Below are 46,227 nucleotides of genomic sequence, written 5' to 3' on the forward strand. Positions count from 1 at the left end.
CCTCTTTGGGCAACTTATAGGACTTTACCCGCGGCACTTTCACCACCTGCATGTCCTGCAGGTTCAAGATCGCCAGCGAATCTTTTGGCAGGTCGTCTGCTTTTTTCTTCTTCAGCTTAAGGGCGCGCACCTTCTGGAACTCCGGCTTTACCTGGAACACAGCATAGCGGCTATCAGCGGTAAAAGCAGCTTTTGATCCCCGGCTATACTTGGTGAGCGCGTTGTTAAGGTAACTTTTGATGAACAGACTGCCATCGCCTTCCTGCGGATTCACATTGTAGAGCACATACTGGCCGTTATCCGAAAGCTTGCTTCCTTCCACGCCTTTCCAGCTGTCGTATACATCATGGGTAAGCGGTTTTTTAGCGGTTTGCTGCTGCGCCTGCGCCTCCAGAAGGCCGGCACTGCACAAAACTGCCATCAGTAAAAATCTTTTCATTTAAGTGACGTTGTGATTAGATTGATCAGGTGAGATTATTTGATCTCTAAAGATAAGCGTTTCGCTGTAAAATCATTGCTTCCTGGTATCCTTTAGGACATCGACGGGCACTTACATGTAGTCCAAACCTTTGCCTTGGTACCGCTTCTCAGCAGCCCGTGGTCCTGCAACATTTCCTTTTCGGCTCTATACCTGATGCCATACAACTTTCTTTATCGTTTCCCACCGGTTTCTTCCTATGCTTAAACTCCTACCTGCAAAGTTCAGGAGGCTGTATGGTTGCAAACTATAAGCTGGCAGCCGGTGTTATGAAGCTGCAGGGCTCAGGCAACCATAGTTAGCTAACGAACGTTTGGTTTTAAACCTTAAACTTGATAATTTCACTCACCAAATTAATTCCATACAAAATCATGCAAACCAAAGAAGTATATATTATCTCCGCTGTCCGAACGCCGATTGGTAGTTTTGGCGGTGCATTAGCCAGCCTTTCAGCCACTCAGTTGGGTGCTGCCGCCATTAAAGGTGCGCTGGAGAAAGCCGGTGTAGACAAAGAACAGGTACAGGAAGTGATTATGGGCAATGTGCTTTCGGCCGGATTAGGCCAGGCGCCCGCCCGCCAGGCAGCTGTTGCCGCCGGACTGGGATACAACGTGGAGTGTACGACGGTGAACAAAGTATGCGCCTCCGGTACCAAAGCCATCATGTATGCTGCTCAAGCCATTATGCTGGGCCATAAAGACGTGATTGTGGCAGGCGGCATGGAAAGTATGAGCAATGTGCCGTTTTACCTCGATAAAGCCCGCTGGGGGGCCAAACTCGGCCACGGCCAGATGACGGACGGCCTGCTGAAAGACGGTTTGTGGGATGTATACAATGATTTCCACATGGGCAACGCGGCAGAAAACACCGCCAAAGAAATGCAGATCACCCGCGAAATGCAGGACGAGTATGCTATAAGTTCTTATAAGAAAGTGGCCGCTGCAGCCGACGCTGGCCAGTTGAAGGACGAGATCGTGCCGGTAGAAGTGCCGCAGCGTGGCAAAGATCCAATCCTGGTGACGGAGGATGAAGAGTATAAAAAAGTCAACTTTGATAAAATTCCCGGGCTGAAGCCTGTGTTCGACAAAGCAGGTTCTGTGACAGCTGCCAACGCTTCTACCTTAAATGACGGCGCTGCTGCGGTTGTGCTGATGAGCAAAGAGAAAGCCGAAGAACTGGGCGTAAAACCGATCGCGAAGATCCTGGGCTTTGCCGATGCGGAGCAGGACCCGATCTGGTTTACCACCACGCCATCGCTGGCCATCCCCAAGGCGCTGAAGCATGCAGGCATAGAGGCTGCTGACGTGGATTTTTACGAGATCAACGAAGCGTTCTCTGTGGTATCTATCGCGAATAACCAGAAACTGGGCCTGGAAGGCGGCAACGTGAACGTGTTTGGCGGCGCTGTATCGCTTGGCCACCCGCTGGGTGCTTCCGGTGCCCGCATCGTGGCTACACTGTGCAACGTGCTGGATAAAAAAGGTGGCAAAATAGGTGTTGCCGGCATCTGTAACGGTGGTGGCGGCGCCTCCTCCATCGTGCTGGAAAAACTGTAAACTGCCCCAGGCATACATTTTGCAAGAAGCCTTACGTTATGCGTAAGGCTTCTTTTTTTATCTGATCAGCGTTTGCCGGAGCATGAGGTATTCAGATCTTAAAAGTAGGTTCTGAAGAAAGTATGGTTTATACTTCATCTTGCGCATCAGAAGGTCCTGCTATCGTTTTTTGAATCGTTTGGCCTGCCTTTATGTTGTTTATTCTCCGAAGCAGAACCTGGCACAAGTTCAGATTCAAGCTTCTGCAACCCAGAAAGTACTTTTTATTTATGTATAAGTTAGGATTTACCCTGTTAGCACTGGCACTGCTGCAAACTGCCGCCATTGCCCAGACCAAAGTCACTACCTTCCACGATGAGGCGCACACGGCCGTTAAGGAAGAATACTATATGTCGCCCGACTCGGCTATTGTGGGCTATTACCACCGCTACTACCCGGACGGGCAGCGGGAGGCGCTGGTGAAGTTTGTTGCCGGCAAAAAGGACAGCGTGTATACTGAGTTTTATCCTGATGGTCAGCCGAAGTTAAAAATTACCTATGCCCAGGATGTGAAGCAGGGCCCCTACAAGGCTTTTCTGCCAAACGGGCACCTGCTGCAGGAGGGTACCTACGAAAACGATCAGCAAAGCAACGTCTTCAAGACCTTTTACGAAGACGGCACCCTGAAAAAGGAAACGACTTTCGTGAACGGCTTCCCGGAAGGCCTGGTGCGGGAGTACTACCCTTCAGGCCAGTTAAAGTCGGAGATCACCTACCAAAACAGCCAGCAGAACGGCCCTGCCAAAACTTTTTATGCCAATGGCAAGCCCGAAACAGAAGCCAGCTACCGCAATGGCATGCTGGAAGGCCCCTACAAAACTTATTTCGACAATGGCCAACTGGAGACAGAGGTTGTGAACAAGGCCGGCGAGAAGAACGGTACGTTTAAAAGCTACTACCGCAGCGGAAAGCTGAGCACCGAAGGCGGATTTTTGGCTGGTAAGATGCACGGCGAGTCCAAGTCATACTATGAGAGCGGCCAGCTGCGCAGCAATCTCACCTATAAGAACGGCCAGCCAAACGGCAAATATTTTTATGCTGATGGCAAGCTAAAGGAAGAAATATCGACCAGCGGCAACGGCGATAGCAAGTCTGTTTTATACTACCCGTCGGGCAATTTGCAGGCCGAGCAGCAGCTGAAAGACAACATGAAACAAGGCAATTGGAAGACCTACTTCGATGCGCCCGGCAAGCACCTGCAGGTGTCGGAAAATTACGCAGATGATATGCTGACCGGCGACCGGCTGGTATACTATGAGCGTGGACAGGTGAAAGAGAAGTATAAGTATGAGAAAGGCAAGATCCTGGACCTGAGCTATACCTACTATCCTTCCGGAAAAGTAATGTCGGAAACAAACCATAAGGATGGCCTTCGCTTTGGCCCTTACAAGCAGTATTTTGAAGACGGCAAGGTAGAAGTGCTCGGCCAGTTTCGTAATAACCGCGAAACGGGCACCTGGAAATACCAGAACGAAGCTGGCAAAGTAATCAAAACCACGCTCTACCGCAACGGACAGGTACTGGAAGAGAAGACCAAATAAGAACAACTTTTATACATGAAGCCCCGCTACCCTAACAGGCAGCGGGGCTTTTTTATTAATCCCTTGTGAAGTATAACAGGGTGCGATTCCGACATGGCAACATTCGGCTCAAAACAAATTTTATACTTGATCTCAAAACTCTTATCTTACTGTAAAAAACGTGACGAATGGATAGGAGAAACTTTATACGAAGTGGTTCGCTGGCGGGCATAGCCTTGTCTGCTTTTACGCTAGAATCCTGTAGCAAAGGAACGTCTGGTGCAACAGAGAACGAAAAGGCTGCGGCCACAGGCACAGGCCTTTCAGAAGGGTTTGAGTTGAATGAAGCGACGATCAACGGCTTGCAACAAAAGATGCAGAGTGGCCAGCTTACCTCAGAAGCCATTACCAAGCTTTACCTCGACCGCATTAAGGCCATCGACCAAAACGGGCCTAAGATAAATTCTGTTATCGAAGTAAATCCGGATGCAGTAAGTATAGCCGAGCAAATGGACAAGGAACGCAAATCAGGTAGAATTCGCGGGCCACTGCACGGCATTCCGGTACTGATCAAAGACAACATTGATACGGCCGATAAAATGCAGACCACTGCAGGAGCCCTGGCGCTGGAAGGCAACATCGCTTCTACCGATGCTTTTATTGTAAAACAGCTACGCGAAGCAGGTGCGGTGATTCTGGGCAAAACGAATTTGAGCGAGTGGGCTAACTTCCGCTCCACCCGCTCCAGTTCCGGCTGGAGTAGCCGCGGCGGCCAGACGCGTAATCCCTACGTGCTTGACCGCAGCCCCTGTGGCTCCAGCGCCGGCTCGGGCGTGGCGGTGGCTGCCAACCTCTGCACGGTAGCAGTGGGCACCGAAACAGACGGCTCCATTGTGTGCCCGTCGGCGGTGAACAGCGTAGTAGGCATCAAGCCAACAGTAGGCCTGGTGAGCCGCTCCGGCATCATTCCGATCTCCTCTACCCAGGACACCGCCGGCCCAATGGCGCGCACTGTAACAGATGCCGCTATCCTACTGGGCGTTTTAGCAGGCACCGATCCGAAAGACGCTGTGACCAAAGAGAGCAATGGCAAGTCTTATACCGGCTACACGCAGTTTTTAGATGCCAACAGTTTGCAGGGCAAACGCATTGGGATAGAAAAAACGTTTATCAAAGGCCATGAAGGCGTAGATGTTCTGCTACAGAAAGCCCTCGATACCCTCCGCAGCAAAGGCGCAACCATTGTAGAAGTAGAGGTGGTTGATAAGATCAACAAGCTGGGCGAAGATGAGTTTAAGGTGCTGCAGTACGAGTTTAAAGAAGGCGTAGACAAGTACCTGGCGGGCGCTAACGCCAAAGTAAAATCGCTGCAGGATGTGATTGACTTTAACAAAGCGCACGAGAAAGAAGCTATGCCCTACTTTAAACAGGAGACGCTGGAAAGCTCCGAATCATTGGAAGGCATTAGCCCGGAAGTATACCGTGAGGCGCAGCAAAAGAACCTGACCACCTCTCGCCAGATCATTGACGACGTGCTGAAAGCAAACAACCTGGATGCTATTTCCGGCCCCACCTACGGCCCGTCCTGGTGCATCGACGTGATCAACGGTGATTCTTTTTCTGGGTATGGTCTGTCTACACCGGCAGCTATTTCGGGGTACCCGCACATTACGGTGCCACTGGGTGCCGTGCAGGGGCTGCCGATCGGCCTCTCATTCTTCGGTGGTGCTTACACCGAGCCGAAGCTCATCGGCATTGCCTATGCCTACGAGCAAGCCACCCACAACCGCATAGTGCCAACGTTTATCAGATCGACTAATCCATCTTAAGGGAAGCCACTTTATACTCGAAAGCTCCGGTTCGCAAAAGCCGGGGCTTTTTGTTTTACCTCGGGTCTGTAATTGGTCGAGATGTAGCAGTGTAGTATTGGCTCATGCGGAACCCACCCCTAGCCCCTCCAAGGAGGGAAATTTGTCTGTAGCAGGAGAGAAGCATAGATGGTATGGTTAGAGCTTTACCTCCCTTCTACCAAGATTATTTCAGAATGACAGGAAAGAGAAAACAGGGAAGAAAGATCCCGTAGTAAGTAAAGCTTCCCTCCTTAAGTAAGGAGGGGTAGCGGTGGTTGGATCCAGAACCGTAAAAGACAATAGCTATCTACCACAGCTACCAAGTATAGCTGATTAAATAAAGTATGAAGCGGCTGCAATCGCTACAAAATAAAATGGCACTTTAACTGTAATAGTCAGGATGTAAGCTGACATTCTCTGGCATTGAACAAAAGTGAACCTGATATTCACCACTTAATATTTTTCTTTCATAATCCCCTCTCATAAACTTGGAGGGGTTGCGAAAGAAAATAAACCTGTTAGCCTTCTGTTACCAAGCTTAGCAGTAGTGTCTGGTCAAGTAGTGGCAATTACACTTTAACCTCCAACACTATCTCGGCTTCCGGCCCGCTACAATATAAACCAGGCTCCCTCCTGCCGATACGTACTCTTCACGCTGCAGCTTCTGTTTTAACGTTATTTTGTTGTAGAGCAGCTTCTGCCAGTAGGCATCAAACTTCTCTTTGTCGCCACCCCCCGCCAGGAAGTAGTTCAGGTTGTCCTGGTAGTCGTATCCCATCGCTTCCGTTTCGACCCACTGCAGCATTTGCTCCACGCGCAGGAGCTTTTCCTGGGTGTCATAAGGGGGGATGATACTTAGCGCTTTATCTGAGATCCATACTTTGGTATCCAGCAGACCGGCTTTCAGGTATAGGTCCGGGATCACGTCGCCTAAAGAGTTAAAGCCTTCGCCGAGATTTTTCTTGCCCTTTTCGATGCGCAGCTTTATCTCCAGCACGTCCAGGGTGCTTTCCACATCAAAATCCGTTTCGCCGTAGCGGTCGAACATCAGGTTGGGTACCAGGTTATTCGGCTCCAGGGCCAGCACCCAGCCGCCCGGTTTAGTGACGCGGATCATTTCCTCAATCACCCGTTGCGGATTTTTAACGTGGATCAGCAGGGTTTGGCAGAGGGTGATATCAGCAATGTTATCGGGCAGCGGAATCTCCGTGGCGTTGCCTACTTTAAACTGGTAGTTGATGCTGTTATGGCCATACACGCTCTGTGCCCGCTGCTGGGCCTCCTGTATGTAGCCGGGCTCGTAGTCTACGCCATATACGGTAGCCCCATCCGGCAGGTACCTTGAAAATTTAAAGCCCATCATGCCCTTGCCACAGCCGATGTCTACCAGCGTTTGTGTGTATGGCAGGTATAAGCGGTTTGCCAGCAGTTCCAGGTAATCATCGTTCCACCAGTACTCACGCGCCGGGCCAAGGTGCTCCTCCGAATGTTTTTTCTCTTCGTGCTCTTCCAATAATATCGTTTCTAAATAGTGCTAAAAAAGCCTCTGGCGTATATACCAGAGGCTTTTTATACGTTGTAAACCTATAAAGCTTTACTTCATTTTCTTCCAGTCGGCAATGGCTTTCTGATTTAGGGCTACATAGTCCTGGTTACCTTCTTTCTGCGCCAGGGCCATCGATTGTTCGGCTGTTTTGATCGCCTCTTTGTAGTTTTTCATTTTAGCCTGGATCTTCGCCTGGGTGTGCAGGTTGTAGAACTTGGCATCTTTCTCGTTCGCCTTCTTTATCCAGGTCAGCGCCTGCGGCAGGTCTTTGTCTGTGTTAAAGTAGTAGTTGGCTGCCGATGCATACAGGTCGGGCGTTACGCTGGTGCCCTTTACTACCTGCTGCTGTATCTGGCTCATTACCTTGCTGTCAACATCCGTTTGGATGGTAAACGGCACCACCACGTTGTCCCAAAGCAGTTCTACATCAGCAGAGTTGTTGGTCAGGTTAGCGAAGTCGATGGTAAAGGTTTCTACTTTGCGGCTGTTCTGCTGCGGCTTAACATCAAAACGAAGCTGGTCCTGCTCCGGCTTGTAGTCTTTGCCGCCATCGCCCCACAATTCTGTGTTCTTGTGCAGCACTACGGTCCACTGGTCTTTGCCAGGAATTGTGTAAAGGGCATATTTACCGGCGGGCACTTTGTTGCCGGCAATGCTTACCTCATCAGAAAAAGTGATATCGGTAGAGCCGTTGGCCCCTGTACGCCAGAGCTTGTCATAAGGTACCAGGTCGCCAAATATCTGGCGTCCTCTCATCGACGGGCGCGAATAATCTACGGTTACGGTAGAAAGGCCCACCGCCTGTTCTACTTTAGAAGAAGGGCTGGAGGCCGGCATTTTGATGCCTTGCGCCAGCGTGATGCCGGCACCACCTAACAAAAGGGCAGCCGTAAGCGCCAAAGTGGTAAAAGATTTCTTTATCATGTGTGTGTATAGAGGTAAAGGATGATATTACCTGTAATATTACGCATTTTCAGTGTCATTTTCGCAAGTGGTTGTGCCGGCAGCGCCTAAAAGCTGCGGCCCACACTCACGCCAAAGCGCGGCACCAAAGCTACGCCCGGTATTCTGTTGTTGCTTTCCGGGGATATAAACGGCGTAATAGCCACCCGCACCAGCAGCCCGCCGCGCGCTTGCTGGTACCGGAACCCGATTCTACCAAAGTACTGGTTGTGCAGCAGGTCTGGCCGGTCAGTAAAGCTGCGGGTATAACCCAGGCCAAATTCCAGGTGCTGCTCTTTGTTGCCGATCAGGGCTACGGCCTCAATAGGAACGATCGGGTAAACGGATGGCTCCCCCTGGAGGAAGAAGAAGTTTGTGCCGGCGCCTACCCGTAAGCCAGTCTTAAAGGCCCTTTGCTGGTACAAAATACGCTCAAAGTTCACCGAATATGTATCGCCATTGCCACCCAACTCCAGGTAAAAAGCATTAAGGGCGCGAAAATTACCTGTGAATTCCTGAGCCGATGCCGTAGTGGAATACAGCCAGCAAAAGAGCACAAGCAACAAGAAATGAGCACCTTTGGATGTGGGCATAGAGCAGGAGTGCATGAGGCAATACCGGATGGCCAGCGCTTTCGCCTCCTGCATACGTAAAGTACTTCAATTGGGATAAGCTTAAAAGGGTGCGCCCTGGCATTTTGCCAGGGCGCACCCTTTTAAGCTTAAATATACTTACTTAGCTCAGTTCGAACTGCAGTCGCAGCAAGTTGGCGTAAATGCCATTCTCGTTCATCGACAGGGAATCGTGTGAGCCTTCCTCCACGATTTCGCCGCCATCTATTACCAGGATCTTGTCTACCTTGCGGATGGTGCTGAGGCGGTGTGCGATCACAATGGAGGTACGGCCCTTCATCAGCTCGTCCATGGCCTGCTGCACCAGTTGCTCCGATTCAGAGTCCAGCGCAGAGGTGGCCTCATCCAATACCAGTATCGAAGGGTTTTTAAGTATGGCCCTTGCAATAGCAATGCGCTGCCGCTGCCCGCCCGACAGCTTCACGCCGCGTTCACCAACCAGCGTGTCCAGCCCCTCCGGAAAAGTCTGCACAAAATTCCAGGCATTGGCTTTGCGAGCCGCCTCTATAATTTCCGCTTCCGTTGCTTCCGGCCGGCCATAGGCAATGTTTTCGCGGATAGTGCCCCCAAACAGCAGCACCTCCTGCGGCACGATGCCGATGTTGGCGCGCAGGGTGGTCAGGTCCAGGTTGCGGATATCTTTTGCATCTACCGTAATGCCGCCGTCTGCTACGTCATAAAAACGCATAAGCAGCTGCACAATGGTAGACTTGCCAGCACCACTTGGGCCAACCAGCGCAATCTTCTCGCCCGCCTGAATGCTGAAGTTGATATCGCGCAGCACAGGTATATCTGGCCGGGTAGGATAAGAAAAAGCCACATTGTGATACGTGATGTCGCCGCGCAGTTTAGGCATTTGGCTGAGGGCGCGCTGGCTCTTGTCAGTTGGCTCTTCCGGCTCGTTTAGGATCTCCAGGATGCGCTCCGTTGCACCAAGGGCCGCCTGCACTTTGCCATACAGCTCTCCCAAGCCCCCCACTGAGGCCCCGATGAACACGGTATAAATGATAAAGGAGATCAGCTCTCCAATCTTAATATCGCCGTTATGCACCAGCGTAGAGCCGTACCAAATGACCAGGATAATGCCGCCAAACAGGCCTACAATGATAAACGTGATAAAGGCGCCCCGGTAATAAGCCGCCGATAATGCCGTTTTCACCGCCTTGTCCAGCGATGATTTATACCGGCCTACTTCAAACAATTCGTTGGTAAAGGCTTTAACCGTATTGATGGCCTGCATCGTTTCCTCCACAATGACGTTGGTGTTGGCCAGCTCGTCTTGCGTGCGTTTAGACAGTCCTTTTATCTTGCGCCCAAATACGAAAGCTAGCGCTACCAGCACCGGGAAGGTAGCCAGCATGAACAGCGAAAGCTTGATGGAGGTCCACATGATGATGACGATGCCCACCAGCAGCGTAGTTACCTGCCGGAAAAGTTCAGCCAGGGTAATTGAGAAGCTGTCCTGCACCTGCGCCACATCCGTGGTGATCCGGCTGGTAATTTCTCCCACGCGCCGCTTTTCGTAAAAAGGGATAGGCAGCATCACAAACTTGCTGTACAGGTCGCGCCGAATGTCCGCTATGGCGTTCTCGCTCACCTGTGCAAAAAAGTATACCCGGAAAAAGGAGAAGATGCCCTGCAGCAGGATGATTACAAACAGCCCCAGTGAAATCATGTTGATGTCCTTGAGGAACCAGTCGGCGTTGCCCGTGGAGGAGTCGACCAGCTTGCCCACCAGGAAGGGGAACACCATAAAAGTGAGACTCGAGAGCACTAAAAAGCCCAGTCCGACGATGAATTTATACTTGTAGGGGAGTACGTAATTGAAGATCTGAAGTCCGCGACGAAAGCTCTCTTTGGTGATGCGTTTTTTGCCTTCGTTGTCCTGCGCTCCGTTTAATTCGAATCCGCGTTTTGCCATTAATGAAACTCTGCTATTACTGTGTATGCGCTTGCTGCGGCGTAAAAAGCATCTGCAGCCGCCAGGTGTGCTGCTTTACAACAACCAACTGCCCTTAAAGATGCCACTGCCCCGCAAAATCTTACAAAGGTACGTAATTTGATGGATTTGGCGGTAGTGCGGCAGCTATATGAAATTTGTTTAAATAAGGGAGCGTTGGGATTGAAGCGGTCATACTTCTGCTATGTTTTCTGTTTGAGGAAGGATACATTTCGCTTATACTTCCAATACTACTCGTACGACCTACTTGGTAGCTTTGGTCTGATACTCAGCAAACGTATTCTGGTTATACTTGCTAGCTGTGGTTTATACTTTAGCAGGCTAGGCGCTCAACCTAAGTACTGGAATCCTTCCAGATAGCTCCTGCTTATACTTTTGCTCAAGTATAACTAGTGTAATGAAGCGAATCAGGACTTGGAGCGGAGCGTCAGCAATACAACTTCTACTTTTCTTTCTTCTGAAGCAGACTCCCCTCCTTAGACAAGTGAGAACGCGAGTTCGACACTTGCGGGCGTAGCACTGAGGGGCAGGGGTGGTTGGATCCGGCTTAGCAGCAACGCTTATACTTCAGCTAAAACAACAAAACTCACTTTGAAAATATGAGTAAACATACTTGGACGAGTATAGCAAAACACCAACAGCTGCAGCGGAAAGCCAGCAGCGAGGCTAGCTGCGCCTGCAGTTTAATCAATAATACAGGGGAGAAGGGTTGAAAGGAGAAAGGAAAAGTGCGCACGGGGAGATTCGAACTCCCACACCCGAAGGCACCACCCCCTCAAGATGGCGTGTCTACCGATTTCACCACGTGCGCAGGTAAAATGTGGATGCAAAAGTAAAGAGCCCATATGATATTTGCAACCTGCCGCTGCCTCTTGTAAAAATAAAGTTTATGCAGCTTCCCTATACCTCTGGTTTTGAGAGGCTGCTTCTATAAAAAGTTATTTTTCTCTCCCTCCTGCAGAAACCTTCTTCACACCTCCGGATGTTACTTCTACCAAACAGCCTAAGCAAAACATAAAGAAGCTTGTTACTATTGTAGCAGCACCCTTCAAGGCCTTATGAGGTTAGGCGTATTTACCATTTTCGCATTAATTTGGGACAAGCAGGCACATTGCCGCCGCTTCGGCTGTATTATACCGGTTGATTTATGAGCGTAGCTATAACGGGATTATCGAAGGCTTTCGGGAAGAAGCAAATATTGCAACACCTCGACCTCACCATTGAAAAAGGACAATGTTACTGCCTGCTTGGGAAGAACGGCGTAGGCAAAAGCACTTTTCTCCACTGCATTCTTGACCTGGTAAAACCCGACGCCGGCAGCATTCGGCTGTTTGACAAAGATTATGCAGACCATAGCCTGGAGGTAAAGCAAAACCTGGGAGCGCTTTGCGAAGACAATCCCCTGATAGAAGAATTTACAGGGCTGGAGTACCTGAACTTTGTGGCGAAGCTCTACCGCCTGGATCCGGCAGAAACAGAAGAGCGCATCTCCAGCCTCACCAACTACTTTTTTTCGGATCGTGAGTCGCTGCACAAGAACATTGCCGGCTACTCCACTGGTATGAAAAAGAAGATCGGCATTGCGGCCGCTATTCTGCACAAACCCCGTGTGCTGCTGCTCGACGAACCATTTACCGGTCTCGACCCCATTGCAGCGCAACTGCTGGTGCAACTTATCCGGAGCTACCGTAACCCCAACCGCATCATCCTTATCTCGTCGCATGACCTGAACTATGTGGAGCGTGTGGCGACGCACATTGGCGTGCTGAACGACGGCCAACTGATGTATAACGGCACGATAGAAGAGTTTACCATGAACGGCAAGAACCTCATCGACCAGGCTCTGTTTCACATGCTGCTCCCGCACCACAACCCGGAAGCCAACATCGACTGGATGCTGAATTAGTGAAGAGTTACCGCCCTGAACAACTCTCAACTTAGGACTTTAAACTCTTAACTGAATTAAATGGATCTGATCTTATACTCCTGTCGCGCCAGGCTAAACAATTACTTCCGTCATAATAAGGTACAGCGTGCCTTGCTGCTGGCCTCAGGCATCCTGCTGTCCGGTGTTTACAGCGGCATGTTCTCCTTTCTGTTAGCAAAGGCGCACACCGGCGACTTTAACGAAACCGTGGAGAGCATTCTGCGCTATATAAATCTGCTCTTGCTGGTGGTGGTGGTGATGCGCGGCTTTTTTCCGGCGTACACACCCCGCACTGAGTTTATTTCCCGCCTTTATCCTGTGCCGCCGGTGCAACGGTTTTGGGTAGAGCTGGTGGTGGAGCTGGCCTCGCCTTTTTACCTGATGCTGCTCAACTTCCTGCTCCTGCTCTTCATGCTGTCGGCTGATTTTAGCTTCCTAGACCTGTTGCAGAGCATCATGGTCCTGCTCACAGCCCATGTAACGCGCCGCTCGCTGCAACTGCTCGTGGAGCGGAAGATCAGGTGGAGCCATAGCACCTTCCGGGCTTCGGCAGTAATGGCGGCCGCTTTTGTGGCACTGCAGCTGCGCGCGCCCATGTTTGAAGCCGCTCATACGCCGTTTCTGCTGGTCGTGCACCTGGCTGCTTTTGGCTTTTTCCTGGCTTCAAACTTTTTTTTGGAGCAGGCCGCGCTGGAGCCAAAGCGCCGCGAAGTGAATGACAGCCAGCATGCGAAACGAAGTCTGAGCTGGCGCCTGTTCAAAAATCACAAGCTGGCGAAGCAGATGATCATTTTCGGGCTTGGTTTTAAAGTAGTAATACTGGCGATTGATGTGGTGTCCTATACCCTGAAGGGCCGCCACCTTTACGATCAGAACATGTCTGTGTGGCTGTTCATGGGCCCTGCCATCCTTTATACTTATGTGTTTAACAATGCCTGGGGCTTTTACCGCAACCTGTGGCTTACACTGGAGCGGGCCAACAGCAGCTACCTGGCCTTTGTAAAAGGAAGTCTGCTGCCGCTGCGAGTGCCGCTGCTCATCGATGCTGCCTTGACGGCCGTATACGTGGCCTTATTCAACCAGCAGATGGCCCTCTTTATTGTGCTGTTTTACGGCGCCACAGTGCTGGTGCTAACACCCTTGAGCATTGTCGCTTCGTTCAGCAGCCCCAAAGCCGTTGTTAGCGGCGTGTTCAGCTTCAGTGCTAAAACGTCTTACCTTTACAGCATCCTGTCTGTTCTGATCGTCGGCATGCTCTGCCTGCCTTTGCTGCACCCGCTGCTCTACCTCCTCTACCCGCTGCTGATTGGTAGTGCGTTTTTTACGATGATCGCTGTGTTGAAGGAATATCCGAAGTATAAGTATAAGCTATTCGAGACACTCTATAAAGCTGAAGCCTGAGCCCCTCCTGCAGTTCCTTTATACCTTAAACTTAGCGGCATCCGCCACTTTAAACAGTCAATTCTTTTCCGTTTAAAATTCGCTAAAAAGCACGTCAGCATTGTTTCCAGGTTCACATACTTTTATTATTTTTATGAGCTATAAATCAAACTGCTACTCTAGGCGCATGTGCTTATGCTTTATTTCCTGCTTTATCAAAGCAACGTCTGCCCCTCGTTAACGGCGTCAGATCTCGACCATATCCTACAGGTTAGCAGGCGCAACAACGAGCGCTACGGGATTACCGGACTACTCTTATATGTGGAGGATATGTTTGTGCAATTGCTGGAAGGAGAAGAGCAGGTGGTGCAGCAACTTTACCAAACCATTGAACAGGACCAACGGCATGCCAAGAGCCTGGTGCTGGCGGAAGACTCCTTGTTGCAACGCAACTTCCCGAACTGGAGCATGGGGCTGCGCAGCCTTAGCTTTGAGGAGCTTCATCAAAAGACAGGCTTCCGCGATCTCGACGCCAATACATTCCTGAAATTCCAGATACGCAACTCAGATCACCCGGCGCTGCAACTGCTTAAATCTTTCTACGAGCCCGAAGCAGCCGACCTTTAAAGCTTGATACATTCTGCCTGAAGCCCTGCTGCGGAGCATGGTTAGCTTTGCAAGTATACTTTTGCCAGCATACGGCAGCAGGGGTTTACTGCCCCAACCGTTGCTAAATAAAAAAAGCCACTCGTTTCGGAGTGGCTTTTTTGTGTGATCCCGCTGGGATTCGAACCCAGGACCCATACATTAAAAGTGTATTGCTCTACCAGCTGAGCTACAGAATCAGTACTGTTGTTCCCTTGTTTGGGAGGGCAAAATTAAGTGCTTAATTCTAAATTGCAAAATTTATTTTAAGCTTCCTGCTGCTCTCCTTCTTTAAAGTGTCAGAACGAAGAAGCCTTCCTGATTAGAAAGGCTTCTTACTTTCACTTGTGATCCCGCTGGGATTCGAACCCAGGACCCATACATTAAAAGTGTATTGCTCTACCAGCTGAGCTACAGAATCTTTTACTAACTTGCAGTACCAGGGGCGTTTCCCTTAATTGCGATGCAAAAGTAACAGCTAAGATTTTAAATGCAAAGCCTTAAGTTCAAAATATCTGCCTTTTTCCTTCTTTTTTTGCTCGCCTTTAGCAAACCGGCTTATAGCCAGCCACCTAACTCCACGCTTACGAAAGCTGATTCGTTGTTTCAGCGGCAGCATTATACCGAAGCCTATACCTTATATGCCCAAATACTAAAAGATCAGCAGCTTTATTCGCCGCAAATGCTCCTGAAAATGGCCTATATCCGGGAGGGGCTGCACGATTATACGGGTGCCATGTACTACCTCCACCTCTTCTATACCAAAGAGCCCAGCCGCTCAGTGCTCAAAAAGATGGAAGAACTCGCACAGGCACACCGCCTGCAGGGCTATGAGTATAACGACCTGCAATTCTTTAAAACGCAGTTCAGCAAACATTACATGCGCATTCTGGAGCTGATGCTGCTAGTAGCCGTAGTCACTGTAACGGTAATGTTCATGAGTTGGCGCAGAGGCCACCAGTTTACCAAGGCCTTTAAGATCGGTTTCAGTCTATACCTGGTGTTTATCTTATACTATATTAATTTTCTTAACTTAGGCGATGAAGGTATTATCACGCACAGCAATGCGGCCATCATGTCGGCTCCTTCTGCCGGTGCTTCCTGGCTAGCTACTACTACCAAGGGCCACAAAGTGCCCATTACGGGCGAGCAGGACATCTGGTACGAGATCAAATGGAAAGGTGAGAAAGCATACATCCGCAAGAGCAACCTCGTAGAGCTACCTTAAGCGTAAGCGTTGCCCGCTGAACGTTATGCTTTTTTCGTTAATCGTTTTCGATTCTATAAACTGTGAAAACCTATAGCAGGTAGAGGATTAAGTTTTGATCAATCTTCCACGCGCCAAACGATCAACGAAAAACGTGCAACCACTACTTTTTTAGTGGCGAATCCTTCTCCTTGGCCATTACATTGTACACCAGCTTATCGGCCAGACTCGGGAAGAGTTTGTTCACCCACACGGCCATTTTTCCCTGCGTCGTCATCAGCAGATCGCGTTTGCGTTTGATAGTAGCGTGCAGAATGCGGTTGGCTACTTCTTCGGCGCTCATCATTTTCTCTTCTTCACGCGGCGTCTCTCCCTGCTGCTGCCCGTTAGCCGAAAGCGCCACGTTGCGGATGTTAGAAGCTGTAAAACCCGGACAGGCCAGCAGCACGTGCACGCCCGAGTGCAGCAACTCCGTGCGCAGCGTCTCCAGGAACCCATGCATGGCAAACTTGGAGGCCGAATAGCCGGTACGCGCCGGAAGCCCCCGGTAACCGGCCACCGAGGAGATGCCGATAACAGAGCCTTTCGCCTGCTGAATGTAAGGCAGCGCAAATTTGGTGCTGTACACTGTTCCCCAGAAGTTAATGTCCATTACTTTGCGGAGCACCTCCAGGTCCACATCCTCAAAAAGAGCACGCATGGAAATCCCCGCATTGTTGATCAGCACATCCAGTTGGCCATACTTGCTTACCGTTTCCTGCACCATACGACGGCACTCCTCTTCCTGGCTTACATCCGCCTGTATCGGCAGGTTATCAATGCCTGCCGCTGTCAGTTCTGCTGAAGTCTCTTCCAGCCCCTGCAGCTTGCGACCGGAGAACGCTACCTTTGCCCCTGCCTTACCAAACGCGAAGGCCAGCGCTTTGCCAATGCCGGATGTGCCACCTGTAACGATGACTACTTTATTTTTCATATTCATGCTGCTCTATTACCGGCACAAAACTAAGTATAAATTGCTAATGATGAACGCTGGCTGTTGCGCCTCGTCGCTTCTGTTAAATGAACACAGCAATGCGGCTGTTACGGTTACTACACGACGGCTCTAGATCCCACCCATGGCTTCTCCGAGGAGAGAAAATCTGCTACTGCTTTGGCTGGAGTAAAAGCGCTGTTGTTTGGCTGATCAGGAACACCTCCCTACCCTCCTTGTGGAGGGATCCGGCTGTTGGACGTGAGAAGTAGAAGTGAAATAGCTGAAGTTTGATCTCCCTTCTACCAAGACCCTTTCAGGATGACAGGAAAGAGGAAAAAGGAATACAGAACCCGTAGTAAGTAAAGCACCTCTCCTTTTAAGGAGGGGGTGCTTGGACCCGGAACTGTAAAAGACAGCAGCTAAGAGAAAGATTCCAGTCCTTGGGTGGAGCGCCTCGAGAGTTTGCGGTGACGACCTTTTGGCGAGGCAGCCCGAGGTACGAGGGCAGGAAACGAAAACAGCGCGATGCCCTTGTCGGGGGCCCCTGCACCCCCAGGACGTGCCCTCGCGGGCCAGAGCGCTCCAAAGCTTGGGATGCAATAGGACAAGTATAAAGCTGCGCATCAAACAATAGCTGGCAAGTATAGCCGGAAGTATAACAGATTAACAACAGTTAACAATCATCCTTGCAAAAAAGCGCGCTCACAAGCAATATTGAATACTCCCCCACCCTCCTGCTTCTCCTAAAAATTGATTAATTTTGCACCATTGTGAAAAAGAAAAAGAAGAACAAATTCGAGATTCTCGAAAACGTACGCATAGATGAGATGGTGGCAGAAGGCAAATGCCTGGCGCGCCACAATAATATGGTAATTTTTGTGGGTGGCGTGGCTCCCGGCGACGTAGTGGACCTGCGCGTGACCCGCAAAAAGAAGAGTTTCCTGGAGGCGGAGCCGGTGGCGTTTCACCAGTTTTCGGAGCTGCGCGTGGAGCCTTTTTGCGAGCACTTTGGGGTATGCGGCGGCTGCAAGTGGCAGCACATCGGCTACAGCACCCAGCTATACTATAAGCAGAAACAGGTGAAAGATAACCTGGAGCGCATTGGCAAGGTGCCCCTGCCGGAGTTTGATCCAATCCTGGGCTCCGCCAAAACCCGGTATTACCGTAATAAACTGGAGTTTACTTTCTCGGGTAATGGCTGGCTCACCAACGAGCAAATCAAGTCTGGGGAGGAGTTTGACCGCAATGCTCTTGGCTTTCACATTCCGGGCCGCTTCGACAAGATCCTCGACATCCAGCACTGTTACCTGCAGCCCGACCCGTCCAATGCTATCCGGCTGGAGGTCCGACAATATGCACGGGCACACGGCCTGAACTTTTATGATGCCGTGAAGCAGGAAGGCTTTCTCCGTAACCTTATTATCCGCACCGCCAATACCGGCGAACTGATGGTGCTGCTGCAGGTGAAGCGAGACGATCAGGAGGCTATACTTGGTGTATTGGAGCACCTGAAAATAACATTTCCGGAGATCACGTCGCTGCAGTACGTGGTGAACCCAAAAGGCAACGAAACTTACCACGACCTGGAGGTGGTCTGCTACCATGGCCTGCCTTACATACACGAGGAGATGGAAGGCATCCGGTTCCGTGTAGGGCCTAAGTCGTTTTACCAGACCAATGCGGACCAGGCCTACGAGCTCTACAAAAAGACGCGCGAATTTGCCGGGCTCACAGGCAAAGAACTGGTATATGACCTCTATACCGGAGCCGGTACGATCGCCAATTTTGTGGCGGCCCAGAGCCGTGAAGTCATTGGCATTGAGTATGTGCCCAGCGCGATTGAAGATGCGAAGATCAATTCGCAAATCAACAACATCACCAACACCACCTTTTATGCCGGCGATATGAAAGACATTTTGTCGGATGAGCTGGTGGCCCGCCACGGCCAGCCGGATGTGGTGATTACGGACCCACCCCGAGCCGGCATGCACGAAGATGTGGTGGAGAAGCTACTGCAGATGCACCCTGAGCGCCTGGTGTACGTAAGTTGTAACCCGGCTACGCAGGCCCGCGACCTGGAATTGCTCTCGGCCAAGTATGATGTGGCACGCGTACAGCCGGTAGACATGTTCCCGCAGACGCACCACGTAGAAAATATTGTTCTGTTAACAAAACGTAGCGCCTAGTACGCTATAAATCGATTGCTGATTTACGCATAAGCAGTGCTTAGAGGAAGTATACTTCACCAAGCCTGGCTATGTGCTATGCAAAAATAAATATGGAAAACGATCCGGAATTAAATGGCAAATACCTCGGCACCATCTCCAAAGATTTTGTAGTTGTAGCCGAAACATTGCGCGAGGCATCGTACCAGGTGCGCAAACGCAAAATATCAGATTACCCGATCTTTGTCTTCAGCCGCACGCAGGTACCTGTCGGCTCTTTTTTTCTGGCCAAAGAAGAAGTGGCGCTGGAGTGGAACATCAATGCTTCTTACCTCGAGGACTTCGTGCAGCGCCAGCTGGTGCTACCTGAGAAAGTAGACGAGTTTAAAGCTGCTTACAAAGACCCCGACGAGTACTGTTGCCTCTTTGTGGTAGACGGCGACTTCCAGAACTTCGTGTACATCCCTTTCCCGGAGGATTGAAAAACGTAGCTAGAAGCGTTTCCCGTAGCAATCACCCGCAGGCCTGCATACTTGCGAAAGTATAGATCGAGAAATATAAATTCCGCTGTATCGGACATCTTTGTCCGCGTGCCGGCGCATAACCGCCGCTGATCACACCTGTGGAAGTATAAAGTGCTTGGCTCCCACAAGTAGGAAGGTTTACTGGTATTAGAATTCCCCTGCTGTTTCGGATGAAGAAATCCGAAACAGCACACAAGTATAGCCAGCGGTTTTGCTGCGTAGCCTCTGCACCTTGCAGGTGCCTTTAAGCATAAAACAAGAAGGGGAAGCCGTGTGGCTTCCCCTTCTTGTTTTATGCTGCTACGTGCTTTTAACATTTAAAAATGGCTCCATCCCTGTGCTTTCAGCGGGTAAGCCTGGCCGGATTTAGTGGCGAGGTTCACACCGTCGCTGGCTTCTGTTATTTTGCCGATGATGGTGATGTCCGGGTGGTTCTTTAGCTCATCGTACGCTGACAGTGGCACTGTGAAAAGCAGCTCATAGTCTTCACCGCCGTTCATGATGCAGGTCAGCGGGTCGATGTTGAACTCCAGCGCTGTTTGCAGCATCTGCTGGTCGGCCGGCAGGTTGTCTTTATACACAGTGGCTCCAACGTTCGATTGCTTGCAAATGTGGAACAGCTCCGATGCCAGCCCGTCAGATACATCAATCATAGAAGTGGGTTTGATGCCACGCGCTTTCAGATCATGTACTACATCCATGCGGGCTTCGGGCCGCAGCTGGCGCCCAACAATATACTGCTTGCTTTCCAGTTCCGGCTGCATGTCGGGGTTTGCCAGGTAAGCTTGCTTTTCGCGCTCGAGTATCTGCAGGCCCATGTAGGCGGCTCCCAGGTCACCGGTTACGCAGATCAGATCGTTTACCTGCGCACCGCTGCGGAGCACTGCCTCTCCTTGCGCCACCTCCCCGATAGCCGTTATGCTGAGCACCAGTCCTGATCTGGAAGAGGTGGTATCGCCACCAACCAAGTCTACTTTATAGTTCTCGCACGCCATCCGTATACCTTCGTAAAGCTCTTCGACAGCCTCCAAAGTATACCGGGCACCAAGCGCTATGTTTACTGTGATCTGCGTAGGGGTAGCATACATTGCCGCAATATCAGACACGTTTACCGCCACCGCCTTATAACCCAGGTGCTTCAACGGGCAGAAGGTCAAATCAAAGTGTACGCCTTCCAGCAGCATGTCGCTTGATACCACGATCTGCTTTTCCTGCGGCTCTATGATGGCGGCATCGTCGCCAATGCCTTTAATGGTAGAGGCATTCCGCAGCTCCACCTTTTCATTAATCACCTTGATCAGGCCAAATTCACCTACTTCACTTAATGGGGTATAGTCGCTCATTGTTGTTGCTGTTATGATAGGCAAAGATACGAAAAGGAAGAGACATGTGGCGGAGCGACAAGGAAAGGCTTTTCTTCAGCCCCTTCTCAGAAAGAACCAGCGCATTTTTATACTTCTTGATCACCAAAAACAAGTATAAGTGCCGCTCTAGCTGAAATGAAGTTTAAAGAGCTGATTTTACAACTACTGAGCAATGTGTGCACATTCTTAACCTGCTCAAGTGAAGCGAAACGTCTTCAATATCCGCTTATCTGACTTGGCGCTTAAGAAAATCAGCAAGACAGGATCGATGTGGCCTCTGAAGTCAAGTATAAATTCCTTCATCCTAAAGCTCAGTTTGTTTTGAGCACCAGCGCCCCGGAGTCGGCCACATCGTAGTAGGCTAAGCCGAGAGTGTCAAGTTGCTGCCGGAGGCGCTGGCGATACCAGAGACTGCTGGAGCCATCCACAACAAGTTTCCGGAAAGTATAGTGTTGGATGTCCTGCGGTTTCAGGCGCACGTTGTGGCGCAGCAGGAGGTAGTCCAACTGCAGTGGTGCTTTGGAGCGAAGCGTTGGCGGATGTGATAGCAGCAATATCCGCTGGCCGTGCCACACCAGCAGGCTGTTGCTATCGGGCAGCAACGTATAGCGGGCATTTAGCCGGGGCACGGAACCCGTAAAGGATGCAAATTGCGGCTGCTCTACGCCCAGACGCCAGAAGTGCGGCTGAATGTTATAGGTATAGGCAGCATCATTTTCCCGGAGGGCTGAGTCGGCCAGCAGCACAGCCGACTGCCCCTGCACCAGGGCCATACCCGACGCGCGCCGTAAGCTGTAGATAGCGAGTACGTGCTGTTGTCTTTGCGCCAGCACCTCTCCCATTTGCTGCACAGAAAATATGGCGACAAGTACAGCCGCCAATACCAGAAAGCGGAGCTGCTTTAAGGTCAGGAAAAGCAGGAACAAAACCAGTAATGCATAAAGCAGCAGCGTCTGCCACCCAGAAATGCTAATACCATTGATGCGAGCCGCCGGCCATTGCTGCATCCATAGGTTCAGGTCATTCATGATATAAACCAGCACCTGGTGTACGCCAAACAACAGGCTGCCCAGCCAAGGCACCCAGCTTACTGCCACCGCCAGCATACCCGAATAAAGCACCAGCATCGCCAGCGGCACCACTACCATGTTGGCCAGCCAGAAGTAGACCGGGAACTGGTGGAAATAGTATAAGCCCAGCGGCAGTGTGGCTACCTGCGCTGCCACAGACACCGTAAACAGCGCCCATAGCTTTTCCGGGAGCCAGGCGTTTAGCTCCAACAAACTATAAAGCTTCGGTTGCAGGTAAACGATGCCGAGCACAGCCAGAAAAGAGAGCTGAAAACCTACATCCAGCAGGTAATAAGGATTTAGTAACAGCAGTACCCAGGCCGCAAATGCAATGGTATTGTAAATGCTCGTACGCCGTTGCAGGGCCAGCCCTACCGTCACCAGGCTGAACATGACCACCGCCCGCAGCACCGAAGGCGACAGGCCTGTCACAAACGCGTACAGCCACAGCACACCTAGCACCAGCAGGGCGCCCAGTACACGCTGCCGGCTGCTGCGGTTAAAGCGGCTCAGCAACAACATCAGCACAATGTAGATCAGGCCCACGTGCAACCCGGACACGGCCAGCACATGCATGGTGCCGGTATTGGCGTAGGCCTGCCGGATGCTGTTATCCAAATCATCTTTCACGCCCAGCAGCAATGCCGAAGAGATCCCATACTCGCGCCGCGTACGTATCTGCTGGCGCAGCAGCGCATCCAAGTGCCGCCGCAGCTGCATGCTCCTATACAGCAGGCTCCACGACGGATCGAACGCAATTTTCTGATATTGGTGCGGCTTCAGGTAATGGCGGTAGTATATCCCTTTGTTGGCCAGGTAAGACCGGTAATCGAACTGTTCGGGATTGGCAGGTGGCGCTACCCGCTCCGGCGAACCTTTCACCAGCAGCACATCGCCATATGTCAGTTCGTACGGCCGCTCGGAATCGTGGGGCACTGTCAGTTCTACTTTACCTTCGGCGGTTTGCCACTGGCCGTTTACCTGCACCTGCCGCACCTGCATCACCGTGCGCTGATAGCCGGCCTTCTGCACCACATAATCATCTATAACGCCGAGGTAATGTGCCGGCTGTTCGGCTAAATGCAACAGGTGCTGCGGCCGGTATTGTTCAGTGTGCAGCTGCGTTACCCAAAAGCCGCCCGCCATAAAGCAGAGCAGCCCCAGTATACCAGCTGCATCAGTTACCTGTGGTGCTTTATACTTGCGTGCCAGCAGCCAGGCGAACAAGTATAGGCCAACAAAAAAGGCAAAGACTTCGGCACTATAGCTGAAATCTTTGCCTACATAAAAGTACAGCAGGATGCCTGCTATAAAACTTAGCGTAATGCGGATAAACGGGTATGGTGCCCACCGCAGCATCAGCCGTTGTACACCATTTTATAATGCTGTATGTCGCACTCCGTAAACAGATCGCCTTCCGGTACAAAGCCGTGGCGCAGGTAAAAGTTTACTGCCGGCAACTGGGCATGCAAGTATATTTTCTGGTTTGGGTATGCCGTCTGCACATCTTCCAGCACCGCCTGCAGCACCTCGCTACCAACGTTCTTGTTTCGGTAAGCCGGCAACACTGCGAAGCGCTCCAGCTTAACTCCTTTATCTGTTACGCGCCAACGGGCAGCGCCACAGGGCACGCTTTCATAGGTGGCGAGGTAATGCTGTGAAACCGGCTCGTGCGCATCATACTCTGCCTCGCGGGGCACCTGTTGTTCCTGCACAAATACCTGCTCCCGTATCGAGAAAGCGGTTTTAAGGTCCCGCTCGTTATCTATTCTTTTCAGTTCAACCATGCGGCAAGATACAAAGGTCTTGAAAAAAGCAGAGACGCAACCAGATGCGTCTCTGCTTTTTACTTGAGAATTACTACGCTGGAGCCAAAGCGTGCCTAAGCAGCAGGCTCCTGCTGTGGTTTGCGGCTGCGCCTGTTCACTTTGGCCGGTTCCTGTTCTTCAGAAGCCTTCGCTTCTTCGCGGGCAGCGCGGCGCTCTTCCTCCAGTTTGGAGTAGGCATTTACAATCTCTTTTACCAGGCGGTGGCGCACCACGTCTTCCGTCGTCATCTCTACAAAGCCGATGCCTTTTACACCGCGCAAAATATTAAGCACTTCCATCAAACCTGAGCGCTGGTTACGCGGCAGGTCTATCTGCGACCAGTCGCCATTTACCATTACTTTGGCGTGTGGCCCCATACGCGTCAGGAACATCTTCATCTGAGCGGGCGTGGTATTCTGCGCTTCGTCCAGCAGTACAAAAGCATTGTTGAGCGTACGGCCACGCATGTAAGCTAGGGGCGCAATCTCGATGATCTTGTTTTCCTGGTAGTACTTCAGCTTCTCTACCGGAATCATGTCTTCCAGCGCGTCGTAGATCGGGCGCAGGTAAGGGTCTACCTTCTCCTTCATGTCACCGGGCAAAAAGCCCAGGCTCTCGCCGGCTTCTACTACAGGGCGGGAAATGATAATCTTCTTCACTTCCTTATTCTTAAGCGCCCGTACAGCCAGTGCTACGGAGATGTACGTTTTACCTGTACCGGCTGGCCCGAGGGCGAAGGTCAGGTCGTTTTTCTCCACCGTATCCACCAGTTTCTGCTGGTTAGCGGTGCGGGCTTTAATGATGCCGCCCTTGCTGCCATACAGAATCACGTCAGGAGATGTAACTATTACCTCCTCATCCGTAAAAGAATCGGCAGAGAGGTATCTATTTACACTATTATGCGTAATTTTCCCGAACTTGTGGTAATGGTCTATCAGCGACGAAAGAATCTCGTGAATTTTAGTGATCTCAGGCGTTTGGCCCTGGATCTTGATTTCGTTACCTCTGGAGATAATCTTACTGCTTGGGAAAGCAGCAGCCAGTTGCTTAATGTTCTGATTCTCTGTCCCCAGAAAATCAATCAGAGAGACATTCTCTAGTGTTATTACTTTCTCTACCAAATGTTTTTTCCGTATATAGTTGTATTAGGATATTTTTCTTAATTTAACTAAATCTGATATATAATATTACAAATCTACCTAAATTATAGTTCGAGTATGGCTGTAATTACGTTTACATCTGATTTTGGGTACAACGATCACTACGTAGCCGCTGTAAAAGCTAAAATCCTTTCGCAAGAGCCGCAGGCAACCATCGTGGATGTGTCGCATGCCATCGAACCGTACAACATTGCGCATGCGCAGTATGTGCTGGGCTCGGTTTTCAGGGAGTTTCCGGCAGGCACTGTGCACCTGGCTGCCGTAGACACGCATGGTAGTAAATACGGCAAATATCATGCTGCGAAGTATAAAGGACACTATTTTTTACTGGCAGATAACGGCCTGCTCTCGCTGCTGACCGACGGACACCCGGAAGTGGTGGTAGAACTGCATACCAACAACCCGCTGCTGCCTTTTCCGGCCAAAGAACTCCTGGCACCTGCCGCCGTGTTCCTGGCTAAAGGGGGCGACCTGGAGGTGCTTGGCGAGCGCACACATGACTTCCGGCAACTGCTTAACCGCCAGCTACGCCTCGGCGATCATGCCATCTCCGGCCACGTGATCCACGTTGACCGCTATGGCAACCTGATCACCGACATTACGCGCGACAGCATCGACACCATTGCCCACGGCCGCACCTTCACCATCCACTTTGCCCGCGAAACAGTTGGCCGCATCATGCCCAATTATACCCAGGTAGACGATGGCGACTGCTGCTGCATTTACAACAGCCAGGGCCAGCTTTGCATCGGCATCAACAAAGGCCACGCCGCCGAACTCCTCGGCCTCGGCTTCGACTCGCAGGTAGATGTGCGCTTTTACCCGGGGAGTTAATTTTGAATTCTGAATAGCTGAATGACTGAATAAGGCAGTATTAATGCTTTTTTAATTCGGTATTCTTACCATTTATTTAAAAGTCATTATTCGAATTTATGATAGTTCGCATTGTCCGGATGACGTTTCAGGAGAACAAGACAGCTGAGTTCCTGGAGATTTTCCGGCAGTCCAGGGATAAGATACAGGCCTTTGATGGATGCCGTCATGTAGAGCTCCTGCAGGACATTAAACAACCAAACGTATACAGCACCTACAGCCTCTGGGACTCAGAAGAACACCTGAACCGTTACCGCCACTCTGAACTGTTCGGCACTGTATGGCCTGCCACAAAAGCGCTCTTCACCGAAAAGCCCCAAGCCTGGTCCCTGCAGCAGGTGGAAGTATAGAACCCTGCCGAAGCTCTTTTAGGGGAGCATGATACAAACAAGCACATTACCCGCTAGCAGCTTTATAGTATAAAGGAGCAATAAACACGCTCAGCACGTTATTCGCAAAAGAACAGCCTTCATCCGCCCAATTATACAAAGGCGGATGAAGGCTGTTCTTTGTAGCGCCAGTAACCTGGCTGGCTTCCGTTTTCTTACCTGTTCAGGATAATCTTTTGAGAGCTGGTTTTATCAGCAGTATGCAACCGGAGCAGGTACATACCTGCGGCCAACCCCGCATCAGGCGACCAGTCAAAATCATATGCTTGCCCGGCAGCAGCCTGGCCTTTGTAAAGCGTTGCTACTGCCCTACCCTGCGTATCAAAAATTTCAATAGCTACGGGCTGAGCCTGTGTTACGGTAAAGCTTACGTGCACTCTGTCGGAGAAAGGGTTCGGGTATACGGCTATACTTTTCCCCATGAAGGCCGCTTGGTTGTCCAAAGCTTCAGCTGGTGTTATAGCTGCTATAGCCGCTGAGGCAGAAACTCTTTCCACTTCAATAGCGGAGATGATGGCGTTGTCTTTAACCGAAGTAAAGGCGATGGTCAGATTACCATCGCTTACGGCTACATTCTCAAAGGTCTTCACCACGGCTTTGCCAGCCCCGTCCTGGGTATAAATGTCATAGTTGCTGAGCACCCGCTGGCCTTCCACATCCACATGGAAGACGCGGGCACCAGTCAGGCTGCTGGTCTTGCCGCCCGGTGCTCCAAAGTATGGCTCCAGAAAGTAGAGCTTCACACGGTAAGTGCCTGCGCTCACGGGAATGCTGTAGCTGAAGGGCGCTCCTGCCGAAGCATAACGGTACTTGAGGTACAGCGCATCATCCGTGGTGCCTGCCACATCAAAAGATTTCGCCGAAGTAAGTCCGCCGCTGAAGTAAGCATCGGCACTCCAGGTATGGGACTGGCTGTCGGTATACTGACTGCCGCCCGAAGTGATGCGGGCGACGCTGGCGGGCTCAAAGTTCGCCGTTACTGTTTTGTTGGTGTTCATCACCACCACCAGCGGGTTCATAGTACCGGAGGCGTTGCTGCTCCAGCCGGTGAACACGTACCCCTGAGCTGGCGTGGCGGTGAGGCTTACGCTTGTGCCACTGTCATAGCTAGGCTGATCTGGGCTCTTCTTCACTGTACCGCTGCCCGTAGTGCCTACCGATAAAGTATACTGCACCACATCCGGTACTTTCTGCAACTCAATAGCGGAGATGATGGCGTTGTCTTTAACCGAAGTAAAGGCGATGGTCAGATTACCATCGCTTACGGCTACATTCTCAAAGGTCTTCACCACGGCTTTGCCAGCCCCGTCCTGGGTATAAATGTCATAGTTGCTGAGCACCCGCTGGCCTTCCACATCCACATGGAAGACGCGGGCACCAGTCAGGCTGCTGGTCTTGCCGCCCGGTGCTCCAAAGTATGGCTCCAGAAAGTAGAGCTTCACACGGTAAGTGCCTGCGCTCACGGGAATGCTGTAGCTGAAGGGCGCTCCTGCCGAAGCATAACGGTACTTGAGGTACAGCGCATCATCCGTGGTGCCTGCCACATCAAAAGATTTCGCCGAAGTAAGCCCGCCGCTGAAGTATGCATCGGCACTCCAGGTATGGGACTGGCTGTCGGTATACTGGCTGCCGCCCGAAGTGATGCGGGCGACGCTGACAGTACTAGCATTGGCCGTTGAAATAGAACCTGAGATCGTGTAGCCGCCCAGGGAGCCATAGTTTGAATCAGCGCCCAAAGCGCCCTTTGCCCCTTTCACATACAGATAATAGGTACCGGCCTTCAGCGATTGGCTGATGGAGGCAGACAGGGCCGCCGGATCTGAAATGACGAGCGTCTTACCGGAAGCATCTTTCAAAGTTAGCAAAACATCCAGGTTGGCATAGGTGCTGCCTGATGCCACGGTCAAGGCCACGGGGCCTCCTCCTGTGCTGAAAGAGAAAACATCCACATCGCTGCTGGTGGTAATAAGGCCGGTATTGGTTGTGGCACTCACATTGCCGGCGCCATCCACTTGCAACGGAGTGGCGCTGCTGGCCGTGTTGCCGTGGTCGTCGGGCTTATAGCCAAACCCGTTTTGTGTTGTGATGATGCTCAGGTCATCTTCTGTGTTGTTAGCATACAGGTACTCCCCTTTGCTCCACTGCACCATACTTCTGTTATAGCCCGCTCCCATAATGGGTGCCCACGAATCTTGTCCGTAGTAATACGCTTCTGCCGGCGATGTGCGGCCATCGTGGGACAAACCCAGCGCATGCCCTATTTCATGCGAACCGGCCTCACCGGCAAACTTGGCACCGCTGTTAAACACCCAACTAGGTGTATCGTCGCCCCAGGTAAAAGCCCCTACATACGACACGCCGCCGGCATTCGGGTAAAAGAAGTTGGTAGGTGTAAAAATAACCCGCACCCGGCGGTTTACTGGCGCACGCTGATATACCGCTTCGCTGGTGGTGATGTTCACAGAAACGGGCGCATAATCCTCGCTGATCATCTTCCAGGTCTCCAGTATCTCTGCCGAGCTCAACGTGGCCGGAGCTGCATCAATGGGATCGCCGTTGTTCCAGTATGAGCCTTTTACATACTGCCCGTCAAAGTCCAGCAGCACGACGGCGGCAGCGCCCGGCAAGCTCTGCAGCGTTGTAATATCAATAGCTGCTTCGGCGCTGGTTACCTGTTGCGGGGCAGTACTGCCGGCTGCGGAACCGCGCTGGTATTCAATACAAAGCACTTTGTCGATGTCTACCTGCTGCAGCGAAACCAACCCGGCAGCAGTGGAAGTATACTTGTAAGCCTTTTTCTGATCTTTTAAGATGATGTAACCGGACAGCTGCCGGCCATTTACCTTCAGGAAAAAGGTGCTGTTCTTTTTGTTGGCCACCTCACCGATAAACACATCAGCATGCCCCTCCGTTTTGCTGACTTGCAGGCGCAGCAACAGGGAATCCTGACCGGGCAACAACTGCCGTATCAGGCGACCGGGGCGGGAAGCTTTTAAGCCATTGGCTTCTGTTCGGATTTTAAAGGAGGCGGCCACCTCTGCGGAGGTGCCTAAGCGAATCGCGTTCTGAGCCGAAAGTGGCACAGCTAATCCCAGGAGAAGAAAAAGGGTAAGCAGACAAAGGGGTTTGTAAATGTTTAGCATAGCAAGCGGGTAATTTGGTGCATTAGGAATGAGCAAGGGAACAAGACTACGTATACTTACCTGGTGTTGGTCTGGCGGCTGCGCTCCTGCCAGAAACCTGCGGCGCAGCTGTTGCTAAAGATCAGTGGTGACTGAAAACTCCGGGACAAGGAAAGCGCCTCAAATCAACAGGGCTTTTGCTGGCTTTCCCGGCAGGTTTATTCAACGGAGGAGCAGGTACGTAAAGCAACAGGTAGTATGGGGAGCGCTTGCAGGCTTCAGCTAAGTTTAGCCGCTAAAGCCTGCAAGCGCCGGCTATACTTACTGGGGCAACAGGGGGCTGCTTTACGTATACTTCTATTCATATTCTGTTAATTTAATTGCATCAAACGAGAGCGCCGGCCTATTGCCTGGTACAGGGGAGCTTTCCGGCTGCCGCAGTACGGGTAAGCATGCTGCTGCCACGTAATTACTGTTAAGCTTTATACTTGCTTTGCCATGATAGGTTTGTTGTTATAGCGCTAATATTTTGTTATAATCCGGAATTAATAGTACTGATTTTCAAAGAGAAATCAAATAGTTACAAATAGTTAATTAAAGAACAAACCGCCGGTTTTCAGCGCCTCCCGGTAAAGTATAAAGCCCGTTGCAGGCGGCCAGCTGTCCGCGCTTTTTCTTTATAGCCACACAATGCCCGCTTTTCCCGTACTTTGCAAGTATAAACTGCCGCAACCGGCGGTTTCTGTTACCCGCTAAATACCAACTGATAAATGAAGAACTACTTTGCGTTTTATAATATGCCGGAGACCTTTTTGCCGGACGAGAAGGTCCTGAAGGCGAAATACTACGAACTGAGCCGCGCCTACCATCCTGACTTCTTCGCAAATGAGCCACAGGAAAAGCAGGACGAGATCCTGCAGCTTTCTACCGAGAACACCAACGCCTATCGCACCCTTTCCGACGCCGACCTGCGCATGCAGTATATCCTGAAGGAGCATGGGCTGCTGGAGGAAGGGGGTAAAAATGAACTGCCTTCGGAGTTCCTGATGGAGATGATGGAACTGAACGAAGAGCTGATGGAGCTGGAGTTTGACTTTGATGCGGCCAAATTGCACGAAGTGGGCGAGCAAAGCAATGGCCTGGTGGCGCAGCTCGACAACGACATCCTGCCGGTGCTGCAGCGCTACCCGGAATTGCACGGCATTACGAAAGAAGAGGCGCTGCAGCTGGTAAAAACTTACTATCTGAAGAAGAAATACCTGTTGCGAATTCAGGAAACATTATATAAGTTTGCAGCACGTTCCTGAAAAGGAATATGCCTTGGTGGCGGAATTGGTAGACGCGCTGGTCTCAAACACCTGTGAGGTTACACTCGTGCCGGTTCGACTCCGGCCCAAGGTACTTTTATAGCAAATAAGCCGCTGATTATCAGTGGCTTATTTTGTTTATAGGTGGCAGAAATGGTGGCAAAACATTCAATAGAATTTCTGACGCCTCTTTTAACCTGCTTTAATTCCTTCTTAAACAGGATCCAATATTAGCTACACTTTTGTGTGTATCCTCTATCTACTGTTGACTCGTTGATTGTTCTAAACAACATGCTGCACATCAATTAAATACATCATCTGACGTATGATATTGAGCTTGTTGAAAGCTGTTGAAGAGTTGATTGAAAGTTGAACCGTTGACAGTCAGTTGAAATGGAGTTGACTTTTTACAAAACTGAAACTCTCTGATATATAACAAGTTATTATTATTCATCAGAGAGTTTCAATCCTTCAACAGTTAAAGCTCTAATTTTTCAATGGGTATCTCATAATACCTACCCTTTTTGTTTGCTGCATGTGCGACATGTTTGCTACCTTCACTCCCATCAGGCACCTCAATCCAGGTATAAAATTTATAGGAGCTGTTAGTTGGTGTAAGCTTCCACTTATCAAGCACTTTCTTGATATCACTAGGATTAAATCTTACCGAGCTTCCAGATGCGTTAGACATTAGTTTTGCAATGTCAGTAGCAGTAAGCTTGAGCCAAGAAGAATCTTCTCCTTGTTTTCTCAAGTCTTCATTAAAATCAAGAAAGTACTCCTTCACCGCATCCATCATCAGTTGCTCAACTCTACTCCTATTCCCATTCATTGCTACTTCAAGAGCAGGTGTCCAAATATCTTCAGGTTTATGCCACATTCTGGATAAGGGTTTAGGAGTATGTAGTTCTCTTTTTTTAAGGTGGTAAAGAACAGCAGGAATTTCGCGCTCAAGCTCATTTAACAGATTTACATTATCACTACACAATGGCTTAACATATCTCACCCAATACCTGATCTCTCCTTCATCTATTGGCAGGAAATTAGCAACGTTGTTAGAGGCGAATATAAATTTGGCAAAGAATTCTGTTTCAACTTTGTCCTTCTGCTTGGCCTCTGTTTTAAATGTTTTGGTAGTAGACAAGCTCTTGATTCTTTCAGCTGCCTTCTTACTATCTATAAAGGTCTCATCAATACAAACCAGCAGTTTTGAGGTCCAATCGCTATTAAACCTTCCTTCAACATCCTCACTATTAATCAGCGTAACATTTTTACAAAATACTAGTCGTAGCCAATTCAGAAAAGTTGTCTTCCCTGTATTTCTTTCAACAGAAACTAAGCAAAGTATATAGAGTTTCTGCAACGGCTTAGTGTAAAGCAACTGCAAATAGTCTAACCCTATTTCATACTGATCTCCAAATATGTGCTTCAAGAAACTCTCTGTTACAGGAAAATCTGAAGCTTCCTCAGAGGGATGATACTTAAGAGTATCGTACTGATTGTAGCACCCTTCTATATTTCTCTGGTAATTTATATGCTCAGGCCTTACTACAAATGCTTTGTATTTTGGCATTCTGTTACATATCTCTCTAGCGGCTTTTTTACCGTAATCATCTTCAATGGCTGTTCTGGTCCAAGCATCAAGTCTCTTGCCTAAATATTTCCCAGGTGTTGCAGCCGGTATATTGATCTCACGATAGTAAGTAGTACCCACCTTCATATACTCCTCACAGATTTTCTCAATTTCATCTATGCCTACAGCGTTGTCTGATGTTCGGCTTTGGTTTTGTTTTGGTGTGAAAGCAGTTTGGTTACACGGTTTGCGATTGGTTAGTGATGTGTGATTTTGGCCTGAATTCGGTTTGCTAATGATTTGTTCAACGTTTGTACTAGTCTGCTTCATTAGGCTACCCTCCTTTCTGAAGCTTTATCATCAATGATACTGGCTTTCTTGATTAGTTCTATTTCATTATTCAGTTCTTGCTCTGCTTGCTTACATAGCTGAATAATCCGCTGCTCTGTCTTAAGCTTTACCTGCTCTTCGACCTCTATTGGTTTTGTGATAGTTAGTAGATGTAAATAGGTTTTTAGCCTCTTCACTTCATCCTTCAGTTTGCTTATTTGCTGCAGATAAGTTGACCTTTCATGATCAACTGTTATAGCTCGATTTAAAAGGAACTCCAGCTCATTATAAGCATCCATGTAAGCAGTAATCTTCCGATCCCACTTCTCAACAACACCAATTTTACTGTATATAGATGCCTTATACCTTTCAAAATCTTCCCGATCAACTGTCAAAGCATAATTAAATTGTTTTACAGTTTCTCTTATCACTCCCTCAACTATAAATATGTAGGATTCTTTCATAGGACATTCCTTAAGACATGAACACTCGTTACCTTGTTCTTATGAAGGGTGTGCAGATAAGTTTGTTTCACATATCTGAATGAGCTTGAAGACGTCTTGATAGTGCACGTTTCAATAAGTGTTAAGAGTTGATAATTTAGTACCTTTGTTGTTAACATATTATCTGAGTTTAATTGTAGTTAAGCTCAACATGTAGGGCGTTAATGGCAGTTAGCGCCCTACTTATTTAAACCTATGAATCATTTTTATAGCTTATTTAAGCATAGCAGGATTCTTCTTTGCCACTTCTAGCAGTTGATCTTTAAAATAGAAGACTGTTCTTCCAACTTTGTTAACAGGGATTTCTCCTTTCTTTTGCCATCTGATGATGGTGGCTGGTGTAACTCCAAATAAAGCTGCAGCCTGTTTCTGGGTTAACCTTTCTGCAGTTTTTTCTCTGTCTTGAGTTATATCGCTCCTTTTGTACTTTTCAATGTAGTCATCCAGCTCTTGCTTTGACATTGTAATAACTACTACTTCATTTTTGATCATAGGCTTATGAATATAAATGTCTCTCTTTACCATTGTTAACACACTATATTTTTTGCAAACATTTTGAAAAAAATTATATTTATTTAAATAATTATACTTTTAAACTCAGTAGCTTCATTTTTGCCCCTATTGCTTTACTTCTTAATATTAATACTGCATGCACTGCAGAATCAAGCTCAGGATGTATATATTTCTTATCAGACAAAAATTTAACAAAACTCACATACAATTCATTTTTAATCCAATACAGCATATAACTATTACAATTATCCAAACCATAGTTTGTCTGGCCTGCATTCTCTACAAGAAACTCATCAATATGTCGAATAGCTACTTTATAGGGCACCAAAATTTTATCACAGAGAATATCTTCATTAAAATCTTTGTTCTTACTACCAATTAGTTCAAGGCCGTCTAATATCAAATTGAAAGGCAGGTCCCAATTAATCATTTTATTAACATTTTCCCAGTTCCCTCCTAGGATTCTGATTAATTGCATCTTACCTGAGATATCTAAATCTTCATTAACTTTAGATGTAGCTATCTCATATATTTTAGTAAAATCTTTTACTGAAAATTCCTCTCTTTCGAAAGGATTTAAAAATGCAATTAAATCTTTCACGTAACTACACTCTAAGAATAAAGCTTTGCCTATACCTTTATCTTTGTTAGTTAGTGCTATATCAAATTCTTTTTGTGTCATTTGAAGCTCATTTTCTTTGATAGAGAGAAATTTATGAGCTCTACTTCTTATTTTGTTCACTTGTCTTTTTACTGTTATCTGAACATAAATCTGAGACACGGACTCATCAGTATCACCTCTTTTGGCTAAACTTTTATTCAAATAATGCTTAACAGTTATTTTACCCATTCTTTTTCTGCTTTTGCTCGCGCGCTTTCTTGTTCCAAGTGCGATCAATTTCTTTCTCCTGGAATGAATCGGCAATATCTATATATTTGTTGAAGCTGGCATCCTTCTTATGACCAGTCATACTCTTTAGCACCTTCAAATTCACGTTATCTTCTACTGATAGTGTGGTGAATGTTTTCCTGGCAGTATGCGAGGTTATTAACTCATGCTTTGGAACTGTTATTACGGTAGCCTTACCTCCTGAATACTTCGTAATTGTCTCGTGCTTATCAATCCCCGCTTCTTGACAACAGTCTTTTATGAGCTTGTTGAACTTAGGCTCTGATATTTTAGGTAATGGGTAATAAGGCGTATTTTCATACTTCTTCAGTATATCAAGCGCAAAGTCATTAAGATATATCTTCAACTTCTCTTTAGTCTTCACAATCGTTTTGGTAATCACGTTGCCTTGTATATGGCTGGGGTTTAAAGCCATTAGATCTGAGTAACGCAAGCCGGTGAAACAGCCAAAGCAGTAGATATCCCTAATCCTGTTATGCCTTTCGTCTTCGAAGGTAAAGTCGTTGAGCTTCATCAATTCATCGAAAGTCAGGTAAATGATATCAATGTCCCGTCCGGATGCCTTAAACTTCTTATACACCTCAAATCTGTTGTACCCCCTTTCATGCGCCCATGTCAGAAAAGTTTTTAAAGACGCTACCAGTACCGCGAAGTAGTTGTCCAAACAAACCTTTTTACCATTTGCAGCTCTTTCAATAAAAGCATACCGCTGAAGCCTGTCAAAAAACTCCAGATTGATGCTATCAAACCGCATGTCATACTTAGTGTAGTTCTGAAACTCTTTGAAAAAGCTTAAAGCCGTATTATGCTTCTTATAGGTTCTCTCTGCCTTGGTGGATTTATATGACTCCGTAAACTCTGCAAACACCTCAAAGAAAGGCCTACTTCTGACAAGAGAAAGGAACTGCTCGTTCAGCTGGTTCCCTACATATTCTTTCGTCAGCTTTATATCATGAAGCAAAGCATTATTGAAAATGTCTCTTACTTTGGCTTGATACCTATCCAGCACAGCGTTATAGACTTCATGATTGTTGTCAGGCTCTCCTTTCAGAGGTGGCTTCAACCGGCTCTTGGCATCACTCCAATGCTTCTCTTTAGCCTTAACCTTCAGCTGCTTCCTTATCCTAATACCATCAAACGTCAACACCATCATTACAGGACACTCACCATTCTTGTTCTTCTTGGCCTTAAGTAAATTGAAGCTGACATTTGCCATATAGCTGCTGATAAATTTAGGCCTTTCAAGATGACCAATATCATTTGTTTGCAAATATAAATTTATTCAAACATTTTAAACAAGAACTTATTCATAAATATTTACATATTCTTTTATTTATGTTGTACCTTGTTATTTTAAAACAGACACTATATACCAGCTTTGTATCTATCATTCAATCTTTTACTGAATGATAACTGGAAATGAAAATAAACTAGGTGTATACAGAGAATATCTTAAGCACCAATAAGATTTGCTGCGTTCATGAACCAGAAGCCGGAACAAATTGCCCGCGACTATATAGATGAGCTGCTGACAGCTTCAGGCTGGATAATCCAGGATAAGAAAACCTTCAATCTAAGTGCCTCAATTGGTGTAGCCATAAGAGAGTGGCAAACGGATGTGGGACCTGCTGACTATGTGCTGTTTGTAGATAAGAAGCCTGTTGGCATAATTGAGGCGAAGCGTGAGGAAGAAGGGCACAAACTGACGGTACATGAAGATCAGTCTACAGAGTATGCAAAGGCTAAGCTAAAGTATATTGACAATGATCCGCTGCCCTTCGTGTACGAGAGTACCGGCTCTGTTACCCGCTTCACCGATTACCGCGATCCTAAGCCCCGCTCCCGCTCGGTTTTCACCTTCCACAGACCCGAGACTTTTCAGAAATGGATAAAGGAAGAGAAAACGTTACGAGCACGCTTTTACGATATAACTGAGCTCCCAACCGATGGCTTGCGTGACTGTCAGGTAGAGGCGATTACCAACCTGGAGCAGTCTTTCCGTGAGAACCGGCCGAAGGCGCTGATTCAAATGGCGACGGGTTCGGGTAAGACCTTTACGGCGATTACCTTTATTTACCGTCTGCTCAAGTTTGCCAAGGCCAAGCGAGTTTTGTTTCTGGTAGACACCAAGAACTTAGGCGAACAGGCAGAGCAGGAGTTTAGAAAATTCCTGCCGCAGGACGATAACCGACTTTTCCCGGAGCTGTACGGACTCACCCGACTCAGCAGTTCCTTTGTGCCGGACGATAGTCAGGTATACATCAGCACCATTCAACGCCTCTACTATATTTTGAAGGGTACGCCGCTCGACGAGAAGGACGAGGAGGAAAACCCAAACGAGGGCAACAAGTGGCAGCCCAAGGAACCGATGCCGGTGGTATATAATGAGAAAATCCCGATGGAGTTTTTTGACTTCGTGGTGATTGACGAGTGCCACCGCAGTATTTACAACCTCTGGAAGCAGGTGCTCGATTATTTCGACGCCTTCCAGATCGGGCTGACTGCCACACCGGATAACCGCACTTTTGGCTACTTTAACCAGAACCTTGTCTGCGACTATGGATACCAGAAAGCCGTGGAAGATGGCGTGCTGGTGCCTTATAATGTGTTTGAGATTGTAACCAAGGTAACGCAGCAGGGCGCTAAAATAGAACTGGGCGAGTATGTGGGTACACGCGAAAAACTGACCCGCAAGCAGTTCTGGAACACGCTCGACGAAGAGGTGGAGTATAACGCCAAACAGCTCGACGACAAGGTGGTGAACGTGAACCAGATCAGGCTGATCACGAAAGCGGTGAAAGAAAACCTGCCGGCCATGTTCCCGGACCGGTATGACAAGGATGGCAATTTTGAAGTGCCTAAAATGCTGATCTTCGCCAAGAGCGACAGCCATGCCGACGACATCATCAACATTGTGCGCGAGGAGTTTGCCGAGGAGAACAAGTTCTGCAAAAAGATCACCTACCGCACCGAAGACCCGAAGGGCACGCTCACACAGTTCCGCAACAGCTACTACCCGCGTGTGGCCGTGACGGTAGACATGATTGCGACCGGCACCGACATTAAACCTTTGGAAGTGTTGCTGTTTATGCGCGACGTGAAGAGCCGCAGTTATTACGAGCAGATGAAAGGCCGTGGCACGCGCACCCTGAGTCTGGAAGACCTGCGGGCTTCGGGTACGCCATCGGCTAAGTTCACCAAAGACCATTTTGTGATCATCGATGCCATTGGCGTAGAGAAAAGCCGGAAGACAGACAGCCGACCGCTCGAGAAAAAGCCTGGGCTCTCGCTGAAGCAGGTGCTGGAAGGTATAGGCATGGGCAATACCGACGAGGCCATGCTGACCACGCTGGCTAACCGCCTGATCAGGCTCGACAAGCAAATAAGCGAAAAAGAGAAAATGGCTTTTGCCGAAAAGGCCAATGGCTATACCTTGAATCAGGTGGTGAAGCAGTTGCTGCACGCGCACGACCCGGATACCCTGGCAGGTATAACAGAGCAGGTAAAAGCCCAGACCCCCGGCGCTGCACCCGACACCATTGAAGCCAAAATACAGGAGCAGCACCAGCAGCTGGTGGACCAGGCAGTAGCGGTATTCAACGACTACGAGCTGCGGGATTTTGTGGTGGATATCCGCCGGAAATATGACCAGATCATTGACCACATCAACCCGGACGAACTGGTGAACATCGGTTGGGTGAAAGACAACAAGGCCGAGGCGGAAAACTTGGTAAACGATTTCAGAAGCTGGATAGAAGAACACAAAACAGAAATCGTAGCTTTGCAGCTTTTTTACGGTCAGCCTTACCAGCGGCGCGAGCTCACTTATAAGATGCTGAAGGAGCTGGTGGAGGCGCTGAAGGCCGATAAACCTACCATGGCCCCGCTCAACATCTGGCGGGCTTACGAGCAGTTGGAGAAAGTGGAAGGTCAACCGAAAAACGAACTGATGGCCCTGGTGGCGCTGATACGGCGGGTGAGCGGTCTGGATGAAAAACTGACGGCTTACGACAAAACCGTGGACCGCAACTTTCAGGATTGGGTATTCCGAAAGCAGGCAGGCGCTTTGAAGTTCAGCGAAGAGCAAATGCAGTGGCTCCGCATGATCAAGGATTATGTAGCCAACAGCTTCCGGATTGAGCGCGATGACTTTGACCTGAGCCCTTTTAACGCACACGGTGGTTTGGGTAAAATGTGGTCTTTGTTCCAGGAGAAGACCGACGAAATTATGAATGAATTAAACGAGGAGTTAGCAGCGTAGCATGATTAATAAAAATATACTTCCTGCACATTGGGAGGTAAAGAAGTTGGGGGATTCAGCAAAATTTATAGACTACAGAGGTAGAACACCTAAGAAAACAAGTTCCGGCATTCCTCTTATCACAGCTAAGAATGTGAAGATGGGTTACATCAACGAAGAGCCCCGCGAGTTTATAGCTGAAGATGATTATCAAAGTTGGATGACAAGAGGTATACCAAATGAAGGGGATGTACTTTTTACCACTGAAGCGCCATTAGGGAACGTTGCAAGACTAAAAACTTCAGCCCGTATTGCCTTGGCTCAAAGGATGATAACTTTCCAAGCCTATGGTTTCTTAAATAGCTCCTTCTTGCATTACAGCCTTATGAGTCCTCAATTTCAAAAGGCATTGAATTCAAAAGCAACTGGAACTACTGTTAAAGGTATAAAAGCAGCTAATCTTAAACAATTAGAAATCATTGTACCTCCTCTTCCCGAGCAGCAGGAAATCGTTGCTAAAATAGAAGAACTGTTCAGCGAATTAGACAAAGGCAAAGAGCAATTAGAAACTGCCCTGAAGCAACTCAAGGTATACCGCCAAGCTGTTTTGAAATGGGCTTTTGAGGGGAGGTTTACTAATGCGGAGGTTAAGAATGGTGAGTTGCCGAAGGGTTGGAAATGGGTAACAACTGGTAAAGTGATAAAAACTATAAACAATGGATATACTCCTAAAAAAGAGTTTCTATCTGAGGGCAATGGTGAAGTGCCTTTCATTAAGGTATACAACCTAAACTTTGATGGAACTTTAAACTCAAAAAAAAATCCAACCTTTATACCCAAGGCAATACATGTGAAAGACCTTAAAAGATCAATCTGCTTTCCAGACGATGTTCTAATAAACATTGTTGGTCCCCCACTAGGTAAAGTCTCAATTGTTAGTAGTGAATATCCTGAATGGAATATTAACCAAGCGATAGTTTTGTTTCGCCCAAATGAGAATGTAATCTCAAAATATATTTCCTATTTCCTTCAAAATCCAGTTACAATAAATTGGTTAGAAAACACATCTAAAGCAACAGCAGGGCAATGGAATATAAAGGTCACTACGTGTAGAGAAATCCCTTTCCCTTTACCGCCTATTGAAGAACAAAATCAAATCGTTCAGGAAATAGAAAGCCGTTTGAGTGTCTGCGATAAAGTGGAGGAGACAATAACAAAAGGTATACAGCAGGCAGAAACATTGCGGCAGAGTATTTTGAAGAAGGCTTTTGAGGGGAAGTTAGTAAAGGCTGAAAAAACGGTAGCGGAAATGGCTTAAAAAGTCAGGAAATTAAAAATAAAATTATTCACTAAAATATAACTATGAAATCTTTCTCAATCTCTGGTAGTAAATGGTGGAAATGTGATTTTCATAACCATACACCAGCATCGTCAGATTATGGCAAAGGTGTAAATCAAGCTGTTTTAAAAACAAGTACACCTAGAAAATGGCTACTAGATTATATGGCTGCAGAAATCGACTGTGTAGGTATTACAGATCATAATTCTGGAGATTGGATAGATAAATTAAAGGCTGAGTTATTGATAATGGATGTCGAACAACCTGAAGGATATAGGCCAATTAAAATATTTCCAGGAGTTGAAATTACAGTTAATGGAGGAATTCACGTTTTAGCAATTTTTGACCCTTCTAAGAGCACCCAAGACATAAGTGCATTATTGGGTTCTGTAGGTTATCCAATAAGTGAAGCAGGTAATAGTGAAGGAACCACCGAGAAATCCATTTATGGAGTAATTGACTCAATAATTGCTGCAGGAGGAATAGCTATACCTGCTCATGTAGATAAGGCTTGTGGCTTATTCGATAAGTTAGGAGGTTCAAATACAGTACGAAATTTACTTTTAAAAGAAAATTTATTGGCCATTGAAGTAGTCAACAAGGACTATGCAATGCCTGATACATACATGCAGCACAGAGAAAGATTAAATTTAGCTGAGATTGTAGGATCAGATAGCCACTTACCTGAACAGGTAGGAACAGCTTATACTTGGGTTAAAATGGAGGAGCCTTGTATCGAAGCACTTAAGTTAGCATTCCATGACGGGTTTGATGGTATAATCCGGCATGAAGTACCTAATGTAAAACCAAATAAAATTGATGATAGATATTTCATTAGAAAAGTAATTGTACGAAATGGATATAAAGCTGGCAATGGAAACCCTTTGGTTATAGATTTTAGCCCGTGGCAATCTACTTTAATAGGTGGGCGGGGCTCAGGTAAATCAAGTATAATAAATTTTCTGAGAATTGCATTAGATAAGTGCGAGGGCGTTCCAGCTAAAATAAAAGCTGACATTGATAATTTTAAAAGGGAAGGCTCCAGAGGCGGAGTCGGAATGCTTAAACCAGCAACTGAAATAGATGTTGAAATTCAAAAAGATGGCCGCTTACTGACTTTAAAATGGAAATATCAAACTAATGATTGTATTCTTCATGAATTAAAAGATGAAGGAATTTGGGAGGAATTAGGCCCTATAACCAATACAAGCAAGTTATTTCCGGTAAGAATATTCAATCAAAAGGAATTATATGAGTTAACGGAAAGTCCTAATCATCTATTAGAATTAATAGATTCACAGTTTAATAAGCATGAATGGCTGCAGACCCTTTCCGATTTGGAAAAATCTTGGTTTGCTACTTGGAGAAGATATAGGGAGGTAAAAAGTCAATTAGAGAAAGAAACTGAATTGCGTGAAAGTTATAATTCTGTTAACGCAAAAATTAAGGTATATGAGTCTTTCGGAAATGAATTACTTACTAAGTATAAGAGTGAGCAAGATGTTTACAAAGAATTTAAAGACCATATTAATAAATCTAAGCAGCTGTCTAACGATTTAAGAGCTTGCATTGAAGCTATACTTTTACCTTCCCTCAGTAGTCAAGAATGGGGTTTGGATGAGATTTTAGCAAATGGGGTAAATACTTATAATCAAGTAGTCGAAGATAGTATCAATAATTTTAAAATTTACGCCGAAGCTTTGAAAGTAGCAGCTGTAAATTTAGATAATAGCCTTGAAGATTCGGTATGGTATCAAAATACTCAAAAAACTAAAATAGATTATGATGCCTTAATAGAATCTTTAAATGCAACTCAAACAGGAAACAACATTGATTACCCAACCCTCTTAAACCAGAAAAAAGCGATTGAAACTAATCTAGATCGTTTCACAAAACTTAAAGAAGAGAAGGAGACTCTAGTGGGGTCGATTAATTCACAGTACGATACAATCATTCTTCATCATAGGCAATTAAGGACATTAAGAAAGGAAGTTATCAATACTTGGTCTGCACAATTTGACAATGAAACAATTGCGGTTTACCTACATGAATTGGGAGACTTTTCAAATTCTGAACAAACTTTCAGGGATATAATTAGGAGGTCTGGAGAAGAATTTAAAAATGATATACTTACTTTAAATGAAAATGACCACCCTTCAGGTGGATTCATTAACGATATTATAAATTCTGATGAAATGGAAGTTCGTTGGCAACTTTTACGTCAGAAAAAAAATGAAATGATTTCTGCAACCGAAACAGATAGTAAGGGTATTGGCCTTCGCTTTATAAAGCATATCCAAAAGATAAAAGAAACAACTCCAGAAGATATCGATAAAATTTTATTGTGGGTACCAGAGGACAGAATAGTTTTAAAGCTAAAAAGACAAGGTAGAGAGGAAGACATTGAAGGTGGTTCAGCTGGCCAAAGAACTGCAGCAATCCTATCCCTTTTATTATCAATAGACAATGTTCCATTAATACTTGATCAACCAGAGGATGATCTTGATAGCAGAATGGTAACTACCCTAATTGTTGAAAGATTTAAAAAATTAAAGCCTCACCGCCAAATTGTAGTTGTTACTCACAATCCAAACATTGCTGTAAATGCAAGTTCAGAGACCATAGTTGAATTAGCATTTAATTCTGGGCAAATCCGGACTGGCTGCTATGGTGCTTTGCAGAAAATTGATGTACGGTCCGCAGTCTGCGAAATAATGGAAGGAGGAAAGACCGCTTTAGAGACTAGATATTATCGAATTTCAAAAGCACTTTCAAATAATTAGTCTTCTTATGTCAAATCAAAACTCCGCAATCGTTTCTAAAGTCTGGTCTTTCTGTAACACCCTCCGCGACGACGGTGTGGGTTACGGCGACTATTTAGAACAGCTTACCTACCTGCTATTCCTGAAGATGGCAGACGAGTATACTAAGCCCCCGCATAACCGCCAGCTGCCTATACCTGCAGAATACAATTGGGAAAGTCTGGTTGATCTGAAAGGCGCTGAACTGGAGGCGCATTATACCATCATGCTGCGCGAGCTCGGCAAAGAGAAAGGTATACTGGGCCAGATTTTTACCAAGAGCCAGAACAAAATCCAGGACCCGGCCAAGCTCTCCAAGATCATCGCCATGATAAACAACGAGCAGTGGCTGATGATGGGTGTGAAGGACAAAGGCGACATTTACGAAGGCTTGCTGGAGAAGAACGCCGAAGACACCAAGAGCGGTGCCGGCCAGTACTTCACCCCGCGCGCCCTGATCAAAGCCATGGTGGAGTGCGTGAACCCGCAGCCAATGAAGACCATTGCCGATCCGGCTTGCGGCACAGGTGGTTTCTTCCTGGCAGCTTACGATTACCTGGTGGAGCACCACCAGTTGGATAGGGAGCAGCGCCAGTTCATGAAGTATAGCACTTTCTTCGGAAATGAGATCGTAGCCAGTACCCGCCGTTTGGCGCTGATGAACCTGTTCCTGCACAATATCGGCGACATTAACAGCGACAACTTCATCTCCCCTGCCGATGCGCTGATCGCAGACGCCGGTGTGCGCTACGACTATGTGCTGGCAAACCCGCCTTTTGGCAAGAAGAGCAGCCAGACTTTTACCAATGCAGATGGAGAACAGGAGAAAGAAGACCTGACTTACAACCGTCAGGATTTCTGGGCCACCACCAGCAACAAACAGCTCAACTTCCTGCAGCACATCCGCAGCATGCTCAAAACAACCGGTCAGGCCGCTGTGGTGTTGCCAGACAACGTGCTATTCGAAGGCGGAGCCGGTGAATCGGTGCGCAAGAAGCTACTCGAAACCACCGACATCCACACCATCCTGCGCCTGCCGACAGGTATATTCTATGCGCAGGGCGTAAAAGCCAACGTGGTCTTCTTCGATAACAAGCCGAGCAGCAAAGACCCGTGGACGAAGGAAATCTGGGTATACGACTACCGCACCAACGTGCACCATACCTTAAAGAAGAATCCGCTCAAGCTGGAAGACCTCCGCGATTTCATTACGCTCTACAACCCGGAGAACCGTCACAAGCGCACAGAAACCTACCACCCGGAAACGAACCCAGAAGGTCGCTGGCGCAAGTTCACCTTCGAAGAGATCATCGCCCGCGACAAAACCAGCCTCGATATCACCTGGCTAAAAGATAAGTCGCTTGCCGACCTGGACAACCTGCCGGATCCGGATACTTTGGCAGAAGATATTATTGAGAACTTGGAAGCTGGATTGGAGAGCTTTAGGACAATCTTAGTGGCTTTGGAGAAATAAATCAGTTAACAGCAGCTCTTACTCTACTACTTGCTAGGCAGAATCTGTAGTGGGTGAAGTAAGCGCTCAAAATGAACACTATCCTGATGCTGCATGGATCGGCATGTTAAGCTGGCTACAGTGTAAAAGCATGAGTAACATTAACTATAGGTACGCACATGATCATCAGCTAAAACTGGTTGATGTGAATTCCCTCAGTAAAGAAGATAAGCCCTCTAACCAAGTTTTTACCTGCCTTGCCTGTGGTCGGCACCTCGTACCGAAGCTAGGCAGTATTCGACGAAAACACTTTGCACATAAAGAGGAAGTAACCTGCTCCCGAGAAACTTATCTGCACAAATTAGGCAAAGCAATTTGTGCTGCTGAGTACCAAATGTGCCTTACACTAGGAGTCCCCTTTTACCTGAACTTTACCCGCAATGTTGTTTGTAACAGTTTAGAGCAAAAGCACGGGTTACAATGTACCCTAGATGAAGTAGAGGATAAGTTTGATTTAACCACAGTCTTCAAAGATATTGTCGAGGAAAAGCGAGAGGGCGATTTTGTTCCTGACCTTTTATTAAACTCAAGAAATGGGCAAGAGAAAATCTTCATTGAGATTGCGGTTACACACCTCTCCTCGATCAATAAGCTACACTCCAACTATAGGATCATTGAGCTTACCGTAACTGAGGAAACTGACCTCGATATATTAAAAGGCCATAGTTTAGTTGAAAGTGATCGTTTAAAGTTCTACAACTTTAAATTTAAAGATGATATACGGAACAGATGTGGCGGCTCCTGTACTCACAAAGGATTTTGCTTATCTGCTGTTTTCAATGACGGCAAATGTATACTTCGACCTAACATGACGTTGTCACATGCGCAGAATTATATCAATAAAGTAAAAAATGACCTTCAGTTCGCTGAAATACAAAGAAGCCCACCAGATGTACGTAGAGAATACTTCAGGTCAATAGCACAGGCTTATAAGAAAGGCTTAAAAGTTAAAAACTGTTTTATCTGTAGATATCACGCCATCAATGAATACCGAGACTTTCTGATGGATGATGATGGAGATAAAGCTATATTCTGCAAGTTCAGAAAGATCAAGTGTACATCTAATGAAGCAGTCACTTGTGATTATTTCCGAGTGAACCAAGAGTATGTAGAAGCTCTGAGTTAAATAATGACATCGTGCTCATTTAAGCTGACTAGTTTATATATAAACTATAATGATATAATCAGAAGCAATTATCTGAGGAGGAGCTTAAATCAAACGGCTATACATTAATTTGGACCGTGTTAGAATCACTAACAACACGATATGTACTGGTGCCACCTATTGTTGATAGTCTGCAACAATAGGTAATGAATGCTTTCCGGAGTCGGCCAAAAAACTACCCACACTGCCAACGTATCAAAACAGTAGAATACTTTTATAAAATATCCAGTTGATAGCTCACTTGACCATTGTAGCCGTTAATGGGGTTTTCCCTTAGTTTGCAAATGGTTTGCACCTGGTTTGCTTCCAATGGAAAGGCAAGGGTAAATTGACGCTGTATTAGTCGCTTCTCAAAGTAGAAGCGCTTTTCACTGCCGGAAGGGTAAGCGGCAGCCTGCAGAGGCGGAACCACCACTACGCTCGCTTAGTTCTGCCATGGTTGCACTCTGTTTGCAAACCAGGTGCAACCGCAGGTTTACGTATCACAATTCCCCGGAATAATGGGACGGTTAGGAGCAACCGTTGATCGGAGACCGCAAAGTGCCGGCACTTGCGGCCCCCTGCCGATCTGATGTGGCGGTTTGATGGTGGTTAAGAGGGGGCTGGTAGGGGGATTTGTGGTGGCTCGGAGGGGGGCGCCGGGTGGATTTGTGGGGGCTTCTTGGGGGAGCCAAGCACAAGGCCCCGGCCCGTGCACTGACAAAGCCAGGGAAAAGCAGCCATACGCGCCTTTCCCTGCATATTTACGGAACGAGTGTATAAAACAGGCCTCTTGCAAGCGGGTGCACCGCTCCTGCCGCCGGGCCCTGCCTGCGTCCCAGAAAACGGAGGTATAACGAGATCCGGCACCTCCATTTTCAAAGTGGGCTAAACGTAGGATTTGAAGCATCCCCTATTCTCATT

The 46,227-nt window shown here is 47.8% G+C and carries 33 protein-coding genes and 4 tRNA genes (1 of these 37 cut by a window edge); 18 read left to right on the top strand and 19 right to left on the bottom strand.

Annotated elements, in window-relative coordinates:
• Window positions 1-439: the 5' portion of an alpha/beta hydrolase family protein gene (locus ABDW72_RS18760; protein ID WP_347160143.1), read on the bottom strand. The gene continues 2,423 nt to the left of window position 1, outside the view; 439 of the gene's 2,862 nt are visible here — the first part of the coding sequence; the start codon lies at window positions 437-439; the stop codon falls past the left edge of the window.
• 410 nt (window positions 440-849) lie between these two features.
• Here ABDW72_RS18760 and ABDW72_RS18765 point away from each other — a divergent pair, with 410 nt between their 5' ends.
• The 3 genes from ABDW72_RS18765 to ABDW72_RS18775 all read left to right on the top strand — a co-directional run bounded on the left by ABDW72_RS18765 (window position 850) and on the right by ABDW72_RS18775 (window position 5,422).
• Window positions 850-2,034: an acetyl-CoA C-acyltransferase gene (locus ABDW72_RS18765; RefSeq protein WP_347160144.1), complete on the top strand. Its 1,185-nt coding sequence runs from the start codon at window positions 850-852 to the stop codon at window positions 2,032-2,034.
• A 269-nt stretch (window positions 2,035-2,303) separates the two neighbouring features.
• On the top strand, window positions 2,304-3,614 hold the full coding sequence (locus ABDW72_RS18770) for a toxin-antitoxin system YwqK family antitoxin (RefSeq protein ID WP_347160145.1): 1,311 nt from the start codon (window positions 2,304-2,306) through the stop codon (window positions 3,612-3,614).
• A gap of 167 nt (window positions 3,615-3,781) precedes the next feature.
• Window positions 3,782-5,422, top strand: coding sequence for an amidase (locus ABDW72_RS18775; protein ID WP_347160146.1), 1,641 nt, complete (start codon window positions 3,782-3,784; stop codon window positions 5,420-5,422).
• 610 nt (window positions 5,423-6,032) lie between these two features.
• Here ABDW72_RS18775 and ABDW72_RS18780 read toward each other — a convergent pair.
• The 5 genes from ABDW72_RS18780 to ABDW72_RS18800 form a co-directional block, all read right to left on the bottom strand.
• Window positions 6,033-6,956: a class I SAM-dependent methyltransferase gene (locus tag ABDW72_RS18780; protein WP_347160147.1), complete on the bottom strand. Its 924-nt coding sequence runs from the start codon at window positions 6,954-6,956 to the stop codon at window positions 6,033-6,035.
• Window positions 6,957-7,037: 81 nt separating this feature from the next.
• Window positions 7,038-7,913 (bottom strand): DUF2911 domain-containing protein, encoded by an 876-nt coding sequence (locus ABDW72_RS18785; RefSeq protein WP_347160148.1) that lies wholly within the window; start codon window positions 7,911-7,913, stop codon window positions 7,038-7,040.
• Window positions 7,914-7,999: 86 nt separating this feature from the next.
• Complete coding sequence (locus ABDW72_RS18790; RefSeq protein ID WP_347160149.1) at window positions 8,000-8,578, bottom strand: hypothetical protein; 579 nt, start codon at window positions 8,576-8,578, stop codon at window positions 8,000-8,002.
• Window positions 8,579-8,666: 88 nt separating this feature from the next.
• Entirely contained in the window at window positions 8,667-10,484 is a 1,818-nt protein-coding gene (locus tag ABDW72_RS18795) for an ABC transporter ATP-binding protein (protein WP_347160150.1), read from the bottom strand.
• A 768-nt stretch (window positions 10,485-11,252) separates the two neighbouring features.
• Window positions 11,253-11,334 (bottom strand) — tRNA-Leu (locus ABDW72_RS18800).
• 336 nt (window positions 11,335-11,670) lie between these two features.
• Between ABDW72_RS18800 and ABDW72_RS18805 the strand changes: the two genes are divergently transcribed.
• From ABDW72_RS18805 to ABDW72_RS18815, 3 genes are all read left to right on the top strand, one after another.
• On the top strand, window positions 11,671-12,429 hold the full coding sequence (locus ABDW72_RS18805) for an ABC transporter ATP-binding protein (protein WP_347160151.1): 759 nt from the start codon (window positions 11,671-11,673) through the stop codon (window positions 12,427-12,429).
• Between the two features lie 60 nt (window positions 12,430-12,489).
• The gene (locus ABDW72_RS18810; protein WP_347160152.1) at window positions 12,490-13,851 is read left to right on the top strand and encodes a hypothetical protein; all 1,362 of its coding nucleotides are present in this window, start codon (window positions 12,490-12,492) and stop codon (window positions 13,849-13,851) included.
• Between the two features lie 174 nt (window positions 13,852-14,025).
• Window positions 14,026-14,457, top strand: a complete 432-nt coding sequence (locus ABDW72_RS18815) for a BLUF domain-containing protein (protein ID WP_347160153.1) — start codon at window positions 14,026-14,028, stop codon at window positions 14,455-14,457.
• A 145-nt stretch (window positions 14,458-14,602) separates the two neighbouring features.
• On the opposite strand, the gene ABDW72_RS18820 is transcribed toward ABDW72_RS18815, so the two are convergent.
• Both ABDW72_RS18820 and ABDW72_RS18825 read right to left on the bottom strand, forming a co-directional pair.
• A tRNA-Lys gene (locus ABDW72_RS18820) sits at window positions 14,603-14,675 on the bottom strand.
• Window positions 14,676-14,823: 148 nt separating this feature from the next.
• Window positions 14,824-14,896 (bottom strand) — tRNA-Lys (locus ABDW72_RS18825).
• A 69-nt stretch (window positions 14,897-14,965) separates the two neighbouring features.
• Between ABDW72_RS18825 and ABDW72_RS18830 the strand changes: the two genes are divergently transcribed.
• Window positions 14,966-15,703 carry an SH3 domain-containing protein gene (locus ABDW72_RS18830; protein WP_347160154.1) on the top strand — a complete coding sequence of 246 codons (738 nt, stop codon included), beginning with the start codon at window positions 14,966-14,968 and terminating at the stop codon, window positions 15,701-15,703.
• A 142-nt stretch (window positions 15,704-15,845) separates the two neighbouring features.
• Here ABDW72_RS18830 and ABDW72_RS18835 read toward each other — a convergent pair whose 3' ends face one another.
• Complete coding sequence (locus tag ABDW72_RS18835; RefSeq protein ID WP_347160155.1) at window positions 15,846-16,655, bottom strand: SDR family oxidoreductase; 810 nt, start codon at window positions 16,653-16,655, stop codon at window positions 15,846-15,848.
• A 767-nt stretch (window positions 16,656-17,422) separates the two neighbouring features.
• On the opposite strand from ABDW72_RS18835, the gene rlmD reads away from it, so the two are divergent.
• Window positions 17,423-18,841, top strand: a complete 1,419-nt coding sequence (rlmD, locus tag ABDW72_RS18840) for a 23S rRNA (uracil(1939)-C(5))-methyltransferase RlmD (protein WP_347160175.1) — start codon at window positions 17,423-17,425, stop codon at window positions 18,839-18,841.
• A gap of 92 nt (window positions 18,842-18,933) precedes the next feature.
• On the top strand, window positions 18,934-19,302 hold the full coding sequence (locus tag ABDW72_RS18845) for a hypothetical protein (RefSeq protein ID WP_347160156.1): 369 nt from the start codon (window positions 18,934-18,936) through the stop codon (window positions 19,300-19,302).
• Between the two features lie 359 nt (window positions 19,303-19,661).
• Here the strand turns inward: ABDW72_RS18845 and thiL are convergent, their stop codons facing one another.
• The 4 genes from thiL to ABDW72_RS18865 all read right to left on the bottom strand — a co-directional run bounded on the left by thiL (window position 19,662) and on the right by ABDW72_RS18865 (window position 24,707).
• Window positions 19,662-20,687, bottom strand: coding sequence for a thiamine-phosphate kinase (gene thiL, locus ABDW72_RS18850; protein WP_347160157.1), 1,026 nt, complete (start codon window positions 20,685-20,687; stop codon window positions 19,662-19,664).
• 332 nt (window positions 20,688-21,019) lie between these two features.
• A complete protein-coding gene (locus ABDW72_RS18855) occupies window positions 21,020-23,137 on the bottom strand; it encodes a ComEC/Rec2 family competence protein (RefSeq protein ID WP_347160158.1) in 2,118 nt (705 codons plus the stop codon).
• Window positions 23,137-23,565, bottom strand: coding sequence for a GNAT family N-acetyltransferase (locus ABDW72_RS18860; protein ID WP_347160159.1), 429 nt, complete (start codon window positions 23,563-23,565; stop codon window positions 23,137-23,139). The genes ABDW72_RS18855 and ABDW72_RS18860 overlap by 1 nt, the downstream gene beginning before the upstream one ends.
• 95 nt (window positions 23,566-23,660) lie before the next feature.
• On the bottom strand, window positions 23,661-24,707 hold the full coding sequence (locus ABDW72_RS18865) for a PhoH family protein (protein ID WP_347160160.1): 1,047 nt from the start codon (window positions 24,705-24,707) through the stop codon (window positions 23,661-23,663).
• 96 nt (window positions 24,708-24,803) lie between these two features.
• Here ABDW72_RS18865 and ABDW72_RS18870 point away from each other — a divergent pair, with 96 nt between their 5' ends.
• Entirely contained in the window at window positions 24,804-25,580 is a 777-nt protein-coding gene (locus tag ABDW72_RS18870) for an SAM hydrolase/SAM-dependent halogenase family protein (protein ID WP_347160161.1), read from the top strand.
• A gap of 98 nt (window positions 25,581-25,678) precedes the next feature.
• Window positions 25,679-25,969, top strand: a complete 291-nt coding sequence (locus tag ABDW72_RS18875; protein WP_347160162.1) for a putative quinol monooxygenase — start codon at window positions 25,679-25,681, stop codon at window positions 25,967-25,969.
• A gap of 194 nt (window positions 25,970-26,163) precedes the next feature.
• On the opposite strand, the gene ABDW72_RS18880 is transcribed toward ABDW72_RS18875, so the two are convergent.
• The gene (locus tag ABDW72_RS18880; protein ID WP_347160163.1) at window positions 26,164-29,151 is read right to left on the bottom strand and encodes a malectin domain-containing carbohydrate-binding protein; all 2,988 of its coding nucleotides are present in this window, start codon (window positions 29,149-29,151) and stop codon (window positions 26,164-26,166) included.
• A gap of 749 nt (window positions 29,152-29,900) precedes the next feature.
• On the opposite strand from ABDW72_RS18880, the gene hscB reads away from it, so the two are divergent.
• Together hscB and ABDW72_RS18890 are read left to right on the top strand one after the other, a co-directional pair.
• Window positions 29,901-30,437, top strand: a complete 537-nt coding sequence (gene hscB / locus ABDW72_RS18885; protein ID WP_347160164.1) for a Fe-S protein assembly co-chaperone HscB — start codon at window positions 29,901-29,903, stop codon at window positions 30,435-30,437.
• A gap of 10 nt (window positions 30,438-30,447) precedes the next feature.
• Window positions 30,448-30,531: transfer RNA gene (locus ABDW72_RS18890), tRNA-Leu, on the top strand.
• 384 nt (window positions 30,532-30,915) lie between these two features.
• Here the strand turns inward: ABDW72_RS18890 and ABDW72_RS18895 are convergent.
• From ABDW72_RS18895 to ABDW72_RS18915, 5 genes are all read right to left on the bottom strand, one after another.
• Window positions 30,916-32,340, bottom strand: coding sequence for a primase-helicase family protein (locus ABDW72_RS18895; protein WP_347160165.1), 1,425 nt, complete (start codon window positions 32,338-32,340; stop codon window positions 30,916-30,918).
• Window positions 32,340-32,804, bottom strand: coding sequence for a hypothetical protein (locus ABDW72_RS18900; protein ID WP_347160166.1), 465 nt, complete (start codon window positions 32,802-32,804; stop codon window positions 32,340-32,342). The genes ABDW72_RS18895 and ABDW72_RS18900 overlap by 1 nt, the downstream gene beginning before the upstream one ends.
• Window positions 32,805-33,056: 252 nt before the next feature.
• Entirely contained in the window at window positions 33,057-33,335 is a 279-nt protein-coding gene (locus tag ABDW72_RS18905; protein ID WP_347160167.1) for a helix-turn-helix domain-containing protein, read from the bottom strand.
• 91 nt (window positions 33,336-33,426) lie between these two features.
• The gene (locus tag ABDW72_RS18910; RefSeq protein ID WP_347160168.1) at window positions 33,427-34,206 is read right to left on the bottom strand and encodes a hypothetical protein; all 780 of its coding nucleotides are present in this window, start codon (window positions 34,204-34,206) and stop codon (window positions 33,427-33,429) included.
• Window positions 34,199-35,482, bottom strand: coding sequence for a site-specific integrase (locus ABDW72_RS18915; protein ID WP_347160169.1), 1,284 nt, complete (start codon window positions 35,480-35,482; stop codon window positions 34,199-34,201). The genes ABDW72_RS18910 and ABDW72_RS18915 overlap by 8 nt, the downstream gene beginning before the upstream one ends.
• A 264-nt stretch (window positions 35,483-35,746) precedes the next feature.
• On the opposite strand from ABDW72_RS18915, the gene ABDW72_RS18920 reads away from it, so the two are divergent.
• From ABDW72_RS18920 to ABDW72_RS18940, 5 genes are all read left to right on the top strand, one after another.
• Window positions 35,747-38,527, top strand: a complete 2,781-nt coding sequence (locus ABDW72_RS18920) for a type I restriction endonuclease subunit R (protein ID WP_347160170.1) — start codon at window positions 35,747-35,749, stop codon at window positions 38,525-38,527.
• A 1-nt stretch (window position 38,528) separates the two neighbouring features.
• Window positions 38,529-39,824 (top strand): restriction endonuclease subunit S, encoded by a 1,296-nt coding sequence (locus ABDW72_RS18925; protein WP_347160171.1) that lies wholly within the window; start codon window positions 38,529-38,531, stop codon window positions 39,822-39,824.
• 44 nt (window positions 39,825-39,868) lie between these two features.
• Window positions 39,869-42,628 (top strand): TrlF family AAA-like ATPase, encoded by a 2,760-nt coding sequence (locus ABDW72_RS18930; protein ID WP_347160172.1) that lies wholly within the window; start codon window positions 39,869-39,871, stop codon window positions 42,626-42,628.
• Between the two features lie 7 nt (window positions 42,629-42,635).
• Window positions 42,636-44,120, top strand: coding sequence for a class I SAM-dependent DNA methyltransferase (locus ABDW72_RS18935; protein WP_347160173.1), 1,485 nt, complete (start codon window positions 42,636-42,638; stop codon window positions 44,118-44,120).
• A gap of 130 nt (window positions 44,121-44,250) precedes the next feature.
• Entirely contained in the window at window positions 44,251-45,285 is a 1,035-nt protein-coding gene (locus tag ABDW72_RS18940) for a competence protein CoiA family protein (RefSeq protein WP_347160174.1), read from the top strand.
• Window positions 45,286-46,227 lie beyond the last annotated feature (942 nt).

Origin of the sequence: Pontibacter chitinilyticus, from assembly GCF_039748935.1 — a bacterium.
Lineage (GTDB): Bacteria > Bacteroidota > Bacteroidia > Cytophagales > Hymenobacteraceae > Pontibacter > Pontibacter chitinilyticus.

Excerpts from the sequence above, each read along its gene's own strand:
- ABDW72_RS18860 (WP_347160159.1), bottom strand. The coding sequence starts at position 23,565 with ATGGTTGAACTGAAAAGAATAGATAACGAGCGGGACCTTAAAACCGCT.
- ABDW72_RS18880 (WP_347160163.1), bottom strand. The coding sequence starts at position 29,151 with ATGCTAAACATTTACAAACCCCTTTGTCTGCTTACCCTTTTTCTTCTC.
- ABDW72_RS18795 (WP_347160150.1), bottom strand. The coding sequence starts at position 10,484 with ATGGCAAAACGCGGATTCGAATTAAACGGAGCGCAGGACAACGAAGGC.
- ABDW72_RS18940 (WP_347160174.1), top strand. The coding sequence starts at position 44,251 with ATGAGTAACATTAACTATAGGTACGCACATGATCATCAGCTAAAACTG.
- ABDW72_RS18905 (WP_347160167.1), bottom strand. The coding sequence starts at position 33,335 with ATGATCAAAAATGAAGTAGTAGTTATTACAATGTCAAAGCAAGAGCTG.
- ABDW72_RS18790 (WP_347160149.1), bottom strand. The coding sequence starts at position 8,578 with ATGCAGGAGGCGAAAGCGCTGGCCATCCGGTATTGCCTCATGCACTCC.
- ABDW72_RS18845 (WP_347160156.1), top strand. The coding sequence starts at position 18,934 with ATGGAAAACGATCCGGAATTAAATGGCAAATACCTCGGCACCATCTCC.
- thiL (WP_347160157.1), bottom strand. The coding sequence starts at position 20,687 with ATGAGCGACTATACCCCATTAAGTGAAGTAGGTGAATTTGGCCTGATC.
- ABDW72_RS18870 (WP_347160161.1), top strand. The coding sequence starts at position 24,804 with ATGGCTGTAATTACGTTTACATCTGATTTTGGGTACAACGATCACTAC.
- ABDW72_RS18895 (WP_347160165.1), bottom strand. The coding sequence starts at position 32,340 with ATGAAGCAGACTAGTACAAACGTTGAACAAATCATTAGCAAACCGAAT.
- ABDW72_RS18925 (WP_347160171.1), top strand. The coding sequence starts at position 38,529 with ATGATTAATAAAAATATACTTCCTGCACATTGGGAGGTAAAGAAGTTG.
- ABDW72_RS18785 (WP_347160148.1), bottom strand. The coding sequence starts at position 7,913 with ATGATAAAGAAATCTTTTACCACTTTGGCGCTTACGGCTGCCCTTTTG.
- ABDW72_RS18875 (WP_347160162.1), top strand. The coding sequence starts at position 25,679 with ATGATAGTTCGCATTGTCCGGATGACGTTTCAGGAGAACAAGACAGCT.
- ABDW72_RS18830 (WP_347160154.1), top strand. The coding sequence starts at position 14,966 with ATGCAAAGCCTTAAGTTCAAAATATCTGCCTTTTTCCTTCTTTTTTTG.
- ABDW72_RS18920 (WP_347160170.1), top strand. The coding sequence starts at position 35,747 with ATGAACCAGAAGCCGGAACAAATTGCCCGCGACTATATAGATGAGCTG.
- ABDW72_RS18815 (WP_347160153.1), top strand. The coding sequence starts at position 14,026 with ATGCTTTATTTCCTGCTTTATCAAAGCAACGTCTGCCCCTCGTTAACG.
- ABDW72_RS18855 (WP_347160158.1), bottom strand. The coding sequence starts at position 23,137 with ATGCTGCGGTGGGCACCATACCCGTTTATCCGCATTACGCTAAGTTTT.
- ABDW72_RS18775 (WP_347160146.1), top strand. The coding sequence starts at position 3,782 with ATGGATAGGAGAAACTTTATACGAAGTGGTTCGCTGGCGGGCATAGCC.
- ABDW72_RS18910 (WP_347160168.1), bottom strand. The coding sequence starts at position 34,206 with ATGGGTAAAATAACTGTTAAGCATTATTTGAATAAAAGTTTAGCCAAA.
- ABDW72_RS18900 (WP_347160166.1), bottom strand. The coding sequence starts at position 32,804 with ATGAAAGAATCCTACATATTTATAGTTGAGGGAGTGATAAGAGAAACT.
- ABDW72_RS18915 (WP_347160169.1), bottom strand. The coding sequence starts at position 35,482 with ATGGCAAATGTCAGCTTCAATTTACTTAAGGCCAAGAAGAACAAGAAT.
- ABDW72_RS18935 (WP_347160173.1), top strand. The coding sequence starts at position 42,636 with ATGTCAAATCAAAACTCCGCAATCGTTTCTAAAGTCTGGTCTTTCTGT.
- ABDW72_RS18930 (WP_347160172.1), top strand. The coding sequence starts at position 39,869 with ATGAAATCTTTCTCAATCTCTGGTAGTAAATGGTGGAAATGTGATTTT.
- hscB (WP_347160164.1), top strand. The coding sequence starts at position 29,901 with ATGAAGAACTACTTTGCGTTTTATAATATGCCGGAGACCTTTTTGCCG.
- ABDW72_RS18835 (WP_347160155.1), bottom strand. The coding sequence starts at position 16,655 with ATGAAAAATAAAGTAGTCATCGTTACAGGTGGCACATCCGGCATTGGC.
- ABDW72_RS18765 (WP_347160144.1), top strand. The coding sequence starts at position 850 with ATGCAAACCAAAGAAGTATATATTATCTCCGCTGTCCGAACGCCGATT.
- ABDW72_RS18805 (WP_347160151.1), top strand. The coding sequence starts at position 11,671 with ATGAGCGTAGCTATAACGGGATTATCGAAGGCTTTCGGGAAGAAGCAA.
- ABDW72_RS18810 (WP_347160152.1), top strand. The coding sequence starts at position 12,490 with ATGGATCTGATCTTATACTCCTGTCGCGCCAGGCTAAACAATTACTTC.
- ABDW72_RS18770 (WP_347160145.1), top strand. The coding sequence starts at position 2,304 with ATGTATAAGTTAGGATTTACCCTGTTAGCACTGGCACTGCTGCAAACT.